A 57,671-nucleotide genomic window follows, 5' to 3' on the forward strand; every position below is an offset into this window, starting at 1 on the left:
ACGCGCGGCCCGCGCGGCGGAGCCGCGGCCCTGGGCCTCCACTACCGGGTCGCGGCGACCGTCTGCGTGGCCGCCGACGGACGCCTCCTCGTCTACCGGCGCCCGGAGCGGGCCGCGGTCTACCCGGGCCACCACGACATCCTGATCGGCGGCTGCCCCCGGGCCGGCGAGAGCTACGCGGCGGCCGCAGCCCGCGAACTGCGTGAGGAGCTGGGCCTGTCGGCCGCGCCGCGCCCGGTGCTGCGCGAGCCGCGCCCCTCACCGGTCGGCCGCTGCTGGCTCGCGGTGTACGTCGCCGAGGTCACCGCGCCGCGCGGGACCGACCCCCGCGAGGTCGCGGACCACTTCTTCGCCCGCCCCCGGGACCTCCTGGACCGCCCGCCGGCGCCCTTCGTCCCGGAGGGCCGCCGCATCCTGACCCGGCTGCTCGACGAGGGCCTGCTGCCCGCCCCCGGGTCCTGACCCGCCACCGCCCGCACCCCCGCCCGCCGTTCACCCCACCCCCACCCCCACCCCCACCACCCGTCCGACGTGAGAAGGACACCGTGCACGCTGCACCGACGCCCACGGCCACCCCCATCCCCACCCCCTCAGCCCCACCGGCTCCATCGGCCTCATCAGCCCCAGCCACCCTGTCCACCCCTCTCGCCCCGCCCGCCCTGCCGGCCGATCTCGTCCGCTGCCGCGACCGGCTGGCGCGGCGCGTGGCGGACTCGGCGGGCCCCGACGGACTGCTGCCCGCGCCGTGCGAGAGCCGGGTGCTGGAATCGGCCCTCGCCCTCGCGCTGCTGACGGCGGAGCGGGCGGAGCCCGAGGCGGCCGCCCGGCTCACCGCGTACCTGCGCACCGCCCTGCGCACCGCCCCGCCCGACCCCTTCCAGCGCGCCGTCGCCCACGCGGTGCTCGGCGACGCCGGAGCGGCCGGGGACGCCGAGCGGGTGCTGGCGGCCGGTCTCGACGGCTTCGAGCACTTCACCGCCGGGCGCAAGCGCCTGATGTTCGGGACGGTGCTCGCCGCCGTCGGCGCGGGCGCCTTCCCCGCCGTCCCGTGGGAGGCGTACGACACCCGGGCCCAGCAGAGCTGGCTGCACCTGGAGATGACGGCCCTGAAGGTGCTCGCCGCCCACGGCACCGGCCGCCCCGAGGCCGTGCGCGCCGAGGACTGGCGGGCCCTGCTGCCCGCCCTGGAACCGGGTCCCGCCTGGGAGTGCAACAACCTCGCCCAGCTCCTCGCGCTGCTCGCCCTGCGCCACTCCCCCGGGCACCGCCCGGCGCTCCGGGAGGTCCTGAAGCACGTGGCCGGGCGGCTGCGGGCGGACGGGGGGATCCCGTTCATCGAGGGCATGAACGTCTTCACCACCGCCGCCGCCGGACTCGCCCTGTCCCTGCTGCCCGAGCCGCCCGCCGCCCTCGCGCGGATGGCGGACGCGCTCGCGCCGCGCGCCAACCGGGACGGCGGCTACGGTTTCCACACGGGCGTCGGGCAGAGTGACGCGGACGACACCTGTTACGTCCTGGAGTTCCTGCGCCGGGCCGCGCCCGAGCGGCACCGGGCGGCGATCGCCGGGGCCGAGGGCTATCTCCTCGGTATCCGCAACCCCGACGGCGGCTTCCCCACCTTCGCGCGCGGCACGAGCTCCGAGATCGCGATGACGGCGGCGGCGGCGAGCGCCCTGGCGCCCCACCCGGACCTGCGGGAGGTGGTGGCGGGCGCGGTCCGGTACGTCGTACGCCACCAGCGCCCGGACGGCACCTTCGAACGGAGCTGGAGCCGCAACGCCAGCAACGCGGTGTTCCGCGCCGTGCTCGCCCTGACCGGCCCCGGGGCACGGGGCGCCGAGCGGGCCGCCCGCGCGGAGGCGACCGGGCGGGCGCTGGCGCACCTGGCCGCCACCCAGCACGCGGACGGCGGCTGGGGGCACGCCGAGGGCGAGCCGAGCGACCCGATCAGCACCGCGTACGCCGTCACCGCCCTGGCCTGCGGCGGCCCGGCCCACCCGGCGGCGGGCCCGCTCGCCCGGGGGCTGGACCACCTGGTGGTCCGGCAGCGGCCCGACGGCGGTTACGCCAGCCGCCCCGACCAGGCCGGACCGAGGCCGCTGCTGTACGACGTGCCGGCCCTGGCCGACGTGTTCGTGCTGCTGGCCCTCGCGCACGCGACGGCCCCGGCGGGCCCGTGGGGCGGTGCGCGATGACGGCCGAGGCGCCGGCCCGCCCGCTGATCCCCCGGCAGGCGCCGGGCGCCCTGCCCCTGCTGGGCCACGGCCTGGCGATGCGGCGGCGCCGGCTGGAGCTGCTGGAGGAGGTGCAGGGCCTGGACGGCGACGGTCTGGTGGCGCTGCGCCTGGGCACCGCGCGGATGCTGGTGGCGACCGACCACCGGCTGGTCCGGGAGCTGCTGGTCCGGCGGGCGGACGACTTCGGCCCGAGCCCGCAGTACCGGCTGATGGAGCCGGTCACCGGAGCGGGACTGCTGCTGTCGGAGGGCTCCTTCCACCGCCGCCAGCGCCGGCTCATCCGGCCGGCCTTCCGGCACTCCCGGGTGCGGCACTACGCGGACCTGATGACGGAGCTGGCCCGGGGCTGGACGGACGGCCTGCGGGACGGCGCCGTCGTGGCCGTCGACGAGGAGTTCGGGAACCTGGCCACGACCGTGGTGGTCCGCAGCCTGTTCAGCCAGGGGATCTCCGACGCGGACGCCGGTGGTGTCATCGGGGCCATGACGGACGTGATGGCCTGGGTCGGGGCGCGCGGTTCGGACCCGCTGCCGGTGCTGATGTCCCGGCTGCCGACCCGGGTGAACCGGCGCTTCGCCCGCAGCGCCCGCACCCTGCACGTGCTGGTGGACACGCTGATCGCCCGGCGCCGCGCGGAGACCGGCGAGCCGCCGGACGACGTGCTGACCTGGCTGCTCGGCACGACCGACGCGGAGACCGGCGAGCGGATGTCGGACGCGCAGGTCCACGACGAGGTCATGACCCTGCTGACGGCGGGCGCCGAGACGACCTCCCGCACCCTGGCCTGGTGCCTGTACCTGCTGGCGCGCAACCCGGACGCCGAGGAGCGCCTGCACGCGGAGGTGGACCGGGTGCTGGCCGGCCGGGCCGCCCGCTTCGACGACCTGGCGGAACTCCCGTACACTCGCCGGGTCCTGACGGAGACCCTGCGCCTGTACCCGTCGGGCTACCTGCTCTCGCGGGCGGCCCGCCGGGACACGGAGCTCGGTGCCTTTCCGGTCGCGGCCGGGACGACGGTGCTGTTCTCTCCGTACGCGCTGCACCGCGATCCGCGCCTGTTCCCGGCCCCGGACGCCTTCCGCCCGGACCGCTGGCTGCCCGAGCGGGCGAGCGAGGTCACCCCGGACGCCTTCCTGCCGTTCGGTCTCGGCCAGCACGGCTGCCTGGGCGAGGGCTTCGCGTGGACGGAGATGACGATCGCGCTGGCGACCCTCGCCACCCGCTGGCGCCTCCGCCCCCTGCACCCCGCCCCGGTCGCCCCGACCCCCCTCTTCTCCCTGTCCTCGGGCCGGATGCCGATGCGGGCCCGGCGACGGGGGGCGGACCGGCCGGGGGGCGGGGCATAGGAACGGGCCTCACCCGTTGAGCAGGTCCATGCCGAGCAGCGCGGTGACCACGAGCACGGCGAGCAGCCGGAGGGCGACGACCCCGTCGAGCACGAGCCGCACGCCCGGCGCCCGGAAGATCCGCGTCAGCCAGGTCAGCCCGACGGAGACGAGAAGCCCGACCGCGAGCAGAGCCAACACGCCCTGCCCCTGGGGCGTTCCGGGCTCGCCCGGAACACGGTCGTACGCCTCCATGGACATCACGAGCGCCAGCAGCAGCCAGCAGACCGCGAGCAGACCGGTGACCACCGACTCGACGATGACGAAGGCCAACCGCCCGGCACCGTGCCGGGCCGCTTCCCGGCTCGGCGGCGCCTCAGGGTGACGCACATCCCCGGTTATCACTAGACGAAACCGCCCTTCGCCCCGTTCGACTTGAGCTTGTGCTGCTTGACCAGTTTGCTACACACCGGGCGCAGGCGGCCTTCTGGGCTCCGTAGAACGTCCAGGCGGTGATCTGGTTTCCGACCTGCCGGCCGATCACGTTGTTATGGGTATCGGCCCTCGAATCGCGCCGCGCCGACGCGCTCGTTCCGGCCCTTGTCTCGTGGGCGCGGCCGAAGGCGTCGTACGCGTACCCCGCGTCGACGAGGCGGTCGGCGCTGTCGTAGGAGTGGGTGGTGGCGGCTTCTCCAGCGGTCGGGCAGGCTGCGCCCGCCGCGCCGGAAGCGGTGGTCAGGGACGTGCGGTCGGTGCGCTTGTCGAAGCCGAACGCGCGGGTGGCGCAGACGTCGCCGACGGTCTCCTCGACGCCGGTCAGGCGGCCGGTGGCGTCAGCCCGACGTCCGCCCACCCAGCCGCAACCCCAGAGGATGCGACCGCGCCGCCACCACACCGTCCCGCTTCGTCAACTCGACGTCGACATCACGCCACTCACCCGACACCCCGTCACGAAAACGCACCGGCCCCGAAGAAGCGTCCGTCGTCACCGTCCCGTCCGGATTCGCCCACGTCGTCGACGACTCCGTACGCTCCGACCTCGCCTCCACCCGCCTGCCCGACAGACGCGCCGCGACCCGCGCCGACGCCAGATCCACCGCCTCCGTCACAACCGCGGGCCGCTCAACAGCAGTGCCCCGCGAGGCCAGCGCCACCGCCTGCCCCGTCACCCCCACCACGACAGCCGCCTCGAAGGCCATCAAACCGGCCAGTGACACCGCCACCCGGGGCGGCGCCCCGGGCCGCAGCCCTCCCGCCCCATCCGTCGGGCCGTTCCACACGCTCGTCCACTGCTCGTTCCCTCCCCATCGACACGGGTTCCTCCCGGTACGGGAAAGAGGGCGCCGCGCGGACCCCCGTCCACCGCGAACGGACTTCGCCGTCACCACGGCCCTGCCCGGCACCCCCCCGACACCGAACGCGACGCTAGATGGCGGTGCGTGACCGGGCCCAGGTCCGGAGGCGCCACCAGGGGACATACCGCGCCGGGCGCAGTGACGAACTGTCCGCCAGGGGGATGATCTACAGGCGCCGCTCGCCTAGGGTCGCCGCTCGTGGCTTCGCATACGCATCCCGGCACGACACCCTCCGCCTTCACCCGCGTCAACGCCAGGAGCGCGGGCATCCTGGGCGTTCCCGACGAGCGCTACGCCCATCTGCTGGGCATGGACCCCGAGCACCTGGCGGGCGACCGGTACCGGACACCGGCCGCCACCAACGTGCGCATCTGGGAGCTGATGGTCGCCAAGGCCCCCTGGGCCGAGGTGTCCGTCCTGATGACCCGGCAGAGCGCCTTCGGCGACCTGGGGGTGTGGGACTACCTGTTCACCTCGGCGCCCACCCCGCTCGAAGGGCTCCAGGACGCCGTCGGGTACCTCGCGGGCGTCGCGGACACCGGTACCGAGACCATGCGGATCGAGGAGGAGGACGGGGAGATCACCCTCTCCCACGTGAACGCCGCCGACCTCACCTACGAGGCCGCCTCCGCCATCCGCGCCTACGCGCTCGGGCTCGTCCGGCACCGCCTCGGCGTCGCCCTGGACCGCGAACTCGTGCCCGTACGCGCCACCCTGGCCGCCCGGACGCCCCCACGGCACGGGCTCCTGAAGGAGCTGTTCGGCACCTCGCGGATCGAGTTCGAGCGGCCGGTCACCTCGATGACCTTCCGCGCCGCCGACCTGCGCGAGCGACGGCCGCACGCGCAGCCGGGCCTGTCGGCGGTGCTGCGCCGGCACGCGGAGCTGACCCTCGCCGCCAGCGTCCCGCTGTACGACTGGCTCGCCGTGTTCCGCGCCGCCCTCAAGGCCGCCGCGCTGGACGGCGACGCCGCGCTCGCCCCGACGGCGGCCCGGCTGTCCGTCAGCCCGCGCACGCTCCAGCGCCGACTCGACGAGCACGGCACGACCTGGACCGCGGAGCTGGAGTCCGTACGGCGGGCCGAGGTCACCCACCTGCTGCGCACCACCGGGATGTCGGTGGCCGCCATCGCCGAGCGCAACGGCTACGCCGACGCCCGCACCCTGCGCCGGGCGGTGCTCCGCTGGACCGGACACACCCCGGCGGCGCTGCGCCGCGGCCTCCACGCGGTGGCCGGGTGAGCGCCGAGGGCGCGGGCGGCCCGGTCGCGGCGCCGTGCGAGGATCCGGGCGTGAACGAACCGCGGGTACGCCGGGCCGCCGAGGCCGATCTGTCCACCCTGGTGCGCCTGCGCGACGCGGCGGCCCGTTGGATGCTGAGCCGGGGGGTCACCGGCCAGTGGCGGCCCGGGGAGCTGGGCGAGGAGCACTTCCGGCGGGTGCTGGAGCGGGACGAGGTGTGGCTCGCGGAGGACGCGGGGCGGGTCGTCGGGGCCTGGGAGCTGTGGTGGCGTGACGAGGCCGCGTGGGGGCCGCAGCCGCCGGTGGCCGGCTATGTGCACCGGCTGATGGTCGACCGGGAGGCCGCCGCGCCGGGCACCGGGCGCCTGCTGCTGCGGGCGGCGGAGGAGCGGGTGCGGGCGGCCGGGCGGTCCCGGGTGCGGCTGGACTGCCTGGCCGGGAACGCCCCGCTCAACGCGTACTACGAGGGGGCCGGTTACCGCGAGGTGGGCCTGGTGACGGAGAAGCCGCAGCCGGGCGGGGTGCCCAGGTCCTTCACGCTGCGGGAGAAGGACCTGGACGACGGCGCCGTCAGCTGACGGTGATGAACTTGGCGGTGCTCGGCACCCCGTGGACGTCCAGGGCGAAGAGCATGTAAGTGCCGGGCAGGACCACGCCCTTGTCGGCCGGGAGGGACACGGTGTGCGAGCCGGTCCCGGCGGGCGTGGACACCAGGGGGACCCGGCGCTGGTCGTTGTCGGTGGAATGGGTCGCGGCGGCGGCCCGCATGAGGACGAAGGACGCCGCCTGCCCCTCGGTGGTGACGGTGAGGGTGCTGCCCGCGTCGGCCCGGGGCGGCACCCCGCCGGTGATGACGGGCCGGGGCTTGGCGGAGCCGTCCGCGTTGAGCAGGTACGGCGGGGTGAACACGGCGCCGTCGGAGTGGTTGGTGGCGCAGTCGCCGCACAGTCCGCCGCCGCCGGAGAAGATCCGCCCGTCGGGCAGCAGGTTGGCGACGCTGTGGTAGTTGCGCGGGATGGCCATGGTGGCGAGCGGGGTGAACTTCCCGGTCGCCGGGTCCCACAGCTCCGGGGTGAGCACGGAGGTGGCGTCGCTGAACGGGACGGGGTAGGTCTGCCCGCCGAACACGGCGACCTTGCCGTCCGGCAGGACGACGCTGTTGCCGAAGGCCCGGGCGTAGCCCATGTCGCCGGTCCGCGCGGCCGTGGCCTGGCCGCCGTCGATGCTGACGGTGTAGGCGCGGCGGGTGGCCTGCGACTTCTCGTACGCGGGCGAGCCGCCGAGGGTGAGGACCTTGCCGATGTCGTACGGGACGGCGTTGCCGGTCATGGCGTCCTGGCTGTCGGCCCGGGGGCCGGCGGGGGTGATGCTGCCGGCGCCCTCGGTGGTGATCCAGTTCATCTGCTTGCTGGGGCCGAGCTGGAGGACCTTGCCGCCGGAGGTGGCGTACAGCCACATGTGGTTGTCGGCGCGGTAGGCGCCGGCCGGGTCGGCGGTCAGGGCGGGGGCGGCGGGGACGCCGGGGAGCTTGCGCCAGCTGCGGGTGTCCGGGGACCAGACCTCGCCGGCCTTGTCGCCGGAGGCGCCGCTCCAGGAGCCGCCGAGGACGAAGGCCTCGCCGGTGGAGAGCAGGGTCATCGCCTGGTAGCCACGGGCGATGTTCATGCTGCTGGTCGCCGACCAGTCGTCGGTGACCGGGTCGTAGATGCTGGCCTTCTCGGCGTTGCTGCCGCCGGTGACGAGGACCCGGCCGTCGGCGAGCATCGCTATGCCGGGGCAGAACATGTCGTGGCCGGTGTTGTCGATGCGGCGCTGGGTGACCTTGCCGGTCTTGAGGTCGAGGATCGCCGTCTGGGTGTAGCCGTTGCTGCCGCCGAAGCGGTCGATCGCGTACGCGGACCAGGCGAGCAGTTTGTCGCCGGGGAGGACGGCGGTGGCCACCGGGACCAGCGGGAAGCCGGTGATCCGGCTCCAGGAGCCGTGGGTGGCCGGGGCGGCGGGTCCGCTGAGGCGGATCTCGGCGACGGAGGTCCAGGGGCCGCGGTTGCCGGCCTCGGAGGTCACGGTCAGGCGGATGTAGCGGGCGCTCTCGGTGCGGGTGAAGGTGGCGGTCTTGACGGTGTCGTCGTCGCGCCAGGTGCCGGTGGCGACCGGCGCCTTGAAGGTGGTGCCGTCGGTGCTGGTGGCGACGGAGTACGTGCCGATCCGGCCGTTGAGGTTGCCGGTGCGGGGCTGGTAGACGAGGGCGGAGACGGCCTCGGTGCGGTGCATGTCCACGGTGATGGTGTGCGGGAACGGGGCGGGCGTGCCCGACCAGCGGCTGTGCCAGAGGGTGTCGGCGTCGCCGTCGAGGACGTTGGCCGCGCGGGCGTTCTCCTTCGCGGTCTCCTCGTCGCTCGCGGTGGCGGTCCAGCCGGTGCGGGGCAGGTCGACGGTGGACTGCGGGGTGCCGGGGTCGCCGAGCAGGTTGAGCTCGGCGGCGGCGCTCCAGGGGCCGCGCTTGCCCGCCTCGCCGGTGGCGGTGAGCCGGACGAACCTGGCCCCCTGGGGGGCGAAGCCGAGGGTCTTGGCGCTCGCGTCGTCGGCGAGGGTGCCGGTGGCGACCGGGGTCCCCCAGCTCGTCCCGTCGTAGCTCACGCTGATGCTGTACTCGCCGATCCGCCCGTTGGCCTTGCCGTCGGTGCGGGGCTGGTAGATCAGCGCCGAGACCACGGTGGTGCGGTGCATGTCGAGGGTGATGGTGTGCGGCAGCGGGGCGGGGGTGACGGACCAGCGGCTGTGCCACAGGGTGGCGGCGTCGCCGTCGAGGACGTTGGCCGCGCGCCCGTTCTCCTTCGCGGTCTCCTCGTCGCTCGCGACGGCCGTCCAGCCGGTGCGGTCGAGCAGCGGCGCCGTCGGCTCCATGGCGTTCGCGGGCGCGACCCCGTGGTGCGGCGACTGCTGCGCCGTCTGCTGGTCGAAGCCGGCGGGCGGCGGCGTCGGCCCGGGACTGGCCACCCCGAGCATCGGGGTGAGCCCGACCAGCAGCGAGCCGAGCCCGAAGCCTATGAGCAGCGGGGCACGGCGCGCCCGGACCCGGGCGGGAACGCGACGGAACGGCAAGGGGGACCTCCAGGGCGAACCGCGAAGCGCGAACCGCCGCGGGCCCCTAGAAGATAGGGCAGCCCGCCCGGACCCGACAGACCACCGGGCAACTTGGCGCGAACCGGCACCCGTCCTCGCCGACTCCCCGTCGTCCCCGCTCCCGGGTATGCCAGAGTCGTACGCGGGGAGGCCGGGGACCGGCCAGGGGGGGGAGGACGTCGATGCGGGCTGCGGCGCGGGGGGCGACGGTCGTCGGGGCGAGTGCGGTACTGGCCGGGTGGACCCTGGCGGCGGTCGCCGCCCCGGAGTCGGCGTGGGTGGTGACGCTGCCCTCGGTGGGCGCGGTGTGGGCGCTGACCCTGCTGCACCACGGCTATCTCCTCGGGCGCGAGTGGGCGCACCGGCGGCGCCGCCGCGCCAGCCGGGAGCGGCGGGAGGCCTGGGCGCCGGGCGCCGGGGTGCTTCCGCCCCTCGACTACCCGAACGTCCTGCGGCGCCCGCCCGGCGACGTCCCGGTGGGGTCCCAGGGCCACTACCGGGCCACCGGGATCCGGCTGGCCGTCCTGCCGCTGCTGGCGGTCCTCCTCCTCACCGCGCACTCCGTGTTCCTGGCGGACGGCGGCGGGCTCGCCGTGGGGTTCGTCGTCGCCGAGTGCCTGCTGCTCGGGGCGCTGGTGTGGACCGTGTGGACGGAGCAGGACCCGTCCCGGGCCTGGGTCACCGGCCGGGTGCGCGCCGAGCTGTTCCGCCGGGAGATGTTCCTCGTCCTCGCGGGCGTCGGCCCTTATCTGGGCCGCTCCGACGAGGAGGCGGCGCTGGTCCGGGACGCGCGGACCGCGCTGCTGTCCGACGCCGACGCGGGCGCGCTCGAACGGTTCGCCCGCCTCGCCGACGAGGATCCGGACGGCGGTCCTCGGGACTGGCGGGACGAGGTGTGGCGGCGGGCCGGCGACCCGGCCGTCGCCGTGCCCTCGGACCTCGGCGACCGGATGCGGACCTATCTGGACCACCGGATCCGGCGCCAGCGGCTGTTCATGGAGCTGGCCGCCGAGAAGTGCGAGCGCCCCGAGGGCGTCCTGGGCCGGACCGCCAAGGGCGTGGTCCTCGCCTCGGTCGCGATCGCCGTCTCGTACGCGGTGCTGCTCGCCGCGGTGCCCGACGGCGTCGAACCGCCGTTCCTGACGGCCCTCGTCGCGGTGCTCGCGGCCGGGCTGCCGCCGCTGTGCAACACGGTGCTGGCCGTGCAGAACCTGCTGGCCGGGCAGCGGCTCGCCGTGTCCTACCGGGAGACGCGCCTGGAGCTGCTGGGGCACGAGAACGCGCTGCGACGGCTGCTCGGGCGGCCCGGGAGCGCCGAACTCGCCGTCGCCTTCCGGGCGCTGGTGCTGCGCACCGAGGCGAGCCTGACCGAGGAGACGCGCCGCTGGCGCATCACCGTGGCCAAGCCGGAATTCGACGCCGGTTTGTGAAAACCGCCTCCCCGGCGGGGACGGTGGATCACAATCGGCGGTGTGGGGGACGTCTTCATCAGCCATAGCGCCCGGGGCGACGACTACGCCCTGGACGTCCTGGGCCGGATCGAGCGGGGGCTGAGGGAACGGGGCCACCTGCCGTTCGTCGACCAGGAAGCGATCCCGCCCGGCGAGGAGTGGCGGGCCGAGATCGTGGACCGCCTGGTGCGCTGCGACGCGGCCGTCGTGCTGATCAACGACAAGGCGCTGGAGTCGACGTGGGTGCGGCGCGAGGTGAACATCCTGATGTGGCGGCGGGCGCTCGGCGTCCCCCTGCTGGTGATCCCCGTGCTCCTGGGCGGGCTCAGGACCCGGGACGTGAAGCTGGCCGGTCTGGAGGAGCTGGGGCCGCGGCAGTTCGCCCGGATGCGGTCGGGTGAGGCGGCGGACGCCGGTGTCCTGGCGGACCGGGTGCTGGACCGCTTCGCCGACCTGCCGGAGCGGCCGGCCGACGACGACCCGATGAGCGCCTGGCTCACCGACCTCAGCGTCTATCTGCGCGGGGCCCTCACGTCCCCTTCGCACCTGGCCAGGGCGCTGAAGGCGCTGAAGATGGAGGACAAGCACCTCGGCACCGTCACCGGCGGGCACGAGGGGTGCCGCTTCCTGGCCCACCAGTTCCTGGTCGCGCCCCACGACCGCATGGAGCGGGCCCTCGACGCGCTCGCCCCCGCGCTGTCCGACCAGGCGATCTCCCGGCTGGCCGGCTCGCTCGGCGCGACCTGGGTGAGCGAGGAGGCCGCGCGGAGCGTGCTGCCTCCGCCGGGCGGCCCGCCGCACGCGATGACCCTCCTGCTGAACGCCCACTTCCCCGAGACCGCCAAGGCCTACGTGTGGCGGGCGACGTGCGGCAATCACACGGACTACGAGGTGAGGTCGGTCGGGCGGAGCCTGCCGATCGGAGAGGACCGGGTCGGCGAGCGGGCCCGTTCCTGGACGAGGAACGTGTGGGAGCTGTTCTTCGACGTCGAGGACGAGGACGACCGCTGGCTCCCGGACGACGTAGACACCCGCACGCACTACCTGGTCATCAACGAACAGCAGGTGCCCGAGGCGGACTTCGCCACCGCCGTCGGCCGGCTGCACGAGGTGTTCTCCTGGCTCGTCGTGCTGGTGACGACCGGCACGACGCCCGCCGGCCCCCGGGACCGGGAGCACTTCGCCAACGCGCTGCTCCTGGAACCCCTGCTCACCCAAGACCAGGAGCGGAGCGCCCGACGGCGCAACAAGAACCTCGCCCGGCTGCCCGAACGCCTCACCGGAACGTACTAGGAGCCCTCGTGGCAGAGCAGATCACGCACGGCCCCGACCCCCGGGACGGCTTCGTGTACCACATGCCCGACGACCTGCGGCTGGCCGTCGACGTCGCCCTGGCCGCCGACCGTCCGCTGCTCCTGAGCGGCGACCCCGGATCGGGCAAGTCGTCGCTCGCCCCGTACCACGCCCGTCGGCACGGTCTGCGCTACTACGAGCACGTGGTCACCGCCCGGACCCAGGCCACCGACCTGCTCTGGCGCTTCGACAGCGTGCGCCGGCTGGCGGACGCGCAGGCCCACCGCGGGCGCCTGAACGACGGCGACTACGTCGTCCCCGGCGTCCTGTGGTGGGCCCTCGCCCCCGAATCGGCGGGCAGCCGCGGCGGTCTCCTCGCCCCCGTCCGGCACCGCGACCCCGCCGAGCGCTTCCCGCGCGGGGAGCGGCCGAGCGGCGCCGTCGTCCTCATCGACGAGATCGACAAGGCGGACCCGGACCTGCCCAACAGCCTCCTGGTGCCGCTCGCCTCGCACGAGTTCACCGTCGGGGACACCGGCACCCTGGTACGCCGCGAGGCCGGGGCGGGACCGCAGCTGATCGTCATCACCACCAACGGCGAGCGCGACCTGCCCCAGGCCTTCGTCCGGCGCTGCGTCACCTTCACCCTGCCCGGCCCCACCCACGAGGGGCTGGTCCGCATCGCCGGAATGCACCTGCGGCACGAGGGGCGCGACGTCTCGGACGCCGTGGCCGAACTGATCGGCGCGCTGGCCGACGAGCTGATGAGGGTACGGCGCGAGGGCGCGGGCCACGGCCTCCAACGGCTGCCCAGCACCGCCGAGTTCCTGGACGCCCTGCGGGCCTGCCTGGCGCTGGGCATCACCCCGCGCGACCACCGCTGGGCCCTGCTGCGCGACCTCACGCTGGCCAAGTCGGCGGAAGGCGGGCGGTGACCGGTGCGCGGGGAGATCTGGCTCGCCGACGTCCTGCGCGTCCTTGAGGTGGCGGAGACGGACGAGGAGCGGGTGAAGGCCGCCCGGATGCTCGGCTTCGCGCCGGCCGCCGCGCCGGACCGCCCCGCGCCGCCCCCCGGCCCCTTCCCGGCGGCGGCCGACCCCTTCCGGCGGCCGTTCGCCGACCCGGCCGCCGGACCCGAGGACGGGCCGCCCGGACCACCGCGGCCCCAGGGCGAGGCGCCGGAACCCGAGGACGTCCTGGCCGGGCTGCCGCTGCTGCGCCCCGTACGCGAGGACCACGGCCCGGACGAGGAGGCCGCGCGCCGGCCGCCGCCGGAACCCCTCGCCCGCCCGTCCGGCGAGCAGCGCCCGCTGCCGTACGAGCCGCTGTTCGTCCCCCGCTGGACCGACGCCGTCATCCGCGCCCTGGTCGCGCGCCCGGTCCCCGAGGGCCCCGTCGACATCGAGGCGCTGATCGACACGCTGGCCCGGCGCCGCCCCGTCACCGCGCTGCCCCGGCTGCCCGTGCCGACGCTGCGTCACGGCGTGCAGGTGCTGGTCGACCGGGGCGCCGGGATGCAGCCGTTCCGCCGGGACCAGAACGAACTGCTGCGCCGGGTGCGGGCCGTGGTCGGTCCGGCGCTGGTGGAGGTGGGCTACTTCTCCGACGCCCCCCAGCGCGGCACGGGCCCCGGCCCCCGCTGGACCCGCACCGCGTACCGGCCGCCGCAGGCGGGCCGGCGGGTCCTCGTCCTCTCCGACCTCGGGCTCGGCGGCCCGCCCGGCCACCTCGGGCGGGGCACCCGCGAGGAGTGGGCGGACTTCGCCTGCCTGGTGCGGCGGGCCGGTTGCGGCGCGGTGGTCCTGACGCCGTACGCCCGCGAGCGGTGGGCGGACTGGATGCCGAGGGTGCTGCCGCTGGTCGGCTGGGACCGGACGACCCGCCCCGGGCACATCGGAAGGGGGCCGGCGTGAGCGGCCCGCCCGAGCACCTGCCGCCCGCGCCGCCGGAGGGCGCGCTGGAGCTGGCGCGGCTGCTCAGCTTCGCGACCCGCGTCGAACCCGAGCTGATCCGGGCCGTACGCCTCCGGTTCCTGCCGCGCCTGGACGCCGGCGCCGAGGCCGACCTGTGGTTCAGCGACTGGGTCGGCGCCCGCACGCCGGAGGCCATCGCCCTGCTGCCGGACTGCCTCCCGTACCTGCGGGCGGGGCTGGTCGAACGGCTGCGGTCGGAGCCCGGCCTGGACGCGCTCCTCGGCGTCGTGGAGGAGTACCACCGCGACCTGTCCCCGGCGCTGCTGCTGGAGGAGCGGGTCACCTGGCACACCCTGACCGGCGACCTGGAGGAGGCCGGCCGCCGCCTGGACGGCGCCCTGCACGGGCTGGTCCGGGAAGAGCGCGCGGGGCTCGCGGGCTGGTTCGCGGAGGCGTGGCACCGGCTGCCGGAGGAGGCCCGGTCGGTCGGCCCCGCGTGGAGCCTGGCGCACGCCTCCCGGCGGCACGTCCCCGCCTTCGACGCGGGGCGCCCCCCGGGCCTGGCCCTCGCCGACGTCGCCCGCCTCGGCGACACCGTGGACGAGGTCCGCCTCGGGGTGCTGCGCGAGGGCACCGCACTCGTCCTGGGCCGGGTCCGGGGCCGGGACGCCGTGGCCGTCCTCGTCCCGGACACGGACCCCCGTCTCGTCGAGATCGTCACCGGCTCCGGCACCCTGCCGGTACGGGTGCCCGAGGGCACGGCCGCCGTACGGGTGGAGGTGGGCGAGGGCCCGGTGGAGCTGCGGACGGGGGCGGGCCGGAGCTACCGGATCGCGGCGGCACCTGAGCGGCCCTCGCCTTCGCTGGCCGAGCCTCCGCTGGAGAGTCTGGTCGGCCCGGTCCTGGACGGCGAGATCACCGCCGACGTCGAGCAGTTGATCGGCAGGATGTCGGACATCATCAGGCGGGCGCGCCTGGACGACGCCGTGGAAGAGCTGACCGCCTCGGTCCGGATCAGCGAGCGCCTGTCGGAAGCGCACCATGTCCTGCGGCGGCCCGCCGCCTTGGGCCGCGTCGTGGCGGAGACCTATCTGGCGTACGGGGTCCTCCAGGAGGATCCGGGCGCCCTGGAGCAGGCCCTCCTCGTCAGCGAGCTCCTGCTGGACACACCCGGATCCCCGGCGGATCCCGGTGCGCACGCCGTCCGACTGGCCGCCCAGCGCGCCCTGTTCGCGCACACCGGGGACACCGTCCGGCTCGGCCGGGTCCTGGAGGAGACGGCCCTGATCGCCGCCCTGCCGACGACCACGAATCCGGACTACCGGCGGCTCGTCGCCGAACTGCTCGTCTCCTACACGGCCGTCCACGAGACGGATCCGCGCGAGTCCCTCCTGCGGGACGCGCTGACCCTGGCCGACCGGGCGGTCATCACGGCCGAGGACGAGATGTCCTGTGAGGTGCCGTTGGCCGGCGTCCTCCTCGCCTGGCACGAGGCGACGGGCGACCCGACGGCGCTCGGGCGGGTCGAGCGCCTCAGGCTGGACGAAGGGCCCCCCGGCGAACCGAAGGGCATCAGGGCCGAGCGGCAACTGATGCTGTCCAAGACCCTCTTGGCACGGTTTCGCGGGGACGGCGCGCCTGACGTGTTCGAGCAGGCCCTGCACCACGCCCGCTGGGCCGTGTCCCTCCTCCCCGCGGGCAGCGCGCTGCGGGGTGCGCGCGCCCGCCTCCTGCTGGCGGGCGCGCTGCGCCTGCGGTTCGCGCTGACCCAGGAGCGTGCGGCGCTGGACGAGGCCGTCGACGTCCTCAGGGCCGCGCCGCTGCCCGTGGCGTCCCCCAGGCACGGCAGCGCGCGGCTCGAACTGGCCCGGTGCCTCGTCGCCGCCTACCGGCGGCGCGGCCGGCCCGAGGACCTGCGGGAAGCCCGCGCCCTGTGCGCCGCGGCCGTCGCCGACGCGCTCAATCACTCCCGCTCCCCCGTCCACCAGCGGGCCGCGCGGGCCCTGGACGGGGAGTGCCTGCTGCTGGACTACGCCGCCTCCGCGGAACCCGCGGCACTCCGGGACGCCGTCACCAGCCTGCGGATGAGCTGGCAGCCCCTCCCGTCCGAAGCCGAGCAGCCGCTCTGGTGCCCCCCGGACGACCTCGTCTCCGCTCTCCTGCGGGCGACGGGGGACGTTCCGGAACGTGCGGCGCTGGCCGAACTGCTCGACGGCTGGGAGGAGGTGGTGCGGACGTCGACGGCGCCGGCCGACTCGACGGCCCACAGATCGGCGCTCTCGTCCCTCCTGCTGCTTCGGACCGTCCTGCGGGCCAAGCGCCCCCACCTGTCACGCACCCTGCTGGCCCCAGCCGCCGACGAGGCGCGGCGCGCGGCCACGCTCGCGGTACGGCCCCTCCAACGGCTCCACGCCCTCATCTGGCAGGCGGAGATCTCCGTGGAACTGGGCGCGCCGGAGTCGCTGACCAGCACCCTGCGCCAGATCACCCAGGAGCTGCCGCCGCTGCTCGCGCTCCCCCACGACCCCGCGCACCGGGAGATCCTCGACGCCTGGGAGCGGCTGAGCCGGGAGGCCGCCGCCTACGCGATCGAGGCCGACGCCCCGGGCAGGGCGCTGACCCTGCTGGAGAGCCGCGCCGCCGTCCTCGCCGCGTACGGTACGGCCGGAGATCACCCGGCCCCGTCGAGCGCCGCCTGGGAACTGCGGTGGCTCTGGGCGTATCTCCGGCTCGACGTCGGGAACGTCCAGCCGTCCGGTCCGGTGATGGACGGGATGCGGCGGCGGACGGCCGTGCTCGCCGAGGCCGTCCCGGGAGCGTCCGGTCTCTCCGGCTCCGGCGCCCCGCCGGTCTCGTCCTCGGTGGCCGCCGAGGGGCCGGTGGTGGTCCTGAACGCGGCCCGGCTTCGCTGCGACGCCCTGCTGGTGACCCGCCGCCGGTTGTCCGCGCTGCCGTTGCCCGTCAAAGAGCACGAAGTGCGCGACATGGCCGCACACTTCTGGACGGACCTGGATCGGCGCTCGGCGAGCGGCTGGGACACACTCGACCGGCTGGCGAAGACCACCGTGTGGCCGGTCCTGGACGCGCTCGGTTTCACGGTGCACCGGGACACCGTGCGGCCCCCCTCGGCGCGCGGGGAGGACGAGCCCCTGCCGCGCGTCTGGTGGTGCCCCGCGGGCCCGTTCGACCGGCTGCCCCTGCACGCGGCGGGCAGGCCGGACCGTATGGCCCTGGACTACGCGGTCCACTCGTACACCCCGAGCCTCCACGCGCTCGCCTCGGCGCGCTCCCACGAACGGCCGGCGGGCGAGCCGGAGGAGACCGAGGAGCAGCGCATGCTCGTCATGCTGGCGTCCGAGGCGCTGCCCGGCGCACGGCGGGAGGCGGAGCGGGTCGGCCGGCTCCATCCGTACAGCCGGCTCCAGCGCGTGGACGGGTTCCCCGCGCAGCAGATCGCCGGGGAACTGCAAGCGACCGCCTGCTTCCACTACTGCGGGCCCGTGAGCTGGCCGGACGCCGTCTCCCTGTCCTCCGCCGCCGAGGCCCTGGGGCTGGCACGCGTCGCTCCGCACGGGGCGCTCGCGTACCTGTCCGGCTCCGCCACCGCCGGCGGTGTCTGGTCGGTGGCCACGTCGCTGCGGGCGGCGGGCTTCCGGCATGTGATCGGCTCGCTGACGCACCTCGACGACCGGGCGTCCGCGCGGCTCGCGGTGGCCTTCTACGAGGGCCTGGGGCTGACCCCCGACCGTGCGGCGCGCGCCCTGCACGGGGCGCTGCGGAGTCTCCCGCGAAACGACCCCCGCGCTCTGCTCGAGACGATCGGGATCGTGCACGTCGGCCCATGAGCCGGGCCCCCGGGGCGGGGGCCGACAACGGCGGAGGGGCCGCTTCAGATGCTTCTGAAGCGGCCCCTCCGCTACGACTCTTTCGAGTCGGGACGACAGGATTTGAACCTGCGACCCCTTGACCCCCAGTCAAGTGCGCTACCAAGCTGCGCCACGTCCCGGTGCCCTGCTGCCTCCGGTGTGTCTCCGGCGGCGGCGTGCAAGAGAACATTACCTCACTTCCCGGGGTGGATCAGCACACGGGGCGTCACCGGGAGGCCGCGGCGGAGAATGGGGGGATGGACAGGGATCGGGACCAGGACGGGCGGGCGCGGAGCGGGCGGCCGAGGGACGGGCTGGGGCGGCCGTTGCCGTACGGGGCGGAGGGGGTGCCCCGGCAGCCGGAGGGGGTGGTGCGGGCGCCCGGGGAGACCGTGCGGGAGGCGCAGCGGCTGCTGGACGCGGGGATGCCGTTCCACGCGCACGAGGTCTTCGAGGACGCCTGGAAGTCGGGGCCGGGCGGTGAGCGGGATCTGTGGCAGGGGCTGGCGCAGCTCGCGGTGGGGCTGACGCACGCGGCGCGCGGGAACGCGCGGGGCGGTGCGCGGCTGCTGTTGCGGGGGGCCGCGCGGGTGGAGCGGTACGCGGCGGGGCCGGGGGCCGTGACGTACGGGGTCGATGTCGTCGGCCTGGTGGGGTGGGCGCGGGGGCTGGCCGCGCGGGTGGCGGTGGCGGGGGCTCCGGTGCCGGACGCCTCGGCGGAGGCGCCGCGGCTGGTGGCGGTCAGCGGGTGACCCGGAGCTCCTCGGGTGAGCGGTGGATGAGGGTGGGGAGCATCGCGGGCGGCGGGCCGTCGGCGAGGCGGAGGTCCGGGAGGCGGCGGGTCAGGGCCTCCAGGGTGGCGCGGAGTTGGACGCGGGCGAGCTGGGAGCCGGGGCAGCCGTGCCGTCCGTGGCCGAAGGCGAGGTGGTGGGGGCCCGGCCGGGGCCGGGTGATGTCGAAGGTGTCGGGGTCGCGGTGGCGGGCGGAGTCGCGGTTGCCGGAGCCGTAGGCGACGAAGACGGTCGCGCCGGCGGGCAGTTCGGTGCCGGCGATGGAGACGGGGCGGGTGGTGGTGCGGCGGAAGCCCTGGACGGCCGTGTCGTAGCGGGCGGCCTCCTCGACGGCGGCGGGGACGAGGTCGGGGCGGGCGCGCAGCAGGCGCCACTGGTCGGGGTGGCGGAGCAGGTGGAGGACGGTGCCGCCGATGAGGGCGGTGGTGGTGAGGTGGCCGGCGATGAGGAGGTTCTGGAGGTTGGCGACCAGTTCGCAGCGCTGGTCGGCGGTGAGGGCGCGGGGCCCGGGGCCGAGTCCGGCGTCGGGGGCGAGGGCGCGGACCATGGCGGTGACGAGGTCGTCGCGGGGTGCGGCGCGCCGGGCGCGGGCGTAGCGGTCGAGGAGCCGCTGGAGGGCCAGGACGTCCTCGGCGGCGGCGATCTGCTCGGCTTCGGGCAGGGGCCGGAAGAGGAGCCGTTCGGCGCTGTACGAGCCGTGGACGGCGGCGGGGACGTCGGCCGGGTCGAGGCCGAGGAGCCGTCCGACGACGGCGCCGGGCAGGCGGCGGGCGTAGTGGGTCATCAGGTCGGCCGTGCCGCCGTCGGCGAGGCTGTCGGCGAGGTCTTCGGCGAGCGCGTCGGCCTGTTCGCGGACGTACGGGGTGAGGGCGGCTGTGCGGGTGGCGGAGAGGCCGGTGTTGAGCGGGGCACGGTGGCGGCGGTGGGCGGGGCCGTCGGTGGAGACGACGGTGGGGCGGGGCGCGAAGCCCTGGGCGAGGACCGCGAGGGCGGCGGGCGCGGGCACCACGTCGGGGCGCAGGGCCTGGGCGGAGGAGAAGTCCCCGGTCCGCAGCAGGACCTCCCGGATGTCGGCGTCGCGGGCGACCAGCCAGGCGTCGAGGGCGGGCACGTAGGTGAGGCCCTCGGTGCGGCGGGCGCGGGCGTAGAGGGGGTAGGGGTCGCGCTGGAGCGCGTCGAGCACGTCGTGCCGTTTCCGCTGGGCCTGGTCCGGCTCCACGCGGGGCCTCCTCGCGGTCGCTGGTGCGGGGCGGAGGGTGGGCGTGCGGGGCGTTCGCCTCCATGGTGCCGGGGGTGGTGCGCCGGTGAACAGGGGCGGGCGGGCAGGTGGCCCGAAAGGGCCGTGCGCGCGGGGGTGTCCGGCCGGGTTCAGCCGCCGTCCGGTGCCAGGAGCTCGGTGAGGACGGCGGTGTGGCTGAGCGCGGGGTCCTTGGCGGCGGTGAGGAGGGTGACGGGGCCTTCGGCGGTGCGGGCACGCAGGGCGTCGAGCGCCTCGGCGGCGGCGGGTTCGGCGAGTTCGCGCCGGTAGCGGCGGCGGAACTCCTCGTAGCCGCCGTCCGGGCCGTGGTACCAGCGGCGCAGTTCGGTGGAGGGGGTGAGGGCCTTGGGCCACTCGTCGATGTGGGCGTCGGCCTTGGCGAGCCCGCGCGGCCAGAGGCGGTCGACGAGGACCCGCAGGCCGTCGTCGGGGGCGGGGGGCTCGTAGATCCGGCGCACCTGGACGCGGGCGGGGCCGGTGGCGGGGCCGGGGTGGGGCGCGGGCGGTGGGGTGGGGGGCACGGGGGGCATGGGTTCAGGGTGCCGGACCGCCCGGGGTCTCACACCTCGGCGGCGCCGGGGCGGACGCGCAGGGCGGGCAGCAGGACGGCGTCCACGAAGACGCGCAGGGCGTCCGGGTCGGCGAAGCGGTCCTCGAAGAGGCGCTCGATGCGCAGCATCCCGAGGAAGCTGGGGGCGACGAAGCCGATGGCGGGGTTGTCCGCGTCGATCTCTCCGCGTTCGACCGCGCGCCCGAGCATCGCGTCGAGGGCGGCGACCTCGGGTTCGATGACGGTCTCGCGGAGTGCCGCGCGCAGGTCGGGATGCTGGATGTACGCCTGGCTGACGGCTTCCATCAGTTCCGTGTCGCGGTCGCGGCTGGAGGCGGCGACGTCGGCGGCGGCACGCAGATCGCCGACGAGGGTGCCGGTGTCGATGCCGGTGAAGACGGTGCAGCGGCGCTTGTCGAGGGCGGCGGTGACGAGCCGGGGTTTGGTGCCCCACTGGCGGTAGAGGGTGGCCTTGCCGCACTTGGTGCGGGCCGCGACGCCCTCCATGGTGACGGAGTCGTAGCCGCCCTCGCGGAGCAGGCAGATGACGGCCTCGTAGAGCTCCGTCTCCCGCTCGGGGGTGAGCTTGCCGCGCCTGGCGGCGGCGGTGGCGGCCTGCGTGGACATCGGTTTCCTCCCGGGCGGCGCGCGGTGCCGGCATACGGCTGTTTCCGTGATCTGTCCGCACATACGAGAGTAGAGGGCGCACAATCGAGACGCAAACGTATCGATACGCTTGCGTCTCGATGAATTCGAATCTAGAGTTCCTCCGTTTGCTGTCCGAATTGCAGGGAAAAAGGGGGCCGCGTCATGGCTGCCGGGATACGCGGGATACGAAGGCCACGTCCTGCCGGACCGGGGACGGCGGCTACCCCCAGACCGCCCCTCGTCCGTGAGCTGCTGCTGGTCACGGCGCTCTTCCTCGTCTACAAGTTCGGCCGGCTCCTCGCCAACGGGCACGAGACCCGCGCGTTCCGCAACGCCGACCGGCTGTGGGACGCCGAGCGGGCGCTGCACCTGCCCGGCGAGGGCGCGGTCCAGGACCTGCTCCTGCACGGCGAGGGCCTGGTCAGGGCCGCCAACACGTACTACGCGGCCGTGCACTTCCCCGCCACCCTCGCCTTCCTGGCCTGGCTGTACTGGCGCCGGCCCGCCCACTACGTGTGGTCCCGCCGGGTGCTCGCCCTGCTGACCGCCGCCGCGCTCGCCCTGCACCTGCTGCTGCCGCTCGCGCCGCCCCGGATGCTCGCCGCGACCGGCCTCGTCGACACCGCGCAGGTCTACGGACCCTCGGTGTACGGCGCGACGCCGGAGGCCGACTCGATGGCCAACCAGTTCGCCGCGATGCCGTCGCTGCACTTCGGCTGGGCCCTGATGGTCGCGATCGGGCTGATCGCCGCGACCTCCTCGCGCTGGCGCCGGCTGTGGCTGCTGCACCCGGCGCTCACCCTGCTCGTGGTCGTCGGCACCGCGAACCACTACTGGTTCGACGCCCTCGCCGCCGCCGCGCTCCTCGGGCTCGCCCTGATCGCCTTCCCCGCGCCCGCCCGGGAGCCTCGGACGACGGTGCCCGGACCGCTCGCCCCGGCCGCCGCCGGAGCCCTGCGATGAGCCCCGCCGCCGGGACCGCCGTCGCGATCCTCCTCTCGCTCGTCTCGGCCGCCGGGTACGCCCTGGCCGCCGTCGCCCAGTCCCGGCTCGCCTCCGCCTCCGCCGGCGGCCCCGGAGCGCTGCGCCGGCTGCTCGCCCGCCCCCAGTGGTGGTGGGCGGTCGGCCTGAACGCCGCCGGCGCCCTCGCGCACGTCGCCGCCCTGCACTACGGGCCGCTCACGCTGGTCCAGCCGCTGGGCGCGCTGACCCTGGTCGCCGCCCTCCCCATCGGCGCCTACGGCGCGCACCGCCGGGTCACCCGCGCGGAGTGGCGCGGGGCGCTGTGGACCCTGATGGGCCTGATGGGCCTGGTCGCCGTGACCGGGCCCGCCGCCCCGGGCGAGGCCCTGAGCCTGCGCGAGGCGCTGGTCGTGACGGGCGCGACCCTGTTCCTCATCGGGCTGCTCGCCTCCCGCGCGCGGGCCCACGAGGGGACGGCCTCGCGGCGCCGGGGCCTGGGCCACGCGACCGCGTCCGGGATGGCCTCCGGGGTGGGTTCGGCGCTCACCCAGACGCTGACCGCCGCGCTCGCCCGCGACCTGCCCGGCGGACCGGCCGGCTGGTGGCAGACGGCCCTGCTCGCGGTCCTGATCGCCGCCTTCGCGGTCGGCGGGCTGCTGCTCTCCCAGGTCGCGTACCGGGGCGGGCTCGCGGCGCCGCTCGCCGTCGTCAACCTCTCCAACCCGGCCGCCGCGGCCGTCATCGGCGTGGCCCTGCTCGGCGAGACCTTCCGCGCGGGCGCCTGGGGCTGGGCGGTCGCCGCCGCCGCGTCCCTCGTCGCCGCGCGCGGGGTCGTCCTGCTGACGGCAGGACTGGGCCCGGAGGCCGACGGGACGGCCGGGCCGGTGGAGGGGGAGGCTGAGGCGGAAGCGGAGGCGGAGGCGGGGGCATCCGCGACGGTCGATGCGGGTGGTGTGAGCGGTGCGGGTGCTTTGGTGGGCGGGACCGGTGTGGCCGGGGTGGTCGGCGCGGCTGGTGCGGCCGGGATGGCCGGGATGGCCGGAGTGGCGGCCTTGACCGGGGTGCCCTCCCAGCCGTCCGGGCCCGTACCCTCGCCCGTACCGTAGTCCGCATCACCGCCCCCTCCTCCCCCTCCCTCCCTCTCTCCCTCTCGCCTCACCGGACCCCCGCGCCCCCGCGTGGGGGTCCGTCCGGTTTCCCCGGGCCGACCCGAACCCCACCTCTCGTCATCTTGACGACAATTGACGGACACCTCTATCGTCACAGTGACGACAAGGGGAGGTCACCCATGGCCGACATCACCCGGCGCGCGGGCTGGCGCCATCTGCGGTCCGCGCCCACCGCGCACATCCGCCACCAGCGCGGCGGCCGGATCGTGCACGACGGCGCCGGGCTCAGCTTCTGGTTCCGCGCGCTGTCCGCCGCCCTCTCCGAGGTGCCCGTGGACGACCGCGAGCTGGCGATGGCCTTCCACGCCCGCACGGCGGACTTCCAGGACGTGAGCGTGCAGTCCACCGTCACGTACCGGATCACCGACCCCGGCGCCGCCGCCGGACGGCTCGACTTCTCCGTCGACCCCGACACCGGCGTCTGGCGCGGCACCCCGCTGGAGCAGATCGCCGGGCTGCTCACCGAGAGCGCCCAGCAGCACGCGCTCGACGTGCTCGCCCGGATCCCGCTGGCCGAGGCCCTCGTCGACGGGGTCGCGGCGGTACGGGACCGGATGGCGGCCGGACTGGCCGCCGAACCACGGCTGCCGGACACCGGCATCGAAGTGGTCGCCGTCCGCGTCGTGGCGCTGCGCCCCGAGCCCGAGGTCGAGCGCGCGCTGCGCACCCCCGCCCGCGAACGCGTCCAGCAGGAGGCCGACCGGGCCACCTACGAGCGCCGCGCCGTCGCCGTGGAACGCGAGCGGACCATCGCCGAGAACGAGCTGGCCAGCAAGATCGAGCTGGCCCGGCAGGAGGAGCGGCTGGTCGAGCAGCGCGGCGTCAACGCCCGTCGCGAGGCCGAGGAGAGCGCCGCCGCCGACGCCGTACGGGCCGAGGCCGAGGCCGCGCGCACCGTGCGGCTGGCCCGCGCGGAGGCCGAGGCGGCGCGCGAGGTCGGCGCGGCCCGCGCGGAGGCGCAGACCGCCTGGCTGCGGGCGCACGCGGACGTCCCGGCGGCGACCCTGCACGCCCTCGCCGCCACCCGCGCCGCAGAACAGCTCCCGCGCATCGAGCACCTGACGCTCTCGCCGGACGTCCTCACCGGACTGCTGGCACGGCTGGGCGGCGGGGCGGACGGGTGAGCCTGGCGCCGCGCGCGGTGCTCGTGCACCGCACCACGGAGTACCAGGAGCTGCTGGCCCGGCACGGGACGCCCGGCCAGGCCGCGTTCTTCCTGGCCTCGCGGGGGCGTTCGGCCACCGAGGTCCGCGAGCGCCACGAGCGGGCCGGGCGGGCCCTCGCCGAGGTCGCCGCCGCCGTACCGCTGCGGTGGCGGCGGGCCCGGGTCGAACGGGCCGACCTTGACCGCTTCCTGTTCGGGCCCGAGGACGTGGTCGTGGTGGTGGGACAGGACGGGCTGGTGGCCAACACCGCGAAGTACCTCGCGGGCCAGCCGGTCGTCGGGATCGACCCCGAACCCGGGCGCGGTCCCGGGGTCCTGGTCCGCCACCGCCCTGCCGACGCCCGCCGGCTGCTGCCGTCCGCCACGGGGGTGCGGACGGCGGTGGACGCCCTCACCATGGCCGAGGCGGTCACGGACGACGGGCAGCGGCTGCTCGCCCTCAACGAGGTCTACGTCGGCGCGCCCGGCCACCAGACCGCCCGCTACACCCTGGCGGCGCCCTCCGCCCCGGTCGAGCGCCAGGCCTCCTCGGGCGTCCTCGTCGGCACCGGCACGGGCGCGACCGGCTGGCTCCGCTCCCTCTGGCACCAGCGGACGAGCGCCGTCCCGCTGCCCGCCCCGACCGCCCCCGGCCTCGCCTGGTCGGTACGGGAGGCCTGGCCCTCCCCGTCCTCCGGTACCGGCCGCGTGGAGGGTCTCCTCGGCCCCGGCGACACCCTCCGCCTCACCGTCGAGTCGGACCGCCTGGTGGCCTTCGGCGACGGCATGGAGACGGACGCCCTGGAACTGACCTGGGGCCAGTCCGTACGGGTGGGCCTGGCGGAAACGGCCTTGCGGCTGGTGGGGTGACGGGTCCCGGGGCGGGTCCGATCCGTCCCGGGTCGGGGGTGCGCCGAGACGGCCGAAAAGCGACGGCGGCGGGCGGGGAGGGGTGCGTGGCGCGGCTATGCTCGGCGGCTCTCCGCCGTCGCCCCGCGGTTCCCCGCCTCTGCCTTCAGCCTTCCGCCTTCCGCCCGAAGGGACTCCCATGAGCCTGCAGATCACCCGCGCGTCACTCCAGGACTGGGCGCTGGTGCGCGACTGGGCGGCCGAGGAGGGATGGAACCCCGGCCGGTCCGACGCGGAGGCCTTCTTCACCCAGGACCCCGAGGGCTTCTTCCTGGGGCGGATCGACGGCGAGCCGGTCACGGCGATCTCGGTCGTCAACTACGACGACTCCTATTCCTTCCTGGGGTTCTATCTCGTACGGCCCGAGCTGCGCGGTCTCGGCCACGGTCTCGCGACCTGGCGGGCGGCGCTCGCCCACGCGGGCGCGCGGACCGTCGGGCTCGACGGGGTGCCGGCCCAGCAGGACAACTACCGCAGGTCCGGCTTCGCCCCCGCCTACCGGTCCGCCCGGTTCGTCGGCGAAGTCCCGGCGCCGGAGCGGCCGGTGGCCGGGGTGGTGGCCGCGGAGCGGGTGGACCCGGCCGCGCTCGCCGCGTACGACGGCGCCTGCCACCCGGCCGAGCGGCCCCGCTTCCTGTCCTCCTGGCTGACGACCCCCGGGCACCGCGCGCTGGTCCGGCTCGTCGACGGCCGCGTCACCGGCTACGGGGTGGTCCGGCCCGCCGAGCAGGAGGCCCGGGTCGGGCCGCTGTTCGCCGACTCCCCCGCCGACGCGGCGGCCCTCCTGGACGCGCTGGCCGCGGAGGCGCGTGTGTTCGGCGCGGACCGGATCGCCGTCGACATGCCGGAGGCCAACCCGGCGGCGGCCCGCCTGGCCGCCGAACGGGGACTGGAGCCCACCTTCGAGACGGCCCGCATGTACACGGGCCCGATCCGCCCGATCGCGGGCGACCGCGTCTTCGGCGTGACCACGCTCGAACTGGGCTGAGCCAGGGGTGGACGACGGGGGGAGGCGGGAGGCGGGGCGCGGCACAAGCCGTCCGCCCCGCGCCCCGCCGGCCACCGCCCGCAGCCCCGCCGGCCATCGCCACGCCGGCCGCAGCCCCGCCGGGCATCGCCCCGCGCCCCGCCGGGCGCCCCCAACGCCCCCGCCCGCCACCTCCGTGAGCCGCCTCCGCCCCGCGAGCCCGTCGCCCCGCCGGGTGGCTCCGCCCGTCGCCCCGCCGGGCACCCCGCCCGCCCGCCGCCCCCGTCGGGCGCCCCTCGCCCGCGTCCCGCAACCCTCCTCCCCCGTAAACCTCCCCGGGCCCCCTTCCTCACCGGCGGGTTCCCCCGCCCCTCCCCCTCCCTCCCCCGAGGGGTGACAAGGGTTTTCCCCGTATCGGGTTCACCTCGGGTTTCCCTACTGTCTGCCGCACCGGCGGATCCCCTCCCCCCTCCTCTCCACCTGTCAGGTGCATGAGAAGGGTGAGCCATGTCCGCCGGGGACGGCCTTGACCCGGGCCGTCGCGCCGGTGGCGGCGCACGGGCCCCCACGCCCAGGGAGACGACGGACGCGACCCCACTTCGCCCCGCGTGTCCCGCGCCGCCGCCACTGCTCCCTCACGTCGTACTCGAAAGGGCCACACCTTGAACGGTTCCAGGCGGAGAGTCATATCCGTGGTGGTCGCGAGCGCCGCGATCCTCGGTGCCGCTGCCACCACCTCCGGGGCGTTCGCCGCCGTCCCGGGCGCTGTCAGCCCGAAGCCCGTCCCGGCTTCCCAGTCGATGGCCGCGCTGCCCAGCGCCCCCGTCGACAAGGTCATCGTGACCTACAAGTCCTCGGCCGCCGAGGCCGGTTCGAACACCGCCGCCAAGAGCGACGCGGCCGACAAGGCCGCCACGACCGGCGAGAAGCTCTCCTTCGAGCGCCGCCTGGCCGGCGGTGCCGCCCTCGTCGACCTCGGCGGTTCGGCCACCAAGCAGGACGTCGCCGAGGTCATGGACGCCTTCCGGGCCGACCCGCAGGTCGCCTCCGTGGAGCCGGACATCCGCGCGTACGCCATGGCGGTCGCGCCGAACGACACCGACTACGCCAAGCAGTGGGACCTCTTCGAGCCCACCGGCGGCATGAACGTGCCCACCGCCTGGGACAAGACGACCGGCTCCGGCGTCACCGTCGCCGTCATCGACACCGGCTACGCCGCCCACTCGGACCTGGCGACCAACGTCGTCTCCGGTTACGACTTCATCTCCACCTCCGCCGACGCCCGTGACGGCAACGGCCGTGACGCGGACGCCAAGGACGAGGGCGACTGGAACGCCACCGACGGCGAGTGCGGCACCGGCTCCAAGGCCTCCAACTCCTCCTGGCACGGCACCCACGTGGCGGGCACCATCGCCGCGGTCACCAACAACACCAAGGGCATCGCGGGCATCGCGTACAACGCGAAGATCCAGCCCGTGCGCGTGCTCGGCAAGTGCGGCGGCTCGTCCTCCGACATCGCCGACGCGATCACCTGGGCCTCCGGCGGCACCGTGCCGGGCGTCCCGGCCAACCCGACCCCGGCCAAGGTCATCAACATGAGTCTGGGCGGCGCCAGCGCCTCCTGCCCGAGCGTCTACCAGAACGCGATCAACGGCGCCGTCTCGCGCGGCACCACCGTCGTCGTCGCCGCGGGCAACAGCAACGCCGACACGTCCGGCTTCACCCCCGCGAACTGCTCGAACGTCATCACCGTGGCGTCGACCAGCCGTGAGGGCAACCGGTCCTTCTACTCCAACTACGGCGCCCTCGTGGACGTGTCGGCCCCGGGCGGCGAGACCCGCCGCGCGACCGACACCCCCGGCACCGTGACCACGCCCGAGAACGGCATCTACTCCACGCTGAACTCCGGTACCACCGTCCAGTCGGCCGAGAGCTACAAGCCCTACCAGGGCACCTCGATGGCGGCCCCGCACATCGCCGGTCTGGCCGCGCTCCTGAAGTCGGCCAAGACCAGCCTCACCCCGGCCCAGATCGAGTCGGCGATCAAGACCAACGCCCGCCCGCTGCCCGGCACCTGCACCGGCGGCTGCGGCGCCGGCATCGCCGACGCCGCCAAGACGGTCGACGCGGTCACCACCACCCCGCCGGCCGGCACCGTCTTCACCAACGCGACCGACGTCGCCATCGCGGACAACGCCACCGTGACCTCCTCGATCGCCGTCACCGGCCGCACCGGCAACGCGCCGGCCGCCCTCAAGGTCGACGTGGACATCAAGCACACCTGGCGCGGTGACCTGGTCGTCGACCTGGTCGCCCCCGACGGCACCGTGCGCAACCTGAAGGCCTCCTCCTCGTCGGACAGCGCGGACAACGTGCTCGCGACCTACACGGTCGACGCGTCCAGCGAGGTCGCCAACGGCACCTGGAAGCTCCAGGTCCGCGATGTGGCCTCGGGTGACACCGGCTACATCGACTCGTGGAGCCTGACCTTCTAGGTCGCCAGGGTTCCTCTCAGATTCACCCCCCACATCAGCATCACCGCTGGTCAGCGAAGCGCTCGTGGTCTACACCACGGGCGCTTCCTGGCGTCGGTGACGGACCGTCGCCCGGCGAGCGCCGTCCGTATGCCGGACAGCGGGCCTGGACTCGGGCGACAGGCTCCGTATTCTCTGCGCAACGGGGGCTCACGGCCGGGCCCCGAGGGCCGGAGGGTGGTGGAACCATGACGTCAGCGCCGCCGGCGCCGGTGGGCCGCGAGGAACTCCTCGCCCGCCTCGAACGCGTACTGCAGTCGCGCGGGCGGGCGCTGCTCACCGGACCGGCCGGGGTCGGCAAGACCGAGGTCGCGCTGGCCTCGGCGGCGCGCGCGGAGGCCCGCGGCGAGACCGTGCTGTGGCTGGCCACGCTCCCCGCCGACCGCGAGATACCCGGCGCGACCGCGGCGGCACTGGTCGCCTCGGTCGCGGCCACCGTGAGCCGCCCCGCGCCGGGACCGGCGCCCGCTCCCGAGGGAGCCGGCGGCCCCGAGGGGCCCGGCGCCGCCCCGGCGGGCGCCGAGGGCTCCGGGACCGGCCCGGAGTGGGCGGCCGCCGGCCAGGACGCCGCCGCCCCCGCGTACCCGACCGCGCCCGTCGGGGAGCACGGGGACCACGGACCGCTCGGCGTCTCGGCCACCGGGGTGTTCGACGCGCTGCCCGGGCCGCAGCGGACCGCCGTGGCCATGCTCTGCCGCGAGGCCCCGCTGCACGACGGCGGCTGGGACCCGATCGCGCTGCGGCTCGGGATCGCCCGGATCCTGCGGGCGCTCACCGCGCGCGGCCCCGCCCTGCTCGTCGTCGACGGGGTGCAGCACATCGACCCCGACAGCGCCGACCTGCTCCGCTTCGCCCTGCACCTGGCGCCGCCCGCGCTCCGGGTGGTCTCCGTGGAGACGCCGGAGGCCTACGAGGCGTACGGGACGCAGGACCCGCGCGACACCCACCTGTGGGTGCCGTCCGAGGCCGATGTGCTGCTGGTGCCGCCGCTGCACGCGGACGAGATCGCCGAACTGCTCATCCACCACCGGCTGCCGTCCCGGATGGCCGGGCGGATCCACAAGGCGAGCGGCGGCAATCCCCGGCTCGCGCTGGCCGTCGGGCGCTCGCTCGCCGACGCCCGGACCCCGGTGCACCACGCCGAGGCGCTGACCCTGTCCGGCCGGGCCCGGGACCTGGCCCGGCAGCTCCTCGGCGCCGCGCCGCCGGACGTGCGGGAGACCCTGCTGCTCGCGGCGCTCGCGCTGCGCCCCTCGGCGGCGCTGGTCCGGCGCGCGGGGCGGCCGAACGCGGAGGCGGACCTGGCGGCGGCCGAACGGGCCGGGCTGGTGTCGCTGGCCGAGGACGGCACCGTCGCGTTCACCGCCGGACTGCTGCCCTCGACCCTGGTGCACGACGCCTGCTGGGCCGAACGCAGCGCCGGGCACGCGGCGTTGGCGCAGGTGGTGGACGACCCGGTGGACGCGGTGCGGCACCGGGCGCTGGCCACCGACGCGCCCGACGAGGAGCTGGCCGCCGAGGTCGGCGCGGCGGCGGACCTCGCCCGGGGGCGCGGCAATCGCGGACTCGCCGCCGAACTGGCACTGCTGGCGGCCGAGTCGACGCCGGGACGGTACGGGAACCGGCGGATCGCCCGGCTGGTGGACGCCGCCGAGGAGGCCGCCCGCGCGGCCCGCGCCGATCTGGCCATGCGGGCCGCGACCGACCTGCTGGCCCGCGACGCGGTGCCCGCCGACCGGGTACGGGCCCGGCTCGCGGTGCTGGACACGGCGGGGCAGGGGCTGACCGGGCTCGACGAGATGTACGTGCACGCGATGGAGGACTCGGAGGACGACACCGCGCTGCGGGCGGCGGTGCAGCTCCGGCTGGCCGTCAAGTACGTGCTGGCGGACGGGGATCCGCTGCGCTCCCGGGCGGCGGCCGTGGAGTCGGCGGCGCTGGCCGCGTCGATGGGCGACCCGAGGCTGGCGGCGCAGGCGCTGACCGTGCAGGCGCGGATGGAGCGGGCGCTGGGATCGGCCGACGCGGACGCGGTGCTCGCGCAGGCGCGCGCCCTGGAGACGGCCGAGCGGCCGGCCGGGATCCGCAACGCGGCCCAGATTCTGACGATCCGTCACGCGCTGTTCGACGGGCGGCTGGTGGACGCCCGGGACCAGCTCAACGCGCTGCTGCCGCTGGTGCAGCGGCGCGGCTCCGTCGAGGACACCATCGAGCTGCTGAGCACCCTGGCGGAGATCGAGTCGCGGCTCGGGCCCTGCTCGGCGGCGCTGGCGCACGCGGGCCAGTCGCTGGCGCTGACGCTGGAGGCGGGGCTCTCCCCCGGGCCCGCGTGGTACGCGCTGGCGCTGGCGGAGACGGCGGGCGGCAGCTTCGGCCGGGCGGCGAGCTACGCGCGGCGCAGCGTGCAGGCCTCGGAGGAGGAGGGCGACCGGGTCTTCCTGTCCCGCAGCCTGTACGCGCTGGGGCGGGTGCAGCTGGTGAACGGGGACGTGGCCGCCGCGCTGGAGACGCTGCGCCGGGTGGAGGCGAACGAGCGGGCCCAGTCCACGGTGGACCCGTCGATGCTGCGCTGGCACGAGGAGCTGGCGGAGGCGCTGCTGGCGCACGACGCCGTCGAGGAGGCCCTGGCGGTCCTGGCGGAGGTGCGGCCGGTGGCGGAGCGGCTGGGGCGCACGTCGGTGCTGCTGGGCTGCGACCGGGCGTACGCGCTGTGCCTGTCGGCGGAGGGCCGTACGGACGGGGCGGCGGAGCTGCTGAGCGGGACGGCGGAGCGGTTCGGCCGGGCGGGGCTGCCGCTGGAGCGGGGGCGGGCGCTGGTGGCGCTGGCCCGGGTGGAGCGCAGGCGGCGGCGCCGCTCGGCGGCGCAGGCGGCGCTCCAGGAGGCGGCGGGGGTCTTCGAGCGGGCCGGGGCTGCGCCCTGGCTCGTGCTGACGAGCGAGACGCCGGCCGGCCCGGCGGGTGAGGGCCCGGCGGGCCCGGCGGGCGCGGAGGCGCTGTCGGCGCGGTCCGCGCTGACCGAGGCGGAGCTGCGCCTGGCCCGGCTGGTCGGGCAGGGGGCCAGCAACCAGGAGGCGGCGGCGAAGCTGTACCTGAGCGTGAAGACGGTGGAGGCGCGGCTGACGCGGATCTACCAGAAGCTGGACGTGCGCTCGCGCGCCCAGCTCGCGACGGCGCTCAGACCGTGAGGGGCCGCTGGCCCAGGAACGCCTCCGTGGGGGCTCCGGTCGTGTAGAGGTTGGGGCTCTGGGTGGGCGGCAGTTCGGCCTGGATCGCCCGGTGGAAGGCGCGGTAGTCGCCTCGGAAGGCGCCGTCGCGCCAGACGTCCAGGAGCGCCTCGGTGAAGGCGCCGTTGACGGCTCCGTCGGCGGCGACCTGGTTGTCCTGGCAGGCGGAGACGAGGATCACCGGGGGCCCCTGCGCGGTGCCGGTGTTCGCCGCCGCCTTGGCGAGCGAGCGCTGGAGGTCGTCGTAGAAGTCGCGGTCGCGCTCGTAGAGCTCGATCTGCTTCGGCTCGGGGACGAAGCGGCCGGTGACCTCGGCGGCGCCGGGCAGTTCGATGCTGGTGCCGCTGTGGCAGCAGTCGAAGAAGGTGACGACGCGGACGCCGTCGTCGAAGCGCAGGAACTCCTGGTGGACCTCGTCGTCGAGGAACTGGCGGTCGTAGAAGACGAGGGTCTCGTCGCGCCGGTCCGTCTCGTGGTCGCCGCCGGTGACGTCGGGCACCTGCCCGCCGTGGCCGGAGTAGCTGAGGAGCAGGATGTCGCCGCCCGCGAGCTTTCCGGCGGCGTCGCGGAGCGCGGCGGTGATCCGGTCGACGGTGCCCTCCTCGGTGAGCAGGACGGTGGGGGTGAAGCCCGCCGCGGTGGCGATCCTCGCCATGTCGCGGGCGTCGTTCTCGCAGGCCACGAGGGTGCCGTCCCAGCCGTCGTAGCGGGCGGGGTCGACGCGGTTGAGTCCGATGTGCAGGGAGAGTCCGGTGGGCATGGCGATGCCTCCTCGACGTCGCCGGCGGGGGTTGCGGGGGCACCGGGGGGCGTCTGTTCGAGTGGCCTGCGGCTCCGGTGCCGTGGGCTACCCTCCCCCGCGCGGTACTTACATCCTATGAACTCCACCGAATCCGGGCACGACCAGCTCGCCGACCGCACCGGATACGACGAGGGCTTCCTGGGCCCCGTCGTGCCCCTCCCGCTGCCGGTACGCGCCGCCGTCGGGACCGTGGTCCTGCCGTACACCCACTTCAGCGTCGTCTTCCGCCCCGACCGGCGGCTGCCCGCCGCCACCGGCGTCTGCATCGAGGGGGCGCAGCTCCTGGAGGACGTGCCGCGCGAGGACGTCTGGCTGTACGACCCCCGGCTGCCGCGCGAGCAGCAGGCGGGCGACGAGGTCTACCGGAACAACAGCCTGGACCGCGGGCACATGGTGCGCCGGCTGGACCCGGTGTGGGGCGCGGCGGGTGTCGCGGACCAGGCGAACACCGACACCTTCCACTTCACCAACGCGGCTCCGCAGGTGGACGTCTTCAACCAGGGCAAGCAGCTGTGGCAGGGCCTGGAGAACTACCTGCTGGAGAACGCGGCCGACTACGACCGCAAGCTCGCGGTGCTGACCGGCCCGGTGCTCCAGGACTCCGACCCGCCCTACCGGGGCATCCAGGTGCCGCTGCGGTTCTGGAAGGTGGTCGCCTTCCTGCAGGACGGGGCGCTGGCGGCGACCGCGTACGTGCTCGACCAGAGCCCGGACCTGAGCCGGGACGCGGAGCGGGCGCTGGCCGGGGCGACCGCGGGGGCGCCGCCGCCGCTCGGGCCCTACCGCACGTACCAGGTGCCGGTCTCGGACGTCGCCGAGATCACGGAGCTGGAGTTCGGGCCGCTGCCGGACGTGGACCTGATGCCGCCGACGCGCTCGCCCGAGGAGCGCTGGCGGCGGCTGGAGAGCTTCGAGGACATCACGACACGGGGCTGAGCGCGCCGCGCCCTCCCGGTGCCCGCCGCCGCCCCGGTCCGGTCCGCCCCACCCCGGCGCCGCCCCGCCCCGCCCCGGTCCGGTATGGTCCGGTCCGGTCCGGTCCGGTCCGGTCCGGTCCGCAGCGATTGCGGGGCACGGGGCCCGGGGAGAGGATGGCAGGGAAGTCCGTCCTCCTCCGGCGCGGGGACGGACGGGCAGGTGCGCCATGCCTCTCACCGAGACGGAGTGGGGCCTCGTCACCAGCTGGGTGCGGGACCACCTTCTCGACAACCCCGATCCCCGCAGAGGGCTGCTGCGCAGCGCCCTCGGCAAGGTCTTCGTGACCGACCTGCCGCTCACCCCCGACCGCGACGAGAACGCGCGCCGCATCGTGGGGGCCGCGCGCAGGGACATCGGGCACCAGCGGCGGCTGCTGGCGGCGCTGAGCCGGCTCGACGCGCTCGACCGGCTGGACGCGAAGGACGCGGCCGGGCGGGGCACCGAACTGCGTTCGCTGCTGGGGCGGCTGCGCGAGGACGAGGAGACCGCGCACTCCGAACGGGACCCGTTCGCGACCGTGGTGCTCCGGGACGGCACGGCGGTCTTCATCGACCGGGCCCCGCTGCGCGAGAAGCTGCGCCGCTTCGTCGCCGACCCGGAGCAGACGGTCCTGGTCGTGGACGGCGCACCGGACAGCGGACGCTCGTACACGTACCAGCTGATCCGGCACCTGGGACAGCACTGCGGCTTCCGGCCGGTGCGGGTGACGCTGTCGCGGACCACGACGGCGGCGCGGCTGGTGGGGCGCCTCGGCGAGTTCGTGTCGGAGCCGGGCGCCGACGGAGTGCCGTTGAACCCCACACGGTTGAACGATCCCCTGCCCTCGATCGACGACGCCGTGCACCGGATCGTCAGCCGCGCCACCGCCGCCGAGGAGCGCTACTGGCTGGTCCTGGACGAGTGCGACGCCCTCGACCCGAACTCCGACGTCTGGGACTGCATCGGCAAACTGGCCCTCGCCATCTACGAGCACACCCCGGTGCGCGCCGAGACCGTGCCCCGCCTCGTGCTGCTCGGCTACTCCACAGCGCTGCGCCAACTCCCGTACGACATCCGCAAGAACGAGGTGCGGGACACCGCGCGGGCCGTCGACGCGGACGATCTGCGGGCCTTCTTCGACCAGTTCCTCCGCGAGGCGCCGGTGCCGCCTGACGAGGAGCTGCGGCCCGGACTCGTGGAGACGGCGGTCGCCGAGGTGCTCCGCGCGGCCGGGACACCCGAGGCCGCCGGGACGCCCGGAGCGGCCAGGACGCCCGAATCCGCCGGGACGCCCGAATCCGCCGGGGACAGCTACATGCGCCGTGTGTGCACGGCCGTCGAGGAGAGCGTCCGGACCTATCTCGCCGTCGCCCCCGGCCGCGACGCCACCGGCCCGCTCCGCCGCGCCCTGCGCGCCCCCGCCACGCCCGCCGTCCCGGCCGTGTCCGAGGCCCGCCGCGCCTACCGCGAGGCGGCCTGCCTGCTCGACGACTTCGACCCGGCGGAGCTCCGGCTGCCCGGCGAGCAGCGGGCCGGCGGCCGGGCCGTCGCCGAACTCGTCGACGACTGCACGGCGCTCGCGACCCCCCGGCACGCGCTGCGCTGGGTGCTCACCCCCGAGGTCCGGGAGACGGCCCTGCGCGGACTGGCCGGGCCCGTGGCGGCGCTGGCGGCCCTGGACGCCGCCGACTTCGACGCACTGCCCGAGGGCCCCCGGGTCGAGCGGACCGCGGCGGCCCTGCTGCGGGGCCTCCCCGCGACCGGCCCCGAGCCTGCTGTCGAGGAGCTGTCCGACCTGCTCCAGGCCGTGCTCTGGCTGCGCCGGGTGCCGGGCGCCGCCGGGCTGCTGCCCGACGCCGAGGACGTACAGCACCGGCTCGAACACGCCCGGCTGCTCCAGCCGATGCGGCTGCACGTCGAGGGCACCTTCCACGGGCGGATCCGCGAACTCGACGCGCTGCGCTCCTATCTCGCGCTGCCCGCCGAGCCCGCCGAGCCCCCGGTGCTCATCCACGGCATCGGCGGCATCGGCAAGAGCACCCTGCTGGCCCGGTTCCTGCTGGACAGCCTGCGGGCGTACGCGCCCGAGGGCTTCCCCTTCGCCTACATCGACTTCGAGCGGCCCACGCTCTCCGTCCACGAGCCCGCCACCGTCATCGCCGAGGCCGCCCGGCAGCTCGGCATCCAGTACCCGGACCACCGGGAGGCCTTCGACGCGCTCGCCGACCGCTGTGGCCAGACCGCCGCCGCCCAGCGCGGCGAACTCGACCAGCTCGACGACCTGTTCGAGCTGTCCGCGACCCGCGCCACCCTCGGCCGCGACTACTCGGCCGGCTTCCACGCCCGCGCCTCCGCCCACGAGCAGGAGCTGGCCCGCGAGCTCGCCGGACTCGTCGCGCGGGCCGTCACCACCCCCGCCGACGGCATGGACCCGCCGCTGCTCGTCGCGCTCGACTCCTTCGAACAGGCCCAGTACCGGGGCTCCCCCGTGATGTCCCGGATGTGGGCGGTGTGGACCGCGCTGCGCGCCGCCTACCCCCGGCTGCGGTTCGTCGTCGCCGGCCGGGCGCCCATCGACCACCCCGCCAAGGTCATGAACCCGCGCACCATGGCCCTCGGCGAGCTCGACGCACCGGCCTCCGTCGAACTGCTGATGTCCTCCGGCGTCGACGACGAGGACGTGGCCCGGAGCCTGTACGACCGGGTCGGCGGGCATCCGCTCAGCCTCAAGCTGGCCGCCCGCACGGCCGTCGTCCTCGGTGAGGAGTCCGAGTCGCTCGGCGACCTGCTCACCACGCTGCCGTCCCGGCGACGCTACTTCCACCACAAGGTCGACCAGATGCTCATCCAGGGCACCCTGTACGACCGGATCCTCAAGCACATCGCCGACGACTCGGTCCGCGCCCTGGTCCAGGCGGGCCTCGCGCTCCGCGTCATCACCCCCGACCTGGTCCGCGAGGTCCTCGCCGGACCGGCCGGGCTCACCGTGACCACGGCCTCCGAGGCGGGCCTGCTCTTCGGCCGGCTGGTCTCCCGGCTCGACCTGATGGAGTCGGCCGGGCCCCAGGCCATCCGGCACCGCGCCGACCTGCGCACCATCATGCTGCGGCTCTCCGACAGCGCCCGCACCGACCTCATGCGGGCCGTGGACACCCGCGCGGTCGCCTACTACGCGGCCCGCGAGGGGCCCTCGGCGCGCGCCGAGGAGATCTACCACCGGCTGCGGCTCGGCGAGAACCCGCGCACCGTGGAGACCCGCTGGGAGCCCGGCGTCGAGAGCTTCCTCGTCGGCGCCGACCACGACATGTCGGCCCGCTCGGCCGCCTTCCTCCTCGGCCGGATCGGCGGCCACGTGCCTGACCAGATCATGGCCGAGGCCGACCAGGAGGACTGGGAGCGGATCGCCGCCCGCGAGGTCGAGGACCTGCTCACCCAGGGGTACGTGGAGGCCGCCGCCGAACGGCTCGCCGAGCGCCGCCCGTGGACCCCGTGCAGCCGCCTGCACGCCCTCCTCGTGGAGACCCTGGCCCGCTCCGAGCGGCCCGGCGAGGCGCGCGAGACCGCCGACCTGGCCGTGGACCGCGCCGAGGAGGCCGGCTGCGCCGAGACCCGCCTGGAGCTGCTCCAGCTCTCCGCGCGGCTCGCCCAGGACGCGGGCGACTTCACCGACGCCGACCGGGCGCTCCAGGAGGCCGAGTCGATCGCGGCGGGCCTCGGCCTGCCGTACGAGTCGATGGGCGTCCTGGTGGCCCGCTCCCGGCTCGCCGCCGTGGCCGACGAGGGCTCCGAGGAGACCGACCGCAAGCTCGCCCGGACGCTGCGCGGGATCCCCGACGAGGCGCTGGCCCAGCAGCCCGCCCTGGCGCGGGCCGCCGCCGCCTCCGCCGGGCGCGTCGACCCGCACGTCCTGGAGCACACCCTGCGGCTGGTCGGGCTGCCCGGCGACGACGAGGCCGTGGTGGCCGCGCTGGCCCGCTGGATCGAGTCCGCCATGGCCGACGAGCCGCAGCTGCGCCGCCCGCTCACCCGCATCCTGGAGTCGGCCGCCGCCGGGGCGGGCGCGGACGACGGGCCACCGCCCGCCGCGCCCCGGGTGACCGGCGTCCACGCCGTGCCCGGGGCCCCGCCCGCCGCCGCCTCGGCCGTGCGGGCCCTGCCGTACCCGGAGGTGGCGGCGGCGCTGCGGGAGGCCCGGCGGCACGGCACCCTGGACAGCCTGGCGCGCCGGGCGCTGGCCCTGCGCGACCACAGCGGCGACCTGTTGCTCGGCGTCGCCGCCGCGATGGACGCGGGCACCCCGCCGCCCGCCCCGGGCCGCGCCCACGGCCTCACCCCGCGGGCCGGAGCCGAGGGCGCGGCCGGCCTGACCCCGCCGCCGGACTCCGCGCAGGCGGCCTGGCGGACGGTGCCGTACCTGTCCGACGAGGAGCTGCTGCGGGTGCGGAGCGCGGCCCTGGAGGCCGGGCTCGCCGACACCGGGCTGCGGCCCGCGCTGTTCGCCGGCACCACCCGGCACTTCCGGGCCGGACTGCCGCTGCGCACCACCCCGTCCGAGCAGCTCCGCTCCGACCTGCTGACCGTCAACCGCGTGGAGCGGCTCATCGACGGCACGGTCCCGCTGGAGGCCTGGCTGCGCAACGCGCTCACCCTGACCACCCAGCCGGGCCCGGTCGCCGTCTTCCAGCGCGCCCTGGACGACGTGTCCCGGGACGCCGCCGGGGAGCCCGAACTGCCGCTGGACGTGCTGCCGTCGGAGGTGAAGGAGGAGATCGTGTTCCGCGACGACACGGTTCCCTTCGAGTTCCTCCAGGGCGGCTTCCGGGCCGGCGCCGCCGTCGCCCGGATCAGCGTCCCGCCGTACCGCTCGGGGGCCCCGCTCCAGCCCGCGTACCCGCACGCGGGCACCGGCTGGCTGATCGCGCCCGGCCTCCTCGTCACCAACCACCACGTGGTCAACGCCCGTACCCGCACGCCCGGGACGCCCCGGGACGTGGTCGCCGACGCGGACCTCCAGCTCCAGGTGCGCAACTCCCGCTCGCGCTTCGACTACGGCGCCGACGAGACGGAGACCGAGGAGGCCACCGCGGGCGAACTGGTCGCCTGGGACGAGGCCCTGGACTACGCGGTCATGCGGCTGACGGCGGTCCAGCCGGGGCGTCCGGTGCTGCGGGTCTCGACGAGCCCGCTGGCCCCGGGCGGCCACGAGCCCGTCGCCGTCAACATCATCCAGCACCCGGGCGGGCGGCCGAAGCGGGTGGCGCTGCGCAACAACCTGGTCTACCAGGCGGACGACACGGACGTCGTCTACTTCACCGACACCCGAGGCGGCTCCTCCGGCTCGCCCGTCCTGGACGACGGCTGGACGGTGGTCGCCCTGCACCGGGGCACCAAACGGATCGAGGAGGTCGACTTCCAGGGCCGGGCGACGGCGTTCGTGAACGTCGGCACCCAGATGAGCCGGGTCCTCGCCCACCTGCGGGAGAACCGGCCGGAGGTGTACGAGGAGATCATGGCGGCCCAGTCCGAGCTCTTCGGCGGGCCGTGACGCCCACGGGCGGAACAGGCGGAGGTGACGGGAGATGGGCAGGGCTTCACTCGGCGCGACGGCGGTCGGCACGACGGCCGGCACGACGGCCGGCACGACGGGCGGACCGGCCGCCGGTTCGCCGGTCGGCACGCCGGTCGCGACCGGCGAGGAGCGGGTCTTCGGCGATCCGCGCGAGGTGGCCGCCCGGGTCCGGGCGGGCCTGGAGGCGGAGATCGAGTACGAGGAGTCGGCCGAGGAGCTGCCGCCGGGCCTCGCCTCGGCGGCCCAGATCGGCGTGTTCGCGCGGGAGGAGCGGTCCCGGGTCCTGGAGGCGGGCGCCTCGGGTCTGGAGAAGCTGGCCGCCGGGCGGGCCGACGAGGTCGACGACGACGAGTACTTCGGCGTGGAGGCGATCGTCCTGCTGGAAGGCCGCCCCGCGATCCTGGTGCGGGGCCGGGACTTCGCCTCCCAGCCCGGCGACTGGGCGGTGCTCGACGCGGGCCGGCCCGCGATCCGCGAGTCGCTGGACCGGGTCGGCCGGGTCGAGGTCACCGGGCACCCCAGCCTGGCGTGGATCGGCACGGCGTTCCTGGTGGGTCCCGACGCGGTGATGACCAACCGGCACGTGGCCGCCGAGTTCAGCCGCGCCGAGGGAGCGTCCTGGACCTTCCAGCAGGGCATGTCGGCCCGGGTGGACCCCGGCGAGGAGCTGCCCTCGCCCGACGCCCCCGCACCGCCGCCGGCGGCCCCGGACTCCGTCCCGTACGAGGTGACCGAGGTGATCGGGATCCACGACGAGGTGGACATGGCGCTGCTGCGGATCGCCCCGCCGGACGGCGGGGTCCTGCCGACGCCGCTGGCGGTCGCGGCCGACGCGCCGGCGAGCGTGCCGGGGCGCCCGGTGTACGTGATCGGCTACCCGGCGTGGGACGGGCGCCGCAACGAGCCGGAGTCCATGCGCCGGATCTTCATGGACGTGTACAACGTGAAGCGCCTCCAGCCGGGCATGACCACGGAGTTCGCGCCCGGCGGCCGGGTGCTCAAGCACGACTGCTCCACCCTCGGCGGCAACAGCGGCTCCCCGGTCCTCGACCTCACCGACCACCGGGTCCTCGGCCTGCACTACGGCGGGCGCTACCGGATCGGCAACGTGGCCGTGCCGCTGTGGGAGATGACAGACGACCCGCTGCTCGCGCGGGCCGGGATCAACTGGGTCTGAGCCGGGGGGCCGCGCTCAGGGCGTGCCACCCCCGCCCTGAGCGCGCCGCATGACCTCCCGCGCCGCCTCCTGCTGGATCCGGGCGGCGCGGAGCTCCTTGCGGTAGTGCGCGCCGATCTCGGCGGTGGTGTCGCCGAAGTGGCGCCAGTAGGTCTCCCCCACGGTGACGGCGTCGCCCACGTCCCGGAGCACCGCCGCGTACAGCAGGTTCTTCGCCATGTGCGCCTGGCGCTCGACGCTGGTCAGGTCGAAGACCACGAGGCGGCCGGGGGCCCGGACGATCAGGTCGGGCGTCAGGTCACCGATCAGACGCGGCTTGCCCTCCTTCAGGAACAGCGGTTTGAGCCGCTGTTCCAGCTCGGCCACCCCGGGGGTGGCCTTCACGAACTCCTCGATCGTCATGTCGAGGACCGCGGCGGGGAGCTTGGCGAAATCGCGGATCGCCGTCTCGCTGACCAGGGTGAGGCCGCTGCCGGGGAACCGGGCCGTCACCAGGCGGGAGAAGGCGGAGTGCAGTCTGCTGCCGCGCTTGGCGGCCGTGAACTCGGCGCTGCCCGGCTGCAGGCCGACCTCCGCGATCGCCTCGGCCACCAGCTCCTCCAGGACCTCCACGGTGAGCACCGCCGCGCCCGGGGCATGGCGAGGGGGCTTCCTCTTCTTCAACTGGTCGAGCATCCGGCCCAGTTCCTCGATCTCCTCCGGGGTGAAGAGGCGCTCAGCCGCCTGCCCCGCGCCGAGCTCCTTGCCGATCTCGGTGCGGGAGATCACCCAACTGCCCTTGGCCTTGGCCCCGGAGGCGAGGATGTCGTCGCCCGCGCCCACGCTGAGCAGCACCCCCTCCCGGGTGACGAGCACGGGCCGCTCGGCGAACAGGAGCCGCAGCACGTCCAGCAGCCGCAGCCCGATCCGGTCGAGGACGGCCACCCCGATCCGGTTCACCGCGAGCACCGCGCGGACCGCGCCCCGGCCGATCCGGGGCAGCGAGGCGACGGCCTCGGGCAGGGTGAGCAGCGCCATCAGGATCTGGCCCACGATCCGCCCGGCGTCGAAGAACTCCAGCTGGTCCAGCTTCTCGACGAAGGCGTCGCGCAGCGCCCGCAGCCCCTCCCGGGCGGTGACCAGCGGATGCGTGACGGCGGTGACGAGTCCGGTCCACAGCCGGTGCCGGTCCTCGGCGAGGCGGGCGGAGAACAGCGACCCGGCGAGCGTCCCCAGCAGTTCCAGCACCTGGTACTCGAACTCGCCCGCGCCCCACACGATCCCGGCGAGCACCTGCGCCCCGTCGAGCACGTTGGGCTCCCAGTGGGAGTAGACGTACGACCAGGGCACCCCCCGCTCGCGCAGAAAGGTCCGGAAGGCCCGCACCCGGACCAGGGACAGCGCCTCCCCGAGCCTGCCGAGCGCGCTCAACTCGGCGAAGCAGGACATGAGTTCCGCGTGGTCCAGGCCCTGGAGCCGGTCCTTCATGGTGGCCGCCACGACCGAGCCGGGCGCGTAGGCCAGCCCGCGCCGCAGGTCGTCGGCGACCGCCGCGGCGACCGCCCGGACGTCCGGGCGGGCGTGCCCGACGACGGTGATCTCACGGAGGGTGGTGAGGTCGGAGGTGTACGCGAGGATGCCCTCGGGCACCGGATGGGTGTCCCAGGTGATGACCCGCAGCCCGGTGTCCGCGCGCCGCCCGTCCGCGCCGACGCGGTGCACGGCGTAGCGGCCCCCGGGCAGGGTGGCGACTCTCAGCCCGCTCCGTTCGACGGGGAGCGACTCCAGGTAGAAGGCGCCGGGGCCGAGCCGGACGGCCACGGTCCGCTCGTGGTCGGTGCCGCCGGGCGCGGGCACCAGCCGCGCCCGGTGGGAGCCGACCAGCAGGTCGTCCACGGAGATCCGGCCGAGCAGCGCCTCCTGGTACTCCGGGCCCATCCGCCGTCGCAGCGCGGCGAGCCGCTGGGGCGTCCAGGGCCGCTCGGGCGCGGGCGTCGGGGGCGCCGGGGCCCCGCCGCGGGCGCCGGGGCCCAGATCGCGCCCGCCGGTGCCGGCCCGCGCCCCGAGGCCCAGCCCGCCCGCGGGCCGCCCGACGGGCCCCGCGCCTCCCCGGTCCCGGCGCAGCCGCACGGTCACCGGGCGGCCCCCGGAGGCGTAGCCGGGCACCCGGTAGCCGTCGCTCCCGGGGTCCAGCGCCTCCGGCGCCTCCGGCGGCTCCGGGCGGGCCCGCCCGGGCGGCACGGCGGGCGGGCCGGGCACGCCCGGCTCCGCGAACCGGCCGCCCGCCGCCCGCACCGCGTCGGCGACGGCCCGCCGGACGGCGTCCTCCAGCAGCCGGGCGGTCTCCGGGGCCAGCCCCTCGGGCGGGGGCGGGAAAACGGGCGGGTGGAAGCGGCGTTCGGGCGGGCCGGCGGTCATCGGACCCTCCGTCCGCCGACGATCCGGTAGACGGTGCTGACGTCGTCGGCGGTGACCTCGAAGACGAGGTCGGGGTGGCGGGCGCTCAGCCGGGCGAGCACCCCGGCGCGCGGCCCGCCGCCGAGCGCGGCGGCGCAGAGGGAGCAGACCTCCTGGTCGACCCGGATGAAGACGGTACGGCCTCGGGCGGCGGCCCGTTCGGCGTCGGTGAGGCGGGCGAGCCGGGCGTCCAGCCGCTGCCCGAGGTCCTGTTCGGCGTGGCCGTGGGCCTGCGGCACGACCACCCCGTCCGGGGGCCGGACGGGGTGCGCGGGGTCGTACGAGCCGAGGGCGCGCGGCGAGCCGCCGGTGAACAGCTCCCCGGCGAGGGCGGGGATGTCGGAGCGGGCGACGGCGACCGTGCCCTCGTACCCGGCGGCGGCCTTGGCGGTCGGCGGCACCTCCTGTGCCCCGGCCGGGGTGGCGCGCTCCTGGAATCCGGCCCGCTCGCGCGCGGACGGCGCCCGCGTTCCGGCCGCCATCCGGCGCGGCCGCTCGGCCTCGACGGCGGCGCGGGCCGCCGCCAGGTCCCCCCGGAGCAGGTCCTGTACGGCGGGGTCGCTCGGCCGCTCGGGCTGGTGCGGGCGCCGGGGTCCGCCCCAGACCTCGTCCAGGAACTCCTTGGCCACGGGGTCGTGGGCCTCGCGGGCCCGCAGTTCCTCGGGGCGGGCCCGCTCGTACCACCACCGGTCCAGGGCGGCCTCCCGGTCGGTCAGCGAGGCCCGCTTGAGCTGCGCCCAGCCGGGCCAGGCGGCGGCGGGCCCGGACCGGGCCGCCGCGTTCTCGGCGGCCTCGGCGGAGACCGGTACGGGGACGGCGACGGGACCGGAGGCGGTGCCGGGGCCGGGCGCGGAACCGGACGCGGAACCGGGCGCGGAGTGCGCGCCCGCCGCCCCCGGCTCGATCCGCGCCGGGATCCGGGAGGCCGTGCCCCGGGGCCGGGGCGAGGCGGGGGCGAGGCCCTCCGCGGCCTCGTCGGCGCGCGCGGCGAGGGCCAGGGACCAGGCCCTCGCCTCCGCCGCCGGCAGGCCCTGGCCCAGGGTGTGTTCCATCCGGCGCCGGGTCAGCGCCATGGCCTCGGCCCAGCGTTCGGCCGTGACGCCCTCGGCGCTCAGCAGCCGGGTGAGCAGGGCCGCCTTGACGAGGGTCGGGGCGGCGCGGGTGAGGAGCGCGTGCAGCAGCGGCTCGACGGTGAAGGCGCCGATCACTCCGACGACGGTGCCGAACTCCATGGTGCGGGCGTACGCCTCGACGCCCGACCAGCGCGCGTCCACGACGTCGTGGGCGAGGGCCGCCAGGGCGGCCGAGGAGGCACCGCCGACCGCGCCGGTGACGAGCTTTCCGGCGAGCCAGGAGGTGATCCGGGCGCGCAGCCCGGCGGTGCCGAGGCGGCCCGCGGCGAGGCCGCCGAGTCCGCTGCCGACCCGGTAGCCGACGGAGCCGAGGTAGCCGTCGACGGCGGCCATGGCGAAGCCGCCGAAGCCGCCGTCCTCCTCGTGGAGCAGGACCTTGGCCAGGTGGAGGGTCTCGGAGAGGCCGACGCCGACGCCCACGGCGCGCGCCCCGCCGCCGAGCCGGACGAGGGAGGCGACGACACCCGCCTCCCAGGCGAGGGCGGCGCCGCCGACGGCGACCACGGCGAAGCCCGCCCAGCGGTAGGCGGTGCCCGCCTGCCCGAGCCGCCATTCGACGAGCCGCGCCTCGAAGAGGCCGACCGGTTCGAGCAGCGGACCGGCGGCGCGCGTCCACGGCTCCGCGCCGCCCTCGCAGCGCGACACGAGCTCGAACCGCACCGCGTACGAGGGCAGGCCCTGTTCCTCGGTGGCGAGGACCTCCAGGAGCCGGATGCCGAGGGCGACCCGGATCTCCTCGAAGTCGTCGGCGGTGATCCCGGCGGCCCGCGCGGCGCGCGCGGTGGCCTCGGCCGTGAACTCCTCCTCGGTGTACTCGCGCGGGTCGCTCCCGGTGAGGACGGCCTCGACCAGCAGCCCTCGCTGGGCGAGGAGCGCGGCGCGCAGCGCCTCGGCCCGGCCGGGCCTGGGGCGCAGGACCGCCGTGGTCTTCTCGTACAGGAGGTCCACGGCGCCGAGGAGCCCTCCGGCGGGCACCGTCCCGTCCGGTCTGCGGTCCAGCCGCAGGGCGCCCTGTCCGGGACCGCCGGGCGTGTAGCCGTGGGCGGTGGTGGCCGCGCGTTCGCCGGCGAGGGCGGCGCGCAGGGCGCGGACCCGGTCGTGTCCGGCGTACGGGGTGGTCTCGCTCTGGCGGAGGAGCTCCAGCCGCAGGGCGGACCGGCCGGTGGCCTCGGCGGCGTCGAGGAAGGCGGTGAGCGCGCCGTGGCCCGCGAGGTCCTCCAGCACGTACCCGAAGAGGCCGCCGGTCCGGCCGGGCGCGTGCCGCGCGGTCTCGTCCAGCAGGGCGCGCAGGGCCTCGCCGAAGGCGTGCTCCCCGATCAGCGGCAGGATCCCGGCGGCGATCCGGCGGGCGGCGGGGCGGAAGCGCGCGGCGTCGAGGCGGTCCGGGCCGAGGTCGAGGGAGGCCCGGCAGTAGAGCACCCGTTCGCCCTCCTCGTCGGGCCATTCGAGGCCCCGGAGCGCGGCGGCGGGGACGTCGGGGAAGGCGTCCCCTTCGGCGAGGAGGAGCCGGGCGGCGGGCTCGTGGTGGGCGGGTCCCGGACCCGCGTGCCGGTCGAACAGCAGGAAGAGCGCGTCCCGTTCGATCCCGGCGGGGGTGCGCACCGGGGTGGAGGCGGCGCGGAGCACGGCGGGCTGGATCCGGACGTGGACGGTCTCGCGGCCGTACTCCTCGGCGTAGCGGCTCCAGGGCAGGCCGGTGGCGCGTTCGAAGACCAAGGGGTCGACGCAGAATCCGGCGTCGGGGACGGTCAGCGCGGTGACCAGGCCGGGGCCGAGGGCGGCGACGTCGCCGATGCCGACGCGGGGCAGCCGCATGGTGGTGAAGACGACGTGCCGGGGCGGCACGCGGGGGACCCGGGCGGCGACCGCGCCGCTGGTGTCGGCGTCGGTGAGGCGGCGCAGCGACTCGGCCGAGCCGGCGACCGCCCAGGCGGGCACGGTGGCCCCGGCGCGTTTCCGGGCGGAGCTCGCGGTGACCAGCTCCTCCCCCAGGGCGTGCGGGGCGTGGGCGCGGCCGAGCCGGACGAGCCAGACGTCCGCGTCGCGGACCTCCCCGGCGAGCGAGCGGTACAGCACGGCCTCCGGGAACTCCCGGCCCAGCACCTCCGCCACGTAGCGGAGGTAGCGTCCGACCTCGATCCGGGCGCGCGCGGTGCCGACGACGGTCCAGGGCGGCTCGGCACGCGACGGGACGGCGGTGCGGCGCCCGGCTCCGGCGTACGAGGGCGGGGCGTATCCCCCGGGGACGTCCCGGCCGGGCTCGTGGGCCTCCCGGACCGCCGCCCCGGCCGGGGCGGGCGCCGGTCCGGCGGGGCGGCGGCGGGCGGTCTCCCGTGCGGCGCGGTCGAGGCGTCCGGCGACGAGGGCGGTCAGCCGGCGGGTGAGCGCGGCGAGTTCGTCGGGGCCGGGTTCTCCGGTGAGGGTGATCCGGACCGGCACGTGGACGTGGATCTCCACGGGGCGCCGCCTCGGCTACTCGGTGACCAGGATCATCACGCGCAGCCCGGAGCCGACGAGCCGGTCCCGCTCGTCGCGCAGGCCCAGCTCGAAGGTGTGCAGGCTGCCGACCGCCGGGTCCGGGGGGAGCTGGACGGCGAGGTCGGTGTCGATCCGGTCGGGGCGGTCGGCGTCGAAGCGGAAGGGGGTGTCGAGGGCGGGGACGGGTCCGGGGGCGAGGTCGAAACGGGGCGGCTCGGTGGCGAGGGTGATGGGCACGGGTCCCCGGGAGGTGGCCAGGCTGAGCTCGCCGCGTTCGAGACCCTCCGCCGTGGCGATGACGCCGGGATGCGCGGCGAGCACGGCGAGCTGGAGGCTGTTCGGCTTGGTCGTCACCTGCTCGGCCCTGACCAGGTAGGCCTGGTCGCCGCCGGGCGGCGGATAGGTGGTGGTGGGGACCTTCTTGGGCAGGTCCGTGTTCGGCTTCGGCGCGGGCAGCAGCATGATGTTGAGCTGGCCCTGGTGCTGGTCCTGGTCGGGGTGGAGGACGGTGTCGGGACCGTCGCCCGGGGGCACCCGGCGGCCTTCCCCGCCCGGCACGCTGTCGCCCTGGTAGCAGTTGGCGAGCAGGCAGAGGTGTCCGTCGGGCGACCGCTCCAGCTCGGGCTCGCCGGGGGTCCAGTACGGGGTGAGGACGAACTGGGTGACGCCGCCGGACGGGACGGTGGCCGGCCCTTCGCTCTCGAACGTCCGGATGGCGAGGCTGGGTTTCATGGCGCCGATGCCGGGCGCGAACACCCACGCCTGGATCTCGACGCCGTTCAGGGCCCGGGGGCCCTTGTTCTTCACGGAGACCTTGACGGTGGTCTCCTTGCCGACGCGGGTGCGGTAGCCGTCGCGGGGCAGTTCGGGGTCGTCGGAGTTGAGGTGCAGCAGGATGCTGGCGTTGGCGTACCAGGCGTGCACGTCGTCGTGGGGCCAGGGCCGTGTCCCGTCGTCGGTGCCGCCGGGTCCGTCGATGGGGAGGAAGAGGTTGCCGGCCATGGGCGGGACTCCGTTCAGTCGGTGAAGTAGGTGAGCTGGACGCTGGAGATGAGGACGGTGTCGGCGTCGGTGGCCGAGCTGAGCGAGGCGGTGACGAAGTAGCGGTAGAGGGACATGTCGACCCGGTTCTTGTCCGGCGACACGTCCTGGGGGTCGCCGAAGGTGCCGGTGCAGGTGATCTGGGCCAGTGCCTCGCGGTTGGCGCTGTCGGCGAGCGGGGAGCGGAAGAGCACGATGGTGAGGGAGGCGGCGCCGCTGTTGGCGCCGAAGGCGCGGAGCCGGCCCAGCCGGGCCCCGTCGGGCGGGGTGACGAGGAGGAGACCCTGGGCCGAGGAGTCGAGCGAGGACTCCCGGGTGGCGACGCCGTTGCGGTCCAGGGCCCACGCCTTGGCGGGCGACACCGGTACGAAGGCGGGGGCGAGGCTCAGCTTGCGTTCGACCACGGGCCGTTGTCCCACCGCCTTCAGTCCGGTGTCGATCTGTCCGACGACGGACCCCAGCCGCTCCAGGTCCTTCTGGATGGCGTCGAAGCGCACGTTGAAGCCGTTCTGGCCGCTCGCGGCGACGCGGTCGCGGTTGTCGACCCAGGCGACGTGTTTGAAGGTGGGGCTGAAGACGATGTCGGTCACGGATTCCCTCCGGGCAGAAGACGGGTGACGACCTCGACGCCCAGCGGGCGCAGCGCGTCGAGGAGGCCGACGATCAGGGAGCGGGTGGCGGGGGGCAGGGTGTGGCCGGCGAGTTCGGGGCGCAGCCGGACGGTGAGGCGGTAGCCGCCGGTGCGGTCGCCCATCCGGTAGGAGGCCTGCACCCAGGCGGGGCCGCCGTGTTCGCCGCGGACGGACATGGTGCCGGGCTCGGTGGTGAGGAGGGCGGCGGCGCCGTCGCCGGTGGACCAGCCGAGGACGCCGGCGGTGCCGATCTCGGCGGGCGGGGGCGTCACGGTGAGGGGGACGGTGGTGCCGATGGGCAGCACGTCGCGGAAGAGGCCGGGGGCGGTGACCCGGACGGGGTCCTGGTGTTCCTGGGCGACCGTCACGACGCCCTGGGCGACCCGGACGTAGCTGAAGCCGGCCCGGTGGGCGAGTGCGCCGAGCGTGCCCGCGGGCAGCCCGGGGTGGCCGAGGCGCAGTTCGCGGGCCTCCCGGGCGAGGGGGCTCGCGGTCGGGGTGAGGTCGCGGCGGACGGCGAGGAGTCCGGTGGTGCCCGGGGGCAGGAGGGCGATCAGCGCGTCGAGGTGTTCGGCGAGTTCGCGGCGCATCCGGTGGTGCTCGGGTTCGGTGCCGTACTCGGCGTGGGCGGGGTCGTCGTGGCGGACGAGGAAGACGGGGTCGAGGGCCTCACCGGGGGGCATCGGGAGCGGCGGGGCGGGGTCGGGGGTGCCGTCGGCGCCGATCGCGGTGGAGTCGGCGACGGTGACGGGGCGGACGAGGAGCTCGCGGGCGGCGGAGAGGGTGAGGTCGGCGAGGCGGAGTTCGGCGACGACGACGAGCCGGCCGGGTGCGGTGCCCCGGACGTCGACGGTGGTGCCCTCGGCGGGTCCGGTGAAGGCGCAGCGGCCGGCGCCGTCGCGCAGCAGGTACCAGCGGATCAGGGAGCCGGGGGGCGGGGTGAGCGGCCGTACGGAGAGGGTGAGGGTGCCGTCGACGGTGAGGGTGCCGTCGCCGGTCTCCATGCCGAGGAGTTCGCCGGGGGCGCACTCGGCGTAGACGAGGCCGTCGGGGCGGTGGGTGACGAGGTCGAAGCCGGACCAGTGGGCGAGGGCGGCGATCCGGCTGCTGGGGATGGTGTCGTGGCTGAGCAGGACGGCGCGGCCGGTGGCGCGGGCGTCGGGGGCGGCCGGGTCGTAGCCGGCGTGGACGACGGACCGGGAGGCGAAGAGGTTGAGCCGGGCGATGGCCGCGACGACGACCTGCTGGACGACGAGGGGTTCGGGGGTGCCGGGCAGCGGGCGGGAGTCGGCGGCGTGCGGGGACAGGACGGTGAGGAGGCCGGGGTGGAAGACCTCGTCGCCGGGGGGCCGGCGGGGGTCGGTGCCGACGGTGCCGAGCAGGTCGACGCTGAGTCCGGGTGGCAGGTCGAGCGGGGCGACCCGCAACGGCATCAGGCCGCGCCGGAGTTCGGCGTCGGTGTCGTCGACGACGAGCGGGGCGGTGACCCCGTCGAGGGGGCCGACGGCGTCGTTGAGGGCGGCGGCGAGTCCGGCGGGGGTGGGCAGGGTCCAGCGGCGGGCGACGGTGAGCCGGCGCCGGTAGGACTCGTCGGTCTCGGCGGGCGCGCGGACGAGGCCGAGCCCGGCGCCGTGCCGGTCGAGCTGGACGCCCTGGGCGTGGCCGGGGAAGCGCTGGGCGGTGGTCCTGGCGAGCTGGGCGCGGAGCAGGTCGCGTTCCCAGCCGACGGCCCACAGCAGCCGGCCCATGGTGCCGAGGAGCGCGGTGAGCAGCCACCAGTCCTCCTGGCCGCCGGGGAGGGCGGACTGGACGCCGGTGAGGAGGCCGGTGCCGTCGGGCAGCGGGACGGAGGCGCCGGCGGCGAGCCCGTCGGGCAGCGGCAGGACGAGCGGCTCGGCGCCTCGGACGCCGAAGGTGACGGTGGTCCCGGCGGGAATGTCGCGGCGGGCCTGGAGGACGTACAGCGGGCGGGGGACGACGCCGAACCGGTCGGTGTGGACGCGGAAGTCGTACGGGGTGACGGCGGTGCCCCGGATGCCGAGCGGGAGCCGGTCGGCGCCGCGCGCGAAGGGCGCGGTGAGCCGGTCGGCCATGTCGGCGGCGGCGAGCCGGGGCGGGGCGCCGGGGGCCCCGACGGCACTGGCGGCACTGACGGGGTTCACCGGGCGGCCACCTCGATGCTGCTGAGGGCGGGGTCGGCGGCGAAGACGGCCATCTCGGTGGGGCCCATGGCGAGGGATTCGCCGACGGCGGCCTCGACGGTGCCGAGCTGGTAGGCGACGCCGCCGAAGCCGAAGCGGCCGAAGGCGGGCGGGCAGCGCCGCAGATGGAGCCGGCGGACGTCGTCGACGCCGGGCTGTTCGGCGAGGGCGCACATCACGCGGGCGTACAGGACGTCGTCGCCGAGCCGGAGCCGGCCGATGTCGGCGGTGAGGCGGGCCCGGAGCCGGTCGGTGACGGTGGCGCCGTCGAAGCCGGCGGCGAGGACGATCTCGGCGCGGACGGCGACGTCGATGTGGTCGGCCTCGACGATGTTCAGGTGGACGCCGATGGGCCGGACCCGTTCGACGGCGGCCTGGACGAGCTCGTACACGCCGGTGACGGAGCCGGGGGCGGGCAGGGTGCGCCAGGGGCGCAGGCCCCGGTGGGCGACGGCGACCTCGGCGAAGTAGGGCTCGCCGACGCGGCGTTCGTCGCTGAAGGTGCGTCCGCCGAAGTCGAAGCCGCCGAAGTAGGCCTGGGAGACGTCGATGCCGCCGAGCGGGTCGGTGACGCGGGCGTCGAGGACGTCGGGCACGCCGAGCGCGGCCTGCCGGACGCTCTCGACGGTCCACAGGGCGCGCGGGAGGGCGATGATCCTGGCCCGGTACGTGTCGTCGTCCTCGGGGACGAGCTCGTCGAAGGGGGCCGGGTTGGTGACGGCGAGGGTGGCGGGCGGCCAGTCGGCGAGGTACTGGGCGCGGTGCGCCGGGTGGACGTCGGCGACGGTCCCGGCGGGCACGGGGTCCTCGCCGGGGTCGACGGCGAGGACCCGGACGGTGCGGACGGGGGCGGTGGCGGTGAGTTCGACGGGGGCGGTGGTGGCGAAGGCGCGGGCGGGGTCGCCGGCGCCGAGCAGGACGGTGGCCTCGGGGACCACGTACGTCCGGCCGGGGACGCCGCCGCCGAGGGTGAGCCGGACGGTGCCGGCGCGGCGGGGGGCGTGCCGGGCGAGTCCGGCGTCGGCGCCGAGGAGTTCGAGGGCGGCGCCGTCGGCGGTGGCGGTGAACTGCCCGTAGTAGAGGGCCTCCATGCGTTTCCACAGTTCGGCGTCCTCCTGGGCGACCACTTCCAGGATCTTGCCGAGGGGGCTGGTGGGCGAGAGGTCGACGTCGGCGCCGAGGGCGGCCCGGGTGCGGGCCCGGCTCTCGGCGAGGATCACGTCGAGGCCCTTGAGGACGAAGCCGTCGGGGGTCACGCCGTACTCCATGGTCACGCCTCCACGTCGGCGGTCAGGGCGGTGGTCCGGCCGTCGAGGGCCTCGACGAGGACCCGGACGGTGAGGACCCGGCCGGCGCGGTCCTCCTCGAAGGCGACGTCGGCGACCTCCCGCACCCGGGGGTCGGCGGCGAGGGTGCGGACGATCTCCAGGCGGAGCAGGTCCCGGAGGACGCGGGTGCCGCCGGGGTGGGCGAAGGCGGCTCCGGCGCTGAGCCCGTAGCGGTGGTCGCAGCGGTCGCTGCCGTACGGGGTGAGCAGCCGCAGGGTGAGTGCCTGGACGAGGTTGGCGAGGCCGTGGACCTCGGCGAGGCCGGTGCCGCGCAGGACGAGGTCGCCGTCGTCGAGGAGCAGGCTGCGGCCCAGGGGGTCGGGCGGGGCGGGGGTGGGCATGGGCGGGCGGCTCCTCAGTCCGTTCGGAGCAGGGTCTGGCCGGGGTCCTCGACCCGCCAGGCGACGGGGAGGACGGGGCTGGCCTGGGTGGCGCCCCGGGCGGTGGCGAGGGCGACGGGGGCGCCGTCGACGGTGAGCAGGCGGCTGGCGCCGGTGCTGACGGTGGTGACCTTGACGCAGGGCGCCTGGCCCCGGGAGGCGTCGGTGTTGGGGCAGCCGGGGACGGTGGCGGCGAGCAGGTCGGTGACGAGGAGGGCGGGGGCGCCGTCGACGGTGAGCGCGTGCTGGGAGGCGGTGACGAGCAGCGCGGCGCCGTGGGCGCACGTCAGGACGGAGGCGGTGGTGAGGACTTCGGGCATCAGCTCACCTGCACGGAGGAGCCGTCGAGGGTCAGCGCGACCGTCCCGTTGGTCAGGGTGATCCCGGCGCCGGCGGTGCGGACGGTGACGGCTCCGGCGGGGTCGATCGCGATGGTGGTGCCGGTGTGGTGCTCGATGGTGACGGTGTCGTCGTCGGGCGGTTCGGGGCGGGTGCCGACCGGGGGGAGTTTCGGGGTGCCGACGAGGATGTGCAGGCCGCGGGCCTGGACGGTGCGGGCGCCGCGGGCGTCGGTGAGGTCGTTGACGCCGGGTCCGGTGGGCTGTCCGTCGGCGTCGGTGCCGGTGGGCAGGGCGAGCCAGTAGTCGCCGGGGCGGGGTTCGGGGGCCTTGGCGCCGGGGGTGCGGGGCCAGAGCCAGCCGACGACGGCGGCGTCGTTGACGAGGTTGCGGTTGTGGGCGAGCAGGGCGCGCATCCCGGGGTAGACGGGGGTCATCAGCCCGCAGGGGCCGAACGCGAAGGGCGCGGCGACGGGTTTGTCGAGCAGGACGTCGTCGCCGACGGTCCCGGTGACGCTGGGCAGGGCCTGGGAGGGCGGCGGGGACTGGCCGTAGCGGAGGGAGACCTGGTGGCCGGCCGGCCGGTAGGAGCTGACCTCGCCGACGTCGACGGCGGGGCGGGCGAGCAGGGCGCGTTCGGCGCCGGTGTCGAGGCGGTCGGCGACGGCCCGGACGCCGTCGACGGCCTCGACGGACTCCCCGGCGGCGGCCGCGACGAGCTGGACCTCGCACACGTAGCCGGTGCGGACGCCGAAGCGGTGGACGAGCCGGTTGACGCGGAGCGGTCCGGGCGGGGCATCGTCGAGGCCGAGGAGCGTGGCGGTCTGGCCGACCCGCAGGCCGGGGTGGCCGAGGACGGTGAGGTCCACCGAGTCGCGGACGGGCGGGCGTTCCTCGCCGGGGGCCACCACGAGGGTCTCCTCGCCCTGGGTGTCGCCGTAGCGGACGAGGTTGGTGCCGGGGTCGAAGGCGACCGGGGCGGGGTCGTGGGCGCCGACGGCGGGGCCGACGAGGACGGTGCCGTCGCGGATGACGACGGGGGCGCGGGCGGTGCCGGCGAGTTCGCGGAGGGCGTCGAGGGCGGTGGGGTTGCGTACGGTGTGGTCGGTGAGCTCGGTGTCGAGCGCGGAGCCGTCGGCGAGGGTGAGCCCGGCGGCGGTGACGAGCCGGCCGGCGAAGTCCAGGGCGGTGGCGGCCTCGGCGCGGTGGGCGGCGGCGCCGGTCATCCGCAGGGCGTAGCCGCCGGCGTCCTGGCCGGTGAGGCGGACCCGGCTCAGGCCGTCCTCGGCGACCCAGGAGGCCAGTCTGGTGACGCGGCCGACCATGACGGGGAGCTCGTCGGCCGCGCGGACGTCGAAGTAGCCGAGCCGGAGGGTGGCGGCGAGCGGGCGGCGGGCGAGGGTGGCCCGGAGCGCCTGGACGGTCTTGGCGGGCAGGTTGACGAGGACGGCCTCGAAGGTGCTCGCGACGGCGCCCTCGGCCATGGTGACGGTGATGTCGGCGTCGAGGACGAGGGAGCCGCCGAAGACGTCGTTGGAGACGCTGAGCGGCAGTCCGGCGAGTCCGGCGAGGGGCCCGGTCTCCGCACCGGCGGTGGTGGCGACGGCTCCGCCGGGTCCGGTGCCGGTCCCGGCGGGGGGCGGCTGCTCGGCGAGGGTGAGGCTGTAGCGGATGGCGAAGCTCACCGGGCGGTCACCTCCGCGAGGACCCGGGAGCCGTGGGCTCCGGTGCCGTTGAGGTTGCGGACGTGGACGCGGGCCTCGCGGAAGACGAGGGCGAGCCGGCCGGCCGGGCAGGGCAGGCCGCGGACGGCCTTGCGGCGCAGCAGCGGGACGAGCCCGCCGGGCTCCTCGCGGGCGACGGCGACGACGAGGAAGGGGCCGCCGTCGAGCAGGTCGAGGAAGCCGTCGTCGGCGGCCGTCGCGTCGACGGTCGGCTCGTCGGCGTTGACGTACAGCTCGATCCGGTAGACGTGCTCGCCGAAGCGCAGCCGGAAGGCCTGCGGGAAGCCTTCGTCGGCGTCGACGGGCAGGCTCGCCTGCATCGGGCTCCTCTCGGGGTCGGGGCGGTCGGGGGGCGGGGCGCCGCTCAGGGGAGCGGTGGCCCCGGGTGGCGGGGTACGGCGGCGGGGGCGGGCGCGGAGGGGACGGCGGCGCTCCCGGCGGCGAGCGCCAGGTCGGCGAGCTCGCCGGCCAGCGCGCCGAGGCTGGAGCGGGGCACGTGCTGGAGGGTCATGGACAGGTCGAAGGCGTCGCGTTTCTGGACGCTCTGGGTGAAGCGGAGGTCGGTGATCTGCATGTCGAGGCTGAGGGTGAGTCCGCAGACGACGGGGATGCCGCTGGCGGCGAGCGCCGGGCCCGCGGCGGCGAGCAGGGCCCGCGAGGTGAGCGCCAGCACCTCCAGGGCCTTCTTCGTCGCGAAGCGGTCGGGGCCGAGCAGCACCGCCTCGACGGTGAGGGTCCTGGTGGACGGCTGGGTGGCCTGGGAGAAGCGGCTGCCCAGGATGCGCTCGACCCGGTACCCCTCGGTCATGGTGATGCTCTGCACGTACAGCAGGGGGATCGCGCCGACGAGCACCTGGTCCGCCACCGGCTAGCCCCGGCTGCCGAGTTCGCGGTCGAGTTCGTCGAAGACGTGCGCCGCGATCCGGCGGACGTGGTGGTCCTGGAGGGTGCCGACCACCTCCACCTCGACGGGGAAGTGGTAGTGCACGACCTGCCCGGCATCGCTCCGGTGGGTGATCCGGGCCTCGCTCCCGGGGGCGGGCAGGATGTACTCGCCCTCGTGGACGAGGGCGATCCCGGTGCGCTCGACCCGGTCGCCGGCCGGTTCCGGCGCGTCGGGCGACAGGCCGTACGCGGAGCCGTGGGAGGGGCCGTACGAGGGTTCCTCGGGGAAGGTCATCCTCAGCCCTCCACGCCGACGTTGAGGGCCATGCAGGTGAAGGTGGCCTGCGGGACGCCGTCGACGGTGACGGTGCTGGGCTGGGCGGCGCTGACCACGCAGCGGCTGAACTTGAGCGCGGAGAACGCCCAGTCGTCGCCCCGCTTCTCGGCCACCGCGATGGCGAACTCCGTCCCGTTGACGGCGAGTTCGGTGAGATCGGCGACGGCTGAGGCGATCGCGGGGATGGTCATCGTGAAGGTGAAGGTGAAGGGCTGGCGCACGAAGCCGACGCCGTCCGCCTCCAGGCTGTGGATCACCGTGTGCGGGACGTTGAACGACGGGGAGAAGTTGGTGATCGGCGAGATCGTCCGGCCGGCGAGTTTGACTTCCAGCCGGGTGTTCCAGTCGGACATGGGGACGGCTCCTTGGTCGGAAGGCTGGTCAGTCGAACATGAGCGAGACGTCGATGCGGTGGACGGCCCCCGCGTAGTCGACCCGCACCATGGCCTCGGCGGCGCGTTCGGTCTGCGCGGCCCGCACGAGGTCGTCCTCGGCGGTGGTGCGCTGCGGCTTGTCGAGCAGGGCGAGGATGGGGACGACGATCTCGTAGTCCTCGATCACCTCGGACCTGCGCAGGGGTTCGAGCACGGTCTCCATCTCGGCGACGAGCCCGCGCAAGCCGGAGCGGCTGATGCGGAGGTTGCCGATGGTGCCGATGAGGCGGGCCTTGAGGCGGAAGGTGATGTCGTCGATGGTGCGGACGATGTCGATGTACTTCTTGCCGGCGGGAAGGCCGGTGTAGCCCTCGCCGAGGTAGACGCCGGAGCCGGGGATGAGCGGCGGGTCCACCAGCCAGTTGACGCCCCTGCCGGCCGGGCCGCGGGTGCCCGGACCCTCGGAGCCGTTCAGCCGGATGATCTCCTCCGCCGTGAACGGGTCGGAGCTCACCTTGACCTGCTTGAGCAGCATCGAGACGTGCGGCGGATAGCCGGCGATGGCCCCGGCGACGGCGGCGGCGACGTCCTCGTCGCTCTTGTGCGCCACGTACACCATGCGCTCGGTGGCGAGGTTCCCGGTCACCACGGTGGGGTCGCTGGCGCCCTTGGCGAGCATGGCGACGCCCATCCGCTCCATGCCGTCGGCGGCGGGGCCGGAGACGTGCTGGGCGAGCTTGAGGATGCCGGGGCTGGGCGCGGCCGGGCCGCCGGCCGGGGTGGTGAGGGCGAGTTCGGTGTCGGCGACCACGACGAGCTGCACGTTGAGCGTGCCCACCTTGGCGAGCGCGTCGTCGTAGGCGTTCGACTGGGACATCCGGACGCCCCAGACCTCGCTGGGGCCGGGCTGCTGCACGAGGGCGGTCGCGATGGCCTCGCCGAGCGGTCCCGTGGCGGTCCTGCGGGCCTCGTTGACGTCGGTGTAGAGACGGGGGGTGTTGGGCGGCAGGAAGTCGGGCGGGACGGACGCCGGCGGGGTGGCGACGCCGACGACGGCGACGTTGCCGTAGGCGCGGGTGGCGGGGGCGAAGGGGACGCCCTCGATCCTGACGCGCACGTAGCGGACGGGGCTGTCGGTGGTCTCGGGCATGGGACCTGCTTCCTTCCGGGACGGGGACGGTCTTCGGGGAACCGGCGGCGGGGCCGCGGGAGTACGGGCCAGGAGCCTGCGGGAGGAGGGGCCCGCGGAGCGGCGGCGGGCGGGCGGTCAGTCCAGGAACACCGCCGCCACACCCGCGTCCGCCAGCACCCGCTCGATCTGCGCGGGGCCGAGCCCCGGCCCGGCGGGCGACGGGGACGGTACGGGGGCGGGGAACGCGGCCACGAGGGCGTACGGCGCGACGCGCGTCCCGAAGGTCCCGGGCGGCAGCGGGCGGTCGCGGGCCGAGGCGGCGACCAGCCGGGCCGCCCGCACCGCCCCGGCGACGTCGTCGCCCGCGCCGACGACCACGGCGGCGTCCAGCGCGACGGTGCGCCGGTTGACGGGATCGCCCGGGTCGAAGACGGGCGGCCGGCGCAGCCGCACCTCGGTGCGCAGGTACTCGCCGGACTCGCGCAGGTCCTCGACGGTGACGAGGCCGTGGCGGCGCATGAAGGCGTCGAGGTCGAGGAAGCGGAACTGCGCGCGGAACTCGTCGAGGGTGGCGTACGCGTCGACGGCCCGGACCACGAGGGAGTCGAGGCCGCCGGGGTCGGTCTCGGCGACGACGTCGATCTCCAGCGCGGCGAGGACGTCGATCCAGACCGGCTCGGCCCGCTCGCCCTCCCAGCGGAAGTCGGCGAGGGTGATACCGGGGACGGTCTGGTTCCAGGTGCCCCGGCGGGCGGCGGGCGGGAAGAGCGGCCACTGCGCGGTGG

44 protein-coding genes and 1 tRNA gene (2 of these 45 cut by a window edge) are annotated in these 57,671 nt (G+C 75.9%); 21 read left to right on the forward strand and 24 right to left on the reverse strand.

Annotation, left to right across the window (positions count from 1 at the left end; translation table 11 throughout):
* The 3 genes from ACZ6J5_RS10940 to ACZ6J5_RS10950 all read left to right on the forward strand — a co-directional run.
* Nucleotides 1-462, forward strand: partial view of an NUDIX domain-containing protein gene (locus ACZ6J5_RS10940; protein ID WP_469389989.1) — the 3' portion only. 60 nt of this gene lie to the left of the window's left edge; the window shows 462 of its 522 coding nt (coding positions 61-522); the start codon falls outside the window, past its left edge; it ends in the stop codon at nt 460-462.
* Between the two features lie 242 nt (nt 463-704).
* On the forward strand, nt 705-2,195 hold the full coding sequence (locus ACZ6J5_RS10945; RefSeq protein ID WP_469389991.1) for a prenyltransferase/squalene oxidase repeat-containing protein: 1,491 nt from the start codon (nt 705-707) through the stop codon (nt 2,193-2,195).
* Nucleotides 2,192-3,583 (forward strand): cytochrome P450, encoded by a 1,392-nt coding sequence (locus ACZ6J5_RS10950; RefSeq protein ID WP_469389993.1) that lies wholly within the window; start codon nt 2,192-2,194, stop codon nt 3,581-3,583. Before ACZ6J5_RS10945 ends, ACZ6J5_RS10950 begins: the two co-directional genes overlap by 4 nt.
* 9 nt (nt 3,584-3,592) lie before the next feature.
* Here the strand turns inward: ACZ6J5_RS10950 and ACZ6J5_RS10955 are convergent, their stop codons facing one another.
* From ACZ6J5_RS10955 to ACZ6J5_RS10965, 3 genes are read right to left on the reverse strand one after another with little or no spacing between them, the layout of a single operon-like run.
* On the reverse strand, nt 3,593-3,895 hold the full coding sequence (locus ACZ6J5_RS10955) for a hypothetical protein (protein ID WP_469389995.1): 303 nt from the start codon (nt 3,893-3,895) through the stop codon (nt 3,593-3,595).
* A gap of 43 nt (nt 3,896-3,938) precedes the next feature.
* On the reverse strand, nt 3,939-4,415 hold the full coding sequence (locus ACZ6J5_RS10960) for a hypothetical protein (protein WP_469389997.1): 477 nt from the start codon (nt 4,413-4,415) through the stop codon (nt 3,939-3,941).
* Nucleotides 4,396-4,785: a hypothetical protein gene (locus ACZ6J5_RS10965; RefSeq protein WP_469389999.1), complete on the reverse strand. Its 390-nt coding sequence runs from the start codon at nt 4,783-4,785 to the stop codon at nt 4,396-4,398. Before ACZ6J5_RS10965 ends, ACZ6J5_RS10960 begins: the two co-directional genes overlap by 20 nt.
* A gap of 330 nt (nt 4,786-5,115) precedes the next feature.
* Between ACZ6J5_RS10965 and ACZ6J5_RS10970 the strand changes: the two genes are divergently transcribed.
* Nucleotides 5,116-6,159, forward strand: a complete 1,044-nt coding sequence (locus ACZ6J5_RS10970) for a helix-turn-helix domain-containing protein (protein ID WP_469390000.1) — start codon at nt 5,116-5,118, stop codon at nt 6,157-6,159.
* 50 nt (nt 6,160-6,209) lie between these two features.
* On the forward strand, nt 6,210-6,737 hold the full coding sequence (locus tag ACZ6J5_RS10975) for a GNAT family N-acetyltransferase (protein WP_469390002.1): 528 nt from the start codon (nt 6,210-6,212) through the stop codon (nt 6,735-6,737).
* Here the strand turns inward: ACZ6J5_RS10975 and ACZ6J5_RS10980 are convergent.
* On the reverse strand, nt 6,730-9,261 hold the full coding sequence (locus ACZ6J5_RS10980; protein ID WP_469390004.1) for a discoidin domain-containing protein: 2,532 nt from the start codon (nt 9,259-9,261) through the stop codon (nt 6,730-6,732). The two genes, ACZ6J5_RS10975 and ACZ6J5_RS10980, sit on opposite strands and share 8 nt — an antisense overlap.
* Before the next feature lie 203 nt (nt 9,262-9,464).
* Here ACZ6J5_RS10980 and ACZ6J5_RS10985 point away from each other — a divergent pair, with 203 nt between their 5' ends.
* From ACZ6J5_RS10985 to ACZ6J5_RS11005, 5 genes are read left to right on the forward strand one after another with little or no spacing between them, the layout of a single operon-like run.
* Complete coding sequence (locus ACZ6J5_RS10985) at nt 9,465-10,712, forward strand: hypothetical protein (RefSeq protein WP_469390006.1); 1,248 nt, start codon at nt 9,465-9,467, stop codon at nt 10,710-10,712.
* A 42-nt stretch (nt 10,713-10,754) separates the two neighbouring features.
* Entirely contained in the window at nt 10,755-12,026 is a 1,272-nt protein-coding gene (locus ACZ6J5_RS10990; protein WP_469390008.1) for a toll/interleukin-1 receptor domain-containing protein, read from the forward strand.
* Between the two features lie 8 nt (nt 12,027-12,034).
* The gene (locus tag ACZ6J5_RS10995; RefSeq protein ID WP_469390010.1) at nt 12,035-12,961 is read left to right on the forward strand and encodes an AAA family ATPase; all 927 of its coding nucleotides are present in this window, start codon (nt 12,035-12,037) and stop codon (nt 12,959-12,961) included.
* Between the two features lie 3 nt (nt 12,962-12,964).
* Nucleotides 12,965-13,939: a hypothetical protein gene (locus ACZ6J5_RS11000; RefSeq protein ID WP_469390012.1), complete on the forward strand. Its 975-nt coding sequence runs from the start codon at nt 12,965-12,967 to the stop codon at nt 13,937-13,939.
* The gene (locus tag ACZ6J5_RS11005; RefSeq protein WP_469390014.1) at nt 13,936-17,784 is read left to right on the forward strand and encodes a CHAT domain-containing protein; all 3,849 of its coding nucleotides are present in this window, start codon (nt 13,936-13,938) and stop codon (nt 17,782-17,784) included. Before ACZ6J5_RS11000 ends, ACZ6J5_RS11005 begins: the two co-directional genes overlap by 4 nt.
* Before the next feature lie 87 nt (nt 17,785-17,871).
* Here the strand turns inward: ACZ6J5_RS11005 and ACZ6J5_RS11010 are convergent.
* Nucleotides 17,872-17,945 (reverse strand) — tRNA-Pro (locus ACZ6J5_RS11010).
* Between the two features lie 117 nt (nt 17,946-18,062).
* On the opposite strand from ACZ6J5_RS11010, the gene ACZ6J5_RS11015 reads away from it, so the two are divergent.
* Nucleotides 18,063-18,557 carry a DUF309 domain-containing protein gene (locus ACZ6J5_RS11015; protein WP_469390016.1) on the forward strand — a complete coding sequence of 165 codons (495 nt, stop codon included), beginning with the start codon at nt 18,063-18,065 and terminating at the stop codon, nt 18,555-18,557.
* On the opposite strand, the gene ACZ6J5_RS11020 is transcribed toward ACZ6J5_RS11015, so the two are convergent.
* The 3 genes from ACZ6J5_RS11020 to ACZ6J5_RS11030 all read right to left on the reverse strand — a co-directional run bounded on the left by ACZ6J5_RS11020 (nt 18,547) and on the right by ACZ6J5_RS11030 (nt 21,031).
* A complete protein-coding gene (locus ACZ6J5_RS11020) occupies nt 18,547-19,815 on the reverse strand; it encodes a cytochrome P450 (protein ID WP_469390018.1) in 1,269 nt (422 codons plus the stop codon). The genes ACZ6J5_RS11015 and ACZ6J5_RS11020 overlap by 11 nt on opposite strands.
* 149 nt (nt 19,816-19,964) lie before the next feature.
* Nucleotides 19,965-20,384, reverse strand: coding sequence for a DUF488 domain-containing protein (locus tag ACZ6J5_RS11025; protein ID WP_469390020.1), 420 nt, complete (start codon nt 20,382-20,384; stop codon nt 19,965-19,967).
* Nucleotides 20,385-20,413: 29 nt separating this feature from the next.
* Complete coding sequence (locus ACZ6J5_RS11030) at nt 20,414-21,031, reverse strand: TetR/AcrR family transcriptional regulator (RefSeq protein WP_469390022.1); 618 nt, start codon at nt 21,029-21,031, stop codon at nt 20,414-20,416.
* A 183-nt stretch (nt 21,032-21,214) separates the two neighbouring features.
* Between ACZ6J5_RS11030 and ACZ6J5_RS11035 the strand changes: the two genes are divergently transcribed.
* The 7 genes from ACZ6J5_RS11035 (at nt 21,215) to ACZ6J5_RS11065 (ending at nt 31,923) form a co-directional block, all read left to right on the forward strand.
* Nucleotides 21,215-22,015, forward strand: a complete 801-nt coding sequence (locus ACZ6J5_RS11035) for a phosphatase PAP2 family protein (protein WP_469390024.1) — start codon at nt 21,215-21,217, stop codon at nt 22,013-22,015.
* Complete coding sequence (locus tag ACZ6J5_RS11040; RefSeq protein ID WP_469390026.1) at nt 22,012-23,121, forward strand: DMT family transporter; 1,110 nt, start codon at nt 22,012-22,014, stop codon at nt 23,119-23,121. Before ACZ6J5_RS11035 ends, ACZ6J5_RS11040 begins: the two co-directional genes overlap by 4 nt.
* 182 nt (nt 23,122-23,303) lie before the next feature.
* Nucleotides 23,304-24,308: an SPFH domain-containing protein gene (locus ACZ6J5_RS11045; RefSeq protein WP_469390028.1), complete on the forward strand. Its 1,005-nt coding sequence runs from the start codon at nt 23,304-23,306 to the stop codon at nt 24,306-24,308.
* Complete coding sequence (locus ACZ6J5_RS11050) at nt 24,305-25,198, forward strand: NAD(+)/NADH kinase (protein ID WP_469390030.1); 894 nt, start codon at nt 24,305-24,307, stop codon at nt 25,196-25,198. Before ACZ6J5_RS11045 ends, ACZ6J5_RS11050 begins: the two co-directional genes overlap by 4 nt.
* 178 nt (nt 25,199-25,376) lie before the next feature.
* Nucleotides 25,377-26,225 carry a GNAT family N-acetyltransferase gene (locus ACZ6J5_RS11055; RefSeq protein WP_469390032.1) on the forward strand — a complete coding sequence of 283 codons (849 nt, stop codon included), beginning with the start codon at nt 25,377-25,379 and terminating at the stop codon, nt 26,223-26,225.
* A gap of 779 nt (nt 26,226-27,004) precedes the next feature.
* Nucleotides 27,005-28,699, forward strand: coding sequence for a S8 family serine peptidase (locus ACZ6J5_RS11060; RefSeq protein WP_469390516.1), 1,695 nt, complete (start codon nt 27,005-27,007; stop codon nt 28,697-28,699).
* A gap of 227 nt (nt 28,700-28,926) precedes the next feature.
* A complete protein-coding gene (locus tag ACZ6J5_RS11065) occupies nt 28,927-31,923 on the forward strand; it encodes a helix-turn-helix transcriptional regulator (protein WP_469390034.1) in 2,997 nt (998 codons plus the stop codon).
* On the opposite strand, the gene ACZ6J5_RS11070 is transcribed toward ACZ6J5_RS11065, so the two are convergent.
* Nucleotides 31,913-32,722 carry a caspase family protein gene (locus ACZ6J5_RS11070; RefSeq protein ID WP_469390036.1) on the reverse strand — a complete coding sequence of 270 codons (810 nt, stop codon included), beginning with the start codon at nt 32,720-32,722 and terminating at the stop codon, nt 31,913-31,915. The genes ACZ6J5_RS11065 and ACZ6J5_RS11070 overlap by 11 nt on opposite strands.
* A 117-nt stretch (nt 32,723-32,839) precedes the next feature.
* On the opposite strand from ACZ6J5_RS11070, the gene ACZ6J5_RS11075 reads away from it, so the two are divergent.
* The 3 genes from ACZ6J5_RS11075 to ACZ6J5_RS11085 all read left to right on the forward strand — a co-directional run bounded on the left by ACZ6J5_RS11075 (nt 32,840) and on the right by ACZ6J5_RS11085 (nt 40,467).
* Nucleotides 32,840-33,700, forward strand: coding sequence for a DNA/RNA non-specific endonuclease (locus ACZ6J5_RS11075; protein ID WP_469390038.1), 861 nt, complete (start codon nt 32,840-32,842; stop codon nt 33,698-33,700).
* Nucleotides 33,701-33,908: 208 nt separating this feature from the next.
* Nucleotides 33,909-39,266, forward strand: a complete 5,358-nt coding sequence (locus ACZ6J5_RS11080) for a trypsin-like peptidase domain-containing protein (RefSeq protein WP_469390040.1) — start codon at nt 33,909-33,911, stop codon at nt 39,264-39,266.
* Between the two features lie 34 nt (nt 39,267-39,300).
* Nucleotides 39,301-40,467: a trypsin-like serine peptidase gene (locus ACZ6J5_RS11085; protein ID WP_469390042.1), complete on the forward strand. Its 1,167-nt coding sequence runs from the start codon at nt 39,301-39,303 to the stop codon at nt 40,465-40,467.
* A gap of 15 nt (nt 40,468-40,482) precedes the next feature.
* Here the strand turns inward: ACZ6J5_RS11085 and ACZ6J5_RS11090 are convergent, their stop codons facing one another.
* The 15 genes from ACZ6J5_RS11090 to ACZ6J5_RS11160 all read right to left on the reverse strand — a co-directional run.
* Nucleotides 40,483-42,864: a hypothetical protein gene (locus tag ACZ6J5_RS11090; RefSeq protein WP_469390044.1), complete on the reverse strand. Its 2,382-nt coding sequence runs from the start codon at nt 42,862-42,864 to the stop codon at nt 40,483-40,485.
* The gene (locus ACZ6J5_RS11095; protein WP_469390046.1) at nt 42,861-46,493 is read right to left on the reverse strand and encodes a hypothetical protein; all 3,633 of its coding nucleotides are present in this window, start codon (nt 46,491-46,493) and stop codon (nt 42,861-42,863) included. Before ACZ6J5_RS11095 ends, ACZ6J5_RS11090 begins: the two co-directional genes overlap by 4 nt.
* Before the next feature lie 15 nt (nt 46,494-46,508).
* Nucleotides 46,509-47,516 carry a hypothetical protein gene (locus ACZ6J5_RS11100; protein WP_469390048.1) on the reverse strand — a complete coding sequence of 336 codons (1,008 nt, stop codon included), beginning with the start codon at nt 47,514-47,516 and terminating at the stop codon, nt 46,509-46,511.
* Between the two features lie 14 nt (nt 47,517-47,530).
* Entirely contained in the window at nt 47,531-48,145 is a 615-nt protein-coding gene (locus ACZ6J5_RS11105; RefSeq protein ID WP_469390050.1) for a hypothetical protein, read from the reverse strand.
* Complete coding sequence (locus ACZ6J5_RS11110) at nt 48,142-50,349, reverse strand: hypothetical protein (protein WP_469390052.1); 2,208 nt, start codon at nt 50,347-50,349, stop codon at nt 48,142-48,144. Before ACZ6J5_RS11110 ends, ACZ6J5_RS11105 begins: the two co-directional genes overlap by 4 nt.
* The gene (locus tag ACZ6J5_RS11115; RefSeq protein WP_469390054.1) at nt 50,346-51,656 is read right to left on the reverse strand and encodes a baseplate J/gp47 family protein; all 1,311 of its coding nucleotides are present in this window, start codon (nt 51,654-51,656) and stop codon (nt 50,346-50,348) included. Before ACZ6J5_RS11115 ends, ACZ6J5_RS11110 begins: the two co-directional genes overlap by 4 nt.
* Nucleotides 51,657-51,658: 2 nt before the next feature.
* Nucleotides 51,659-52,057 carry a hypothetical protein gene (locus ACZ6J5_RS11120; RefSeq protein ID WP_469390056.1) on the reverse strand — a complete coding sequence of 133 codons (399 nt, stop codon included), beginning with the start codon at nt 52,055-52,057 and terminating at the stop codon, nt 51,659-51,661.
* Between the two features lie 14 nt (nt 52,058-52,071).
* Nucleotides 52,072-52,416 (reverse strand): hypothetical protein, encoded by a 345-nt coding sequence (locus ACZ6J5_RS11125; protein WP_469390058.1) that lies wholly within the window; start codon nt 52,414-52,416, stop codon nt 52,072-52,074.
* A complete protein-coding gene (locus tag ACZ6J5_RS11130) occupies nt 52,416-54,119 on the reverse strand; it encodes a hypothetical protein (RefSeq protein WP_469390059.1) in 1,704 nt (567 codons plus the stop codon). Before ACZ6J5_RS11130 ends, ACZ6J5_RS11125 begins: the two co-directional genes overlap by 1 nt.
* On the reverse strand, nt 54,116-54,478 hold the full coding sequence (locus tag ACZ6J5_RS11135; protein WP_469390061.1) for a hypothetical protein: 363 nt from the start codon (nt 54,476-54,478) through the stop codon (nt 54,116-54,118). Before ACZ6J5_RS11135 ends, ACZ6J5_RS11130 begins: the two co-directional genes overlap by 4 nt.
* Before the next feature lie 44 nt (nt 54,479-54,522).
* A complete protein-coding gene (locus ACZ6J5_RS11140) occupies nt 54,523-55,023 on the reverse strand; it encodes a hypothetical protein (protein WP_469390063.1) in 501 nt (166 codons plus the stop codon).
* A gap of 3 nt (nt 55,024-55,026) precedes the next feature.
* Entirely contained in the window at nt 55,027-55,338 is a 312-nt protein-coding gene (locus ACZ6J5_RS11145; RefSeq protein ID WP_469390065.1) for a hypothetical protein, read from the reverse strand.
* Between the two features lie 2 nt (nt 55,339-55,340).
* Nucleotides 55,341-55,733 carry a hypothetical protein gene (locus ACZ6J5_RS11150; RefSeq protein ID WP_469390067.1) on the reverse strand — a complete coding sequence of 131 codons (393 nt, stop codon included), beginning with the start codon at nt 55,731-55,733 and terminating at the stop codon, nt 55,341-55,343.
* A gap of 28 nt (nt 55,734-55,761) precedes the next feature.
* Nucleotides 55,762-56,904, reverse strand: coding sequence for a hypothetical protein (locus ACZ6J5_RS11155; protein ID WP_469390068.1), 1,143 nt, complete (start codon nt 56,902-56,904; stop codon nt 55,762-55,764).
* Between the two features lie 117 nt (nt 56,905-57,021).
* Nucleotides 57,022-57,671: the 3' portion of a hypothetical protein gene (locus ACZ6J5_RS11160; RefSeq protein ID WP_469390070.1), read on the reverse strand. 154 nt of this gene lie beyond the right edge of the window; 650 of the gene's 804 nt are visible here — the last part of the coding sequence; the start codon falls outside the window, past its right edge — the gene reads right to left on this strand; its stop codon occupies nt 57,022-57,024.

Source organism: Streptomyces sp. NPDC042100 (assembly GCF_055582325.1).

Excerpts from the sequence above, each read along its gene's own strand:
- ACZ6J5_RS10950 (WP_469389993.1), top strand. The coding sequence starts at position 2,192 with ATGACGGCCGAGGCGCCGGCCCGCCCGCTGATCCCCCGGCAGGCGCCG.
- ACZ6J5_RS10985 (WP_469390006.1), top strand. The coding sequence starts at position 9,465 with ATGCGGGCTGCGGCGCGGGGGGCGACGGTCGTCGGGGCGAGTGCGGTA.
- ACZ6J5_RS11015 (WP_469390016.1), top strand. The coding sequence starts at position 18,063 with ATGGACAGGGATCGGGACCAGGACGGGCGGGCGCGGAGCGGGCGGCCG.
- ACZ6J5_RS11025 (WP_469390020.1), bottom strand. The coding sequence starts at position 20,384 with ATGCCCCCCGTGCCCCCCACCCCACCGCCCGCGCCCCACCCCGGCCCC.
- ACZ6J5_RS11030 (WP_469390022.1), bottom strand. The coding sequence starts at position 21,031 with ATGTCCACGCAGGCCGCCACCGCCGCCGCCAGGCGCGGCAAGCTCACC.
- ACZ6J5_RS11035 (WP_469390024.1), top strand. The coding sequence starts at position 21,215 with ATGGCTGCCGGGATACGCGGGATACGAAGGCCACGTCCTGCCGGACCG.
- ACZ6J5_RS11040 (WP_469390026.1), top strand. The coding sequence starts at position 22,012 with ATGAGCCCCGCCGCCGGGACCGCCGTCGCGATCCTCCTCTCGCTCGTC.
- ACZ6J5_RS11045 (WP_469390028.1), top strand. The coding sequence starts at position 23,304 with ATGGCCGACATCACCCGGCGCGCGGGCTGGCGCCATCTGCGGTCCGCG.
- ACZ6J5_RS11055 (WP_469390032.1), top strand. The coding sequence starts at position 25,377 with ATGAGCCTGCAGATCACCCGCGCGTCACTCCAGGACTGGGCGCTGGTG.
- ACZ6J5_RS11060 (WP_469390516.1), top strand. The coding sequence starts at position 27,005 with ATGGCCGCGCTGCCCAGCGCCCCCGTCGACAAGGTCATCGTGACCTAC.
- ACZ6J5_RS11065 (WP_469390034.1), top strand. The coding sequence starts at position 28,927 with ATGACGTCAGCGCCGCCGGCGCCGGTGGGCCGCGAGGAACTCCTCGCC.
- ACZ6J5_RS11070 (WP_469390036.1), bottom strand. The coding sequence starts at position 32,722 with ATGCCCACCGGACTCTCCCTGCACATCGGACTCAACCGCGTCGACCCC.
- ACZ6J5_RS11075 (WP_469390038.1), top strand. The coding sequence starts at position 32,840 with ATGAACTCCACCGAATCCGGGCACGACCAGCTCGCCGACCGCACCGGA.
- ACZ6J5_RS11080 (WP_469390040.1), top strand. The coding sequence starts at position 33,909 with ATGCCTCTCACCGAGACGGAGTGGGGCCTCGTCACCAGCTGGGTGCGG.
- ACZ6J5_RS11085 (WP_469390042.1), top strand. The coding sequence starts at position 39,301 with ATGGGCAGGGCTTCACTCGGCGCGACGGCGGTCGGCACGACGGCCGGC.
- ACZ6J5_RS11090 (WP_469390044.1), bottom strand. The coding sequence starts at position 42,864 with ATGACCGCCGGCCCGCCCGAACGCCGCTTCCACCCGCCCGTTTTCCCG.
- ACZ6J5_RS11100 (WP_469390048.1), bottom strand. The coding sequence starts at position 47,516 with ATGGCCGGCAACCTCTTCCTCCCCATCGACGGACCCGGCGGCACCGAC.
- ACZ6J5_RS11115 (WP_469390054.1), bottom strand. The coding sequence starts at position 51,656 with ATGGAGTACGGCGTGACCCCCGACGGCTTCGTCCTCAAGGGCCTCGAC.
- ACZ6J5_RS11120 (WP_469390056.1), bottom strand. The coding sequence starts at position 52,057 with ATGCCCACCCCCGCCCCGCCCGACCCCCTGGGCCGCAGCCTGCTCCTC.
- ACZ6J5_RS11125 (WP_469390058.1), bottom strand. The coding sequence starts at position 52,416 with ATGCCCGAAGTCCTCACCACCGCCTCCGTCCTGACGTGCGCCCACGGC.
- ACZ6J5_RS11135 (WP_469390061.1), bottom strand. The coding sequence starts at position 54,478 with ATGCAGGCGAGCCTGCCCGTCGACGCCGACGAAGGCTTCCCGCAGGCC.
- ACZ6J5_RS11145 (WP_469390065.1), bottom strand. The coding sequence starts at position 55,338 with ATGACCTTCCCCGAGGAACCCTCGTACGGCCCCTCCCACGGCTCCGCG.
- ACZ6J5_RS11150 (WP_469390067.1), bottom strand. The coding sequence starts at position 55,733 with ATGTCCGACTGGAACACCCGGCTGGAAGTCAAACTCGCCGGCCGGACG.
- ACZ6J5_RS11155 (WP_469390068.1), bottom strand. The coding sequence starts at position 56,904 with ATGCCCGAGACCACCGACAGCCCCGTCCGCTACGTGCGCGTCAGGATC.